Source organism: Rhodococcus tibetensis, from assembly GCF_024438035.1.
GTDB classification, from domain to species: Bacteria; Actinomycetota; Actinomycetes; order Mycobacteriales; family Mycobacteriaceae; genus Rhodococcus_F; species Rhodococcus_F tibetensis.
Window position 1 is genome coordinate 1 of sequence record NZ_JANFQF010000010.1, and the last position, 57,671, is coordinate 57,671.

General features: G+C 66.1%; 21 protein-coding genes and 1 pseudogene (1 of these 22 running past the window's edge). 15 read left to right on the top strand and 7 right to left on the bottom strand.

The annotated features are described in order from the left end of the window. From NOF53_RS13405 to NOF53_RS13420, 4 genes and pseudogenes are all read left to right on the top strand, one after another. Positions 1-129: pseudogene (locus NOF53_RS13405) on the top strand (acetyl-CoA C-acyltransferase); the annotation flags it as partial. A 48-nt stretch (positions 130-177) separates the two neighbouring features. Further along, positions 178-2,136 (top strand): acetoacetate--CoA ligase, encoded by a 1,959-nt coding sequence (locus NOF53_RS13410; RefSeq protein WP_255969017.1) that lies wholly within the window; start codon positions 178-180, stop codon positions 2,134-2,136. Between the two features lie 1,206 nt (positions 2,137-3,342). Continuing rightward, complete coding sequence (locus NOF53_RS13415) at positions 3,343-37,107, top strand: non-ribosomal peptide synthase/polyketide synthase (protein ID WP_374212610.1); 33,765 nt, start codon at positions 3,343-3,345, stop codon at positions 37,105-37,107. 325 nt (positions 37,108-37,432) lie between these two features. Then, a complete protein-coding gene (locus tag NOF53_RS13420; protein WP_255969021.1) occupies positions 37,433-38,317 on the top strand; it encodes a glycosyltransferase family 2 protein in 885 nt (294 codons plus the stop codon). A 4-nt stretch (positions 38,318-38,321) separates the two neighbouring features. Here NOF53_RS13420 and NOF53_RS13425 read toward each other — a convergent pair whose 3' ends face one another. From NOF53_RS13425 to NOF53_RS13440, 4 genes are read right to left on the bottom strand one after another with little or no spacing between them, the layout of a single operon-like run. After that, the gene (locus NOF53_RS13425) at positions 38,322-39,281 is read right to left on the bottom strand and encodes an AurF N-oxygenase family protein (protein WP_255969023.1); all 960 of its coding nucleotides are present in this window, start codon (positions 39,279-39,281) and stop codon (positions 38,322-38,324) included. Continuing rightward, positions 39,278-40,210, bottom strand: coding sequence for a prephenate dehydrogenase (locus NOF53_RS13430; RefSeq protein ID WP_255969026.1), 933 nt, complete (start codon positions 40,208-40,210; stop codon positions 39,278-39,280). The genes NOF53_RS13425 and NOF53_RS13430 overlap by 4 nt, the downstream gene beginning before the upstream one ends. After that, positions 40,207-42,279: an aminodeoxychorismate synthase component I gene (gene pabB, locus NOF53_RS13435; protein ID WP_255969028.1), complete on the bottom strand. Its 2,073-nt coding sequence runs from the start codon at positions 42,277-42,279 to the stop codon at positions 40,207-40,209. The genes NOF53_RS13430 and pabB overlap by 4 nt, the downstream gene beginning before the upstream one ends. Continuing rightward, positions 42,276-42,710: a chorismate mutase family protein gene (locus tag NOF53_RS13440; protein ID WP_255969030.1), complete on the bottom strand. Its 435-nt coding sequence runs from the start codon at positions 42,708-42,710 to the stop codon at positions 42,276-42,278. The genes pabB and NOF53_RS13440 overlap by 4 nt, the downstream gene beginning before the upstream one ends. A gap of 214 nt (positions 42,711-42,924) precedes the next feature. Between NOF53_RS13440 and NOF53_RS13445 the strand changes: the two genes are divergently transcribed. Further along, complete coding sequence (locus NOF53_RS13445) at positions 42,925-43,866, top strand: esterase/lipase family protein (RefSeq protein WP_255969032.1); 942 nt, start codon at positions 42,925-42,927, stop codon at positions 43,864-43,866. A 66-nt stretch (positions 43,867-43,932) separates the two neighbouring features. On the opposite strand, the gene NOF53_RS13450 is transcribed toward NOF53_RS13445, so the two are convergent. After that, positions 43,933-44,622, bottom strand: coding sequence for a GntR family transcriptional regulator (locus NOF53_RS13450; RefSeq protein ID WP_255969034.1), 690 nt, complete (start codon positions 44,620-44,622; stop codon positions 43,933-43,935). Positions 44,623-44,668: 46 nt separating this feature from the next. Then, a complete protein-coding gene (locus NOF53_RS13455; RefSeq protein ID WP_255969036.1) occupies positions 44,669-45,841 on the bottom strand; it encodes an acyl-CoA dehydrogenase family protein in 1,173 nt (390 codons plus the stop codon). 155 nt (positions 45,842-45,996) lie between these two features. Between NOF53_RS13455 and NOF53_RS13460 the strand changes: the two genes are divergently transcribed. Both NOF53_RS13460 and NOF53_RS13465 read left to right on the top strand, forming a co-directional pair. Next, complete coding sequence (locus NOF53_RS13460; RefSeq protein WP_255969038.1) at positions 45,997-47,529, top strand: aldehyde dehydrogenase family protein; 1,533 nt, start codon at positions 45,997-45,999, stop codon at positions 47,527-47,529. A gap of 26 nt (positions 47,530-47,555) precedes the next feature. Then, positions 47,556-48,530 carry an oxygenase MpaB family protein gene (locus NOF53_RS13465; protein WP_255969041.1) on the top strand — a complete coding sequence of 325 codons (975 nt, stop codon included), beginning with the start codon at positions 47,556-47,558 and terminating at the stop codon, positions 48,528-48,530. On the opposite strand, the gene NOF53_RS13470 is transcribed toward NOF53_RS13465, so the two are convergent. Then, complete coding sequence (locus tag NOF53_RS13470) at positions 48,480-49,718, bottom strand: TetR/AcrR family transcriptional regulator (RefSeq protein WP_308213817.1); 1,239 nt, start codon at positions 49,716-49,718, stop codon at positions 48,480-48,482. The genes NOF53_RS13465 and NOF53_RS13470 overlap by 51 nt on opposite strands. A 274-nt stretch (positions 49,719-49,992) precedes the next feature. Here NOF53_RS13470 and NOF53_RS13475 point away from each other — a divergent pair, with 274 nt between their 5' ends. The 8 genes from NOF53_RS13475 to NOF53_RS13510 all read left to right on the top strand — a co-directional run. Then, positions 49,993-50,985 (top strand): NAD(P)H-dependent flavin oxidoreductase, encoded by a 993-nt coding sequence (locus NOF53_RS13475; protein WP_255969045.1) that lies wholly within the window; start codon positions 49,993-49,995, stop codon positions 50,983-50,985. After that, complete coding sequence (locus NOF53_RS13480) at positions 50,982-51,773, top strand: enoyl-CoA hydratase (protein WP_255969046.1); 792 nt, start codon at positions 50,982-50,984, stop codon at positions 51,771-51,773. The genes NOF53_RS13475 and NOF53_RS13480 overlap by 4 nt, the downstream gene beginning before the upstream one ends. Before the next feature lie 204 nt (positions 51,774-51,977). Then, positions 51,978-53,564, top strand: a complete 1,587-nt coding sequence (fadD5, locus tag NOF53_RS13485; RefSeq protein WP_255969048.1) for a fatty-acid--CoA ligase FadD5 — start codon at positions 51,978-51,980, stop codon at positions 53,562-53,564. A 64-nt stretch (positions 53,565-53,628) separates the two neighbouring features. After that, positions 53,629-54,438 (top strand): MlaE family ABC transporter permease, encoded by an 810-nt coding sequence (locus NOF53_RS13490; protein WP_255969050.1) that lies wholly within the window; start codon positions 53,629-53,631, stop codon positions 54,436-54,438. A gap of 2 nt (positions 54,439-54,440) precedes the next feature. Next, the gene (locus NOF53_RS13495; protein ID WP_255969463.1) at positions 54,441-55,301 is read left to right on the top strand and encodes an MlaE family ABC transporter permease; all 861 of its coding nucleotides are present in this window, start codon (positions 54,441-54,443) and stop codon (positions 55,299-55,301) included. Further along, positions 55,301-56,353: an MCE family protein gene (locus NOF53_RS13500; RefSeq protein WP_255969052.1), complete on the top strand. Its 1,053-nt coding sequence runs from the start codon at positions 55,301-55,303 to the stop codon at positions 56,351-56,353. The genes NOF53_RS13495 and NOF53_RS13500 overlap by 1 nt, the downstream gene beginning before the upstream one ends. Further along, entirely contained in the window at positions 56,350-57,366 is a 1,017-nt protein-coding gene (locus NOF53_RS13505) for an MCE family protein (protein ID WP_255969054.1), read from the top strand. The genes NOF53_RS13500 and NOF53_RS13505 overlap by 4 nt, the downstream gene beginning before the upstream one ends. Positions 57,367-57,371: 5 nt before the next feature. Beyond that, positions 57,372-57,671: the 5' portion of an MCE family protein gene (locus NOF53_RS13510; protein ID WP_255969466.1), read on the top strand. It continues 732 nt past the right edge of the window; the window shows 300 of its 1,032 coding nt (coding positions 1-300); the start codon lies at positions 57,372-57,374; the stop codon falls past the right edge of the window.

Consider the following 57,671-nt stretch of genomic DNA (forward strand, 5'->3'; position numbering starts at 1 on the left):
TCGGGGGCGCGGATCACTTTGCATCTGGCGCTCGAGTTGGCGCGTCGCGGCGGCGGTGTGGGTGTGGCTGCGTTGTGTGGCGGTGGTGGTCAGGGTGATGCCCTGATCGTCCGCGTCCCTTCCAGCTAGGTACGGAAAGAACGCGGAGTACTCCGGCTCTCGGGGAAGATGGAACCCATGACAGCCGATCCGCAGTGGGTACCGACCGATGCTGATGTGCGCAACGCCGTGATCACCGATTTCGCTGAGTTCGTCGCACGGCGCCACAACGTCCCGGTGGACGACTACCGGGCGTTGTGGCGTTGGTCGGTGGCCGAACTCGGTGCGTTCTGGCAAGCCGTGTGGGACTACTTCGACATTCGTTCCGCGACGGATCCTGGTCCGGCCTTGGCCGAGGCCTCCATGCCGGGCGCTGTGTGGTTTCCGGGCGCCACAGTCAATTACGTCGATCACGTCTTCCGGAACGCTCGTTCCGACAGGCCGGCCATCCTGTATGCCGGTGAGGCCGGCGCCGATGTCGCCGTCGGATGGGACGAGTTGCGCTCGAAGGTCGGCGCGCTCGCGGCCACACTGCGCGATCACGGCGTCGGTGTCGGCGATCGCGTCGTCGGATACCTACCCAACATTCCCGAGGCGGTGATCGCATTCCTCGCGACCGTCTCGATCGGGGCCGTGTGGTCGGCCTGCGGGCAGGACTACTCGGCCCCCGCGGCCCTCGATCGGCTCGGGCAGCTCGATCCCAAGGCGATGATCACCGCGGACGGGTATCGGTTCGGTGGTAAGGAGTACGACCGCGTCGATGCGGTGCGACACCTACAGGCCGAGTTGTCGTCGCTGGCTCTGACCGTCGTCGTGCCCCATCGTCGGCGAAAATCGGAGGTCGGCGATGCCGTCACCTGGGCTGAGGCCACGGCCCGGGAGGCGACAATCGAGCCGGTGGCCGTCCCGTTCGACCACCCCTTGTGGGTGGTGTTCTCATCGGGAACCACCGGACTACCGAAGGGGATCGTGCACGGCCACGGCGGTGTGCTCCTCGAACACGTGAAGTCGCTGGCGCTCCATCTCGATCTCGGCCGCGAGGACACCCTGTTCTGGTACACCAGCCCCAGTTGGATGATGTGGAACTTCCAGACCGCAGGCCTGCTCGTGGGGGCGACCATCGTGTGTTACGACGGGAGCCCCACGTGGCCCACGACGGATGCGCTGTGGGCGTTGACCTCGCGCCTGGGAGTGACGGTCGTCGGGACGAGTCCCGGCTACGTACTCGCCTGCGACAAGGCCGGGGTGGTGCCCGCGCGCGACCACGACCTCACTGCGCTCCGCGCGGTCGGCAGCACTGGTTCTACTTTGCCTGCTGCATCTTCGTTGTGGTTGTCCCACAACGTCGGTCGAGCGATCCCGGTCGTGTCGATCACGGGCGGGACCGACGTCGTTTCGGCCTTCGTCGGTGGTGCACGGACCGTCCCGGTGTGGCCGGGGGAGTTGTCGGCCCCGTGCCTCGGTGTTGCCGTCGACGCGTTCGACGAGTCGGGCGAGTCCGTACGAGGGGAAGTCGGCGAACTGGTCGTCACGGCGCCGATGCCGTCGATGCCGGTGTCGTTCTGGAACGACCCGGGTGGGAAGCGCTACCACGACGCCTACTTCGACGTGTTTCCCGGCGTGTGGCGACACGGGGACTGGATCACCCTCACCGACCGTGGGACCGTGCTGATGCACGGAAGGTCCGATTCCACTCTCAATCGCAACGGGATCCGGATGGGGAGCGCGGACATCTACCAGGTGGTGGAGAAGTTGCCCGAGGTCGCGGAAGCGCTGGTGGTCGGAGTGGATCTGCCGGACGGCGGATACTGGATGCCGCTCTTCGTGGTCCTCGTCGATGGGGTGGAACTCGACGACGCAGTGAAGAACCGGATCCGGGGTGCGATCCGCGAGCAGGCCTCGCCCCGCCATGTACCGGACGACATCATCCTCGCTCCTGGTATCCCGCACACCCGCACGGGCAAGAAGCTCGAGGTGCCCCTGAAACGAATCTTCCAAGGAGTCGACGCCGATCGCGCAGTCGACCGCAGCGCCGTCGACGACGCAGGCCTGATCGATTGGTTCGCTCGACAGAGCCGGTCGGCGAAGGGCACCTGACCAGGTAAGCCTTGCTTTTGTTACCCGTGAGTATCGAGTCGATGCTCGGCGCAGCCCGAGACCCGCACTGTGAGAAATATCCCTATCGGGGCGGTAGGCGCCCGGGCTCGGACGCGACAAATCGGACGCCGCGCCAGCTCTGCCTGGTCTCACCGGGTGATGCGTGTGATCGTGACCGCAGGCGGTGCAGTGTGCACCCAGCGCCCCTCATCCGCCTGTGCGCTGTGTTCCTGCTGGTCAGTGCGTGGGACGTCGAGAGATGCTGCTTCGGGTGTCGGGCACGTTCGGGCGAGACGCGCGTGTGAGTCGCGTACAGGGTCGATGCCGAGTTCATTCCCGCGCCGTCTGTGCCGCGGTTCGTCGGCTTTGAGACCTCTGCGGGGCTTTGGTAGACACGGTGGTTGGCAAATGGTCGCCCGACGGGTTCGGACCGTCGAGAGAGTAAATAGTCGGGAGGGTCGATGAATGTGGACACAACATTTGTACACCCGGCGCAATTCCGACCCGCGGTACGTTATTCGGCTCCCATGTGTACGCGACGCCCGGATAGTGGTTCTCCCTGTTGAACATGTGCGCGTCGCCGATCCAAATTCCGGCTGGTTCTGGAAGTATCGGGGGTCGGGCAGGTCACAGCTCGGCAGGTAACGGTGGTGGGTATGTGACCGATGTATACCCCGGCGTTACTTCGACGCAGGACGAGCCGAAATAGTCCCCGACGAGCGAGAGGAGGGTGCGGGCATGAGTGTGACGAAAGATCGGATGTCATTTCGCGCCGTAGACTCGCTTGTCGACTCCGAGGGTGACGAGCACCGATTGGGTGGCCGCTTGTTGGATCGATGAGAGAACGGAGCCAGGAATGAACCCGCTCACCGCGAATGGTCCGGGATGTAAGGGCGTCGAACGGCGCACTGCAGGCAATCAGGTTTCGCACGATCTTCCGACATCGATTCCGACTGTGGTGAAACTCGTCGACGAGCCCGGGGTGGTCCGTCCCGTTCCCGATTCGCGAGTGACCTCGGACCGAGGCACATGCATGTAGTGGTGTTCAGAGCTACCAATCACCAGTGACACAGGCGGCAGCAAGCCATGCGTTCGAGAACGGAGTAACCCTTGGGGTCGGGATATGCAGCGGGTAGTAACGGTGCTCCTGTCGGAGCCTTTCCGCTGTCAGCTGCGCAGCGAGGGATCTGGTTCGCGCAACATGCGATGGGCGATGTTCCCCTCACCATCGCTCAGTACATCGAACTCCGCGGAGACATCGATCTCGACCTTCTGACCGAAGCCACCATCCGCTCCGGACGGGAATTCGGATCCGGCTTCCTTCGCCTCGTCGAGATCGAGGGTGTGCCGCACCAGTACGTCGACAAGACGCTGGACGACGCCATCACATACATCGATTTCCGCGGTGAGGACAACTCCGTCGACGCAGCCCAGAAGTGGATGCGGAGCAACTACAGCGCACCCGTCGACCTTCTCGAAGACCGTCTCGTCGTCGTTTACTTGCTGCACGTCGGCGAGAACCACTACTTGTGGTTCTGCCGGATCCACCACATCGCCCTCGACGGGTTCGGCGCGATGGCGCTCATCGCGCGGATCGCGGAGATTTACACGGCGCTGGTCGAGTCCACCGAGCCGCCCGCCCCCCGCGCGGAAGATCTCGTCCGGATCGTCGAAGACGAACAGCGATACCGCAGCTCTGAGCGATTCGCGAAGGACCGGGAATACTGGGCCGAACGCACCGCGCACCTGCCGGAGTCGCCAAGCCTCGCCGGTCGCGCAGCGATGGTGGGCAGGTTTGCGAGGCTCTCCTCCGAGGCTCTGCCCGAATCGACCGCGACCTTGCTGGACGAGGCACTGGACGGGACGAACGCCAGCTCCGCACCTGTCGTGGTTGCCGCCTTTGCCGCCTACCTCGCCCATATGACGGACCGCACGGACGTCGTCCTCAGCCTCCCCGTCTCCGCCCGTACCACGGCCACTCTGCGCCGCTCCGGCGGAATGGTGTCGAACATCGTTCCGCTCCGCCTCCAGATCACTCCGGAGATGACGGTTCCGGAGCTGGTCAAGAGTGTGCAGATCGAGCTGACCGGCGCTCTGCGCCGTCAGCGCTATCGCCACGAGGACATCCGCCGTGACGCCGGTGCACCCCAGGGGCAGCGCGGTTTCTTCGGCCCGTCGATCAACATCATGATGTTCCACAGCGAGATCAAACTGGGCACCGTCACCGGACATCAAAATGTCCTCACGACGGGGCCGGTGGAAGACCTCTCGCTGAACATCTACCAAGGTGTCGCCGGCCACAAGATCCACATCGACTTCGAGGCCAACCCCAACCTCTACTCCGCGGATGAGCTGAACCGGCACCACAGCCGATTCTTCGACTTCTTCGAGCGGTTCCTCCGGGCCGGCGACGACGCACCGGTGTCGGACCTTGCCCCGATGAGCGACGAGGAACGCGCGCAGGTGGTGTCGGGCTGGAACGGTGAGGTCGTCGCCCCGCAGGCCGGAACGATCGTCGACCTGTTCGACGCCCAGGTTGCGCGTACCCCCGATGCGGCGGCGCTGGTGTTCGAGGGTCAGGAGTTGACGTACCGCGAGTTCGACGCTCGCGTCAACCGTCTGGCCCGGCTGCTGATCACCAGGGGTGTGGGACCGGAGACGAAGGTCGCCCTCGCGATCCGCCGCTCCCTCGACTCCATGGTTGCGATGTACGCCGTGGTCAAGGCGGGCGCTGCCTATGTCCCGCTCGACCCCGATCATCCGGCCGAGCGCACCGCCTACGTCCTCGACAGCGCCAGACCCCGGTGCATCCTCACGGTGACCCGGGACCGGCTGACCTTTCCCGCCGGACACGACGTGGTGGAGATCGACGCACTCGACGTCGACAGCGTCGGGGCCGGCCCGATCCGGGACGACGAGCGACTGGCGGACCTTCGGGCCACCAACCCCGCCTACGTCATCTACACGTCCGGGTCCACCGGACGCCCGAAGGGTGTGGCGGTCGGCCACGGGTCCGTGCTGAACCAGGTCACGTGGATCGCCGAACGCTACCGCCTCGACTCCAACGACGTCGTGCTGCAAAAAACCCCGACGACCTTCGACGTGTCGGTGTGGGAACTGTTCGCGCCACTCGTCTCGGGTTCACGCGTTGTGATCGCGGCCCCCGAGGGGCATCGCGATCCGGCATACCTTGCCGACCTCATCGCTCGTGAGAAGGTCACGGCCACCTCGTTCGTCCCGTCGATGCTCTCGGTATTCACGTCCGCTGCCGGCCGGGATCAACTCGTCAGTCTTCGGCTGGTTCTCGTTGCGGGAGAGTCCTTTCCGCCGGCGGTGGCGGCAGCGTTCCGGGCACGTTCGGACGCCGAGCTGCACAACCTGTACGGTCCTACCGAATTCACCGTGCATGCCACTGCCGGTGAAGTCGACCGCGAGGCCGCTCACACGGTGTCCATCGGAACTCCTGTGTGGAACACCGAGGCGTACGTGCTCGACGGTCACCTGCGCCCCACGCCCATCGGATCCGCAGGAGAGCTCTATCTCGCGGGGGCGCAGACCGCCCGCGGATACGAGGGCAGGCCCGATCTCACGGCAGAGCGCTTCGTGGCCAACCCCTTCGGGGCCCCGGGGTCTCGGCTGTACCGTACCGGAGACCTGGTCAGGTGGCGGGTAGACGGCAGTATCGAGTACCTCGGCCGCACCGATTTCCAGGTCAAGGTCCGAGGCCTGCGGATCGAGCTGGGGGAGATCGAGGCCGCGATGTCCTCGTATCCCCATGTGGCGCAATCCGTCGCCGTGGTATACGACAGCTCCCTGGGCCAGCGGTTGGTCGGTTACGTCGTCCCCGAGTCCGGCTCTGATGTGGATGTCGCAGCGTTGATCGACCACGTCGGCCGTGCCGTGCCGTCCTACATGGTTCCGGATGCCGTCATGGTGATCGCCGAGATGCCGGTCGGAGCGAGTGGAAAACTCGACCGCAAGGCCCTCCCCGAACCCGTGTTCGCGGCGGAAACGAGCGAATACATCGCTCCTCGCAGTGCCATGGAGGAGTCGATCGCAGGCCTGTTCGCCGAGGTCCTGGGTGTTCCGCGCATCAGCGTGGGCGACTCGTTCTTCGCGCTCGGCGGCGACAGTATCGTGTCGATCCAGCTGGTGTCCCGTGCCAAGGAAGCCGGTGTGCTCTTCACGGCCCGCGACGTCTTCGAGCGGAAGACCGTGGCGTCCCTCGCCGAAGTAGCCACGTCGGCATCCGATTCCGCGACGGTTCACGTTCTCGAGGAACTGCCGGGCGCCGGTATCGGCACGATGCCGCTGACACCGGTGGCGCACTGGATGACAGAGCTGGGCGGCGACTTCCACAGCTTCTCCCAGTCCATTCTCCTCACGCTTCCGCCGAAGGTCGAGAGGCAGCGGCTGGTTCGCACCCTTTCGGCTGTCGTCGATCGCCACGATGCTCTGCGTTCGGTGTTGCGCCGCAACGACTCTGCGGACGGATGGACGCTCCAGGTCTTGCCGATCGGCTCCGTCGACGTCGACAGGCTCGTCGACCGTGTCGAGTTCACGGAGGAGCCGGGCAGCGATTCCTTCGAGGCGCTCGCGGCACACGCCCTCGAGCGAACCGTCGACACCCTGGACCCCACTGCAGGGCGCGTGGTGCGGTTCGTCTGGTTCGCGCCGGCGGAGCTCGCCACCGACAGCGACGCCCCCGAGAGCGGCGGGAACGAGGGCGCCGACACCGAGACGCAGTCCGGTCGCCTGCTCGTCGTCATTCACCACCTCGCCGTGGACGGCGTGTCGTGGCGAGTGCTCGTGCCCGACTTCGCGGCCGCCTGGTCACAGATCGCGGCAGGGGTCGATCCTCTGCTTCCGGCCGTGGGTACCTCCGTCCGCCGCTGGGCACACGGATTGTCCGACAACGCGAGAAGCGCACGGAGGGTAGCGGAACTCGACTTCTGGCGCAGCACGCTCGACGGTTCCGATCCGTTGATCGGTTCGCGGGCTCTCGACGGCCGCGACGTGGTGTCCACCACCGGACGGGTTCGGCTCGAGGTGTCGGCGGAGGTTACCGACGGTTTGCTGACCCGCGTTCCGCGCGCGTTCCACGGTGGTGTCAACGACGGACTCCTCACGGCGCTCGCCCTGGCGGTTGCTGCATGGCGTGCGGAACGTGGCATCCCCGAGTCGTCGACTCTGGTGCACCTCGAGGGACACGGCCGTGAGGAGACGGTGCTTCCGGGAGCGGACCTGTCCCGGACCGTCGGCTGGTTCACCAGTATGTATCCCGTCCGCTTGGGAGCTCCCGAGGGCGGTCTCGCGGACGCGCTCGCCGGCGGCAAGGCCGCGGGCGCCGCGGTCAAGACGGTCAAGGAGCAGCTGGCGCAGGTGCCCGAACACGGCATCGGCTTCGGCCTGCTGCGCTACCTGAACGCCGAGACGCGGTCGATACTCGTCGATCTACCCAGCCCGCAGATCAGCTTCAACTACCTCGGCCGGGTCTCGGTGGGAGACATCCCTGCAGCCGTGCGTGCGGGGGGCTGGATGCCCGACACCGACACCATGGAACTCACCGGTACCCGCAACAGCGAGATGCCGGTGCACTTCGCGCTCGACATCAACGCGATGATCGTCGATGTCGAAGGGGAGCAACGGCTATCCGCCACTGTCGATTTCCCCCAAGGTGTGCTCACCACGGCCGAGGTGGAGGAGTTCACCGGGCTGTGGAAGCGCGCGCTCGAGGGTCTCGTCGAGCACACGCGGCGACCGGACGCCGGCGGACGAACTCCCTCCGATCTCGATCTCGTACCCCTGAGCCAGCCCCGCATCGACGCGATCGAGAGCAGCTATCCCGCGCTCACCGACGTGTGGTCGCTGGCGCCTCTGCAGGTGGGCTTGCTGTTCCACGCCGCATTGGCGAGTAGCACGACCGACGTCTACACCACCCAGCTCGTCATGGACCTCGGTGGATCGGTCGACGTCGATCGCCTGCGCCGCGCCGCGGAGGCTCTCGTCGCGCGCCACCCCAACCTGCGCACCGCCTTCGTCCTGGACGAGGACGGCATGGGGATGCAGGTAGTCGTCGACGCGGTCAGCGTCCCCTGGACGCATGTCGACCTCCGGTCGCTGCCGGATGCCGACCGCCAGGCGAGAGTCGACGAGCTGATGCTCGCGAACCGGACGGACCGGTTCGACATGACGGCACCGCCTCTCGTGCGGTTCCTGCTCGTGGAGACCGCCGAGGGCCGTTACCGCTTCGCCGTCACCAACCACCACATCCTGCTCGACGGGTGGTCGCTGCCCATCCTCATCCAGGACCTGCTGACCTTGTACGCGGTGGACGGCGACGCTCTGGCACTGCCGCAGCCTCGTCCGTACCGCAACTACCTCGAGTGGCTTTCCACCCAGGATCCGCAGCAGTCCGTGGCTGCGTGGACGCAGGCCCTCCACGGTGTCGAGGAGCCCACCCTCCTCGCGCCCGCGCACGAAGACACCGCCCCGACGCTCACCCCGGGCGAACTCGTCGTGGACCTGCCCGACGAGCTGCTCGCGGCGATGACCGAACGGTCGCGTGAGCTCGGCATCACCATGAACACCCTGGTCCAGGCTGCCTGGGGCATCGTCCTGGGCAGGCTGACCGGACGGGACGATGTGGTGTTCGGCACCACCGTCTCCGGCCGTCCGCCGCAGGTTCCCGGAATCGAATCCATGCTGGGCCTCTTCATCAACACCCTTCCCGTTCGGGTGCGGGTACAGGCCGGCGACTCCGTGCGGACCCTGCTCGAGCGGATTCAGCACGAGCAGACCGAACTTCTCGACCACCACCACATCGGACTGACCGACATCCAGCAGGGCCTGGGCCTGAGTGCGCTGTTCGACACGCTGATGGTCTACGAGTCCTACCCCCTCGATCGTGAGGCACTCACGCAGAGCAGCGACATCGAAGGGCTCCGCGTTCTCGACGTGACGTCCAACGACGCCACGCACTACCCGCTGGCCATCGTCGCGATGACGGACCCCCGCCTCCATCTGACCGCGAAGTTCCTGCCCGAGCTCTTCGACTCCGCCGAAGTGCGGGAGATCATGGCGCGGGTCGTCCGAGTCCTCGACGCGGTGTCCGGCGACGTCGACACACCCGTCGGCCGAATCGACATCCTGGACCGAACGGAACGTACCTCGCTGCTCGCGGTTTCGGGTATCGAGGACGCCGAACAGCTGCTGTTGCCGGAGATCCTGTCCGCCTCGGCGGCCCTCGACCCCGAGCACGTCGCGGTCGTCGCCGACGGCACGACGTTGACGTACGCGGAACTGGACGAGCGGTCGAACCGGCTCGCACGCGTACTGATCGGGAGCGGTGTCGGACCGGAAACGGCTGTGGCGCTGGGCATGACGCGTTCGCTGCACTCCGTGGTCGGCACGTGGGCGGTTGCGAAGACCGGGGCGGCGTTCGTGCCCGTCGATCCGCGGTACCCGACCGAGCGGGTCGCGCACATGATCACCGACTCGGGGGCAATCCTCGGCCTGACCGTCGCGGCGCAGCGTGACACCCTTCCGCAGGACGTCGACTGGCTGGTTCTGGACTCCGCCGAATGCGACGCACTCGCCGCCGCGGAATCGTCGGAGGCCGTGACGGATCCGGAACGGACCTCATCGGTGCGAGCGCTGCATCCGGCGTACATGATCTACACCTCCGGCACCACCGGCCTGCCCAAGGGTGTCACCGTGACCCATGCGGGACTGGCCAACCTCTCCGCCGAGCAGCGCACCCATTACGGGGTGACCTCGGCGGCACGTGTTCTGCACTTCGCCTCCCCGAGCTTCGACGCGTCCGTCCTCGAGTTGCTTCTCGCGTTCGGTTGCGGCGCAACCATGGTGGTGGCTCCGGCGGACCTGTACGGCGGTGAGGAACTGCGCAGTTTCCTCGTGGAACACGAAGTGACGCATGCGTTCGTCACACCCGCGGCCCTGGCGTCGGTCGAACCGTCGGGGCTCAGCTGCCTCGGTGTCGTCGTGGTCGGCGGAGAGGCCTGCCCACCGGAACTGGTGGAACGCTGGGCACCCGGCCGCCGGATGTACAACGGTTACGGTCCGACCGAGGCCACCGTGATGAGCAACGTCAGTAACGTTCTCGAGCCGGGCAAGCGGATAGAGATCGGCGGACCGGTCCGCGGCGTCACGGTGTACGTCCTCGACGGCCAGCTGCGTCCCGTCCCCCTCGGTGTGGACGGAGAGTTGTACATCGCCGGACCTGGGCTCGCTCGCGGATACCACGACCGCTTCGGTCTCACCTCCGAGCGATTCGTCGCGAACCCGTTCGCCGAGGACGGTTCTCGAATGTATCGGACGGGTGACGTGGTCCGGCTCGTCGTCGACCGCGAACATCGTGCCGGGTACGGCGTCGAGTACGTCGGCCGCAGCGACTTCCAGGTGAAGGTCCGCGGATTCCGGATCGAACTCGGTGAGATCGACGCGGCCCTGGTTCAGCATCCCGCCCTCGAGTTCGCGACCACGGTGGGGCGCACCATGCCGTCGGGCGCGACAGCGCTCGTGTCCTATGTGCTGCCGTCGGCCGGGAACACGGTGGACGCCGCCGAGGTCACCCGATTCGTCTCCGACACACTGCCTGCGCACATGGTGCCCAGTGCTGTTCTGGTGCTCGACGAGATTCCGCTCACCACTGCGGGCAAGCTCGACCGCCGGGCACTGCCCGAGCCCGACTTCGACACCCGGCAGGGTGACGTCGTCGAACCCCGCACGGCGGCAGAGGAATTGGTCGCCGGCGTTTTCTCCGAGGTACTCGGACTGACGACGATCAGTGTGGCCGAGTCGTTCTTCGACCTCGGTGGCAACTCGCTCCTCGCTACCAAGGCGGTGGCGCGGGTGAACGCGGCAGCAGGCACGCAATTGGGTGTGCGCGATCTCTTCGAGGCGCCGACCGTGGAACGGCTCGCCGTCAACGTGGCTGAGCAGGCCGGCACCGGCTCCGACCGCCCGGTCCTCGTCGCGGGACCGCGCCCCGCGCGCGTTCCGCTGTCGATGGCCCAGCAGAGCATGTGGCTGATGAACCGTTACGACACGGCGTCGTCGGCCTACAACATCCCGCTGGCCGTCCGGTTGTCGGGCGACCTCGACATCGAGGCGATGTCCGCCGCTGTGGCGGATGTGCTTGATCGGCACGAATCACTGCGCACCGTCTTCCCCGACTCCGCCGAGGGTCCCTACCAGGAAGTCGTCGACCGTGACCGCGTTGCGTTCGACCTGACACCGGTGCGTGTGCCGGAGCCCGAGTTGCACGCGGCGCTGACCGCATTCGCCACCGAAGGCTTCGACGTCACGGCGGCGCCGCCGCTGCGCATCCAGTTGTTCGCCACCGGCGACACCGAGTTCCTCCTCGTCCTGGTGATCCACCACATCTGCGCAGACGGTGCCTCGTTGGCTCCGTTGGCGCGGGACGTGATGGTCGCCTACAGCGCACGGACAGCGGGTGCGGCTCCGCTCTGGCAGCCCTTGCCGGTGCAGTACGCCGACTTCGCACTGTGGCAGCGCGAAGTGCTCGGCGATCCCGTCGACAGGAAGTCCCTCGCGGCCGAACAGATCGCCTACTGGGCGGACGCGCTGGCCGGAGTGCCGGAGCTTATCGATCTCCCTCGCGATCACGCGCGACCTTCACGTCAGTCGATGATCGGTGATTCCGTCGACTTCGTGATTTCCCCAGACCTTCGCCGCGGGCTCGAGAAGCTGGGCAGAGACCACGGCGCGTCACTCTTCATGGTGACCCACGCAGCGTTGACGACCTTGCTGTCACGGTTGAGTAACAGCGACGACATCACGGTCGGCACCCCCCATGCGGCGCGAACCGACCAGGTGCTCGACGATCTGGTGGGCATGTTCGTCAACACGCTCGTCCTGCGGACCCGGGTCGACGCCGGTGACTCCTTCGCCGCGCTGATCGAACAAATCCGCGAAAACGACCTCGCGGCGTTCGGGCATTCCGACGTGCCGTTCGAGAAGCTGGTGGAAGCGCTGCAGATTCGCCGTTCCGCCTCCTATTCGCCGCTCTTCCAGGTGATGCTGGCATTCCAGAACAACCGTCTGGAATCGCTCGAACTTCCCGGGCTCACCGTGCGGGTCATCGAGGACATGGCCGAGGGTGCCAAATACGACCTCACACTGACGATGTCCGAGAAGGCCGATGACACGGGTCGCCCGTCCGGCCTCGCGGGTCGCTTCACCTTCGCTACCGACCTCTTCGAACGGGAGAGTGTGGAGCGCATCACGCAGCGGTTCGTGCGGATCCTCGAGTCCGTCGTCGAGAACCCACTCGTCGCCGTAGGCGATATCGACATTCTCACCGAACACGAGAGAGCAAAGTTGAGCCAAGCAAGTCCTGCCCGCACGATGACGGTCCGCGAACTTCCGCAGCTGCTTGCAGCCGCAGTGGAGGTCGCGCCCGACGCCGTCGCCGTTGCCCACGACGGCATGCAGGTGACGTACCGGGAGTTCGACGAACGCCTCCGGTTGATGTCTGCCCCGCTGGCCGAGCGGGGAATGGCTCCCGACGCGATCGTGTCCGTCGTTCTTTCCGGTCTGGTTCCGACCATCATGATGGCCCCGCCGTCGGAGGACGGGCAGGACGGTTTCGGAGCGATCCTGGACAAGGTGATCGCCGATGCGTACCGGCTTGTCGGCGACATCGACCTCGAGAAGTTCGCGGCCGCGCCCGCCATCGCTGAGCCGGCTACGGCGGATGCGGCTACGGCCCAGGTGGAGTCACCACTGGCTGCGTGGCAGGAAAGCGTCGAGCGCGACCCCGATGCGATCGTCGTGGTCGCTGCGGGCGTCACGACGACACGCGCCGAGCTGAACGCACGCGCCAACCAGGTCGCCCGTGAACTCGCCCAGCGCGGTGTCGGTGCCGACGACGTCGTCGCCCTGATCCTCCCGCGCTCACTCGACTGGGTCGTCGGCATGCTCGCCGTGTGGAAGGTCGGTGCCGCCTACTCACCCCTCGACCAGGCATGGCCTCTCGAACGCATCGCGGGTCTCGTCGAAACCAGTGGAGCTCGCGCGGCGATCACCACGTCTTCGTGGCGCGAACTGGCCCGGAAGCCGCTGGGCGATCGCGTCCTCGACGCGGCCGTGATCCTCGACGACCCGGACACCGTCCGAGCGCTGGACGCTCGCGACGGGAGTGACCTCGCGTTCGACCCGTGGGTGGACGACGAGGCGGGAGCGCGTCTCGCCTACGTCATCTCGACGTCGGGGTCGACAGGACGGCCGAAGCCGACGATGGTGCCGATGATGGGTGTCCTGAACACCTACCGCTGGTACCGCGAGGAGATGCGCATCGGTGAGGGCACAGGTGTTCTCGTGGCGAGCTCGCCCTTGTTCGACCTGACACAGAAGAACGTGTGGGTTCCGCTGATCTCCGGCGGCGTAGTCCATCTGGCAGCCGAGGGATTCGACCCTGCCGACATCCTGCGCCACCTCGCGATGGGGGACGTCCGCATCGTGAACATGGCGCCCAGCGCATTCGAGTTGCTGGCCGAACTCGACGCGGACGACAAGCTGGCGTCGTTGGACTGCGTGGTCCTCGGCGGTGAGCAGATTCGACCGGGCGCGTACGCGAAGCTGGTCGGACGCGGTGTTCGCCTCGTCAACTCCTACGGCCCGACGGAAGCGTCGGATGTGACCGCGTCCTACGAGCTCGACCTGACAGCGCCGGATGCCGAGGAGACCCCGATCCCCATCGGTTCGCCGCTGCCTGGTGCCGAGTACTACGTGCTGGACAAGCGTCTGCGTCCCGTTCCGGCCGGCGTGACCGGCGAGCTGTACATCGGCGGTGTCGTGGTGGGGCGCGGTTACGGCGGAATGACTTCGATCACCGCCTCGCGTTTCGTCGCGAATCCCGTCGGCGACGGTGGCTCCCGCCTGTACCGCACCGGCGACCTCGTGCGCGAGCGCGCCGACGGCGAGTTGATTTTCCTCGGGCGCAGTGACTTCCAGATCAAAATCCGCGGCCTGCGGGTCGAGCTCGGTGAGATCGAGTCGGCCCTGACAGCGATGGACGACGTCAAGCAGTCGATCGTCGTGGTCCACGAGAGTCACGGACTCCAACGACTCGTCGGGTATGTCACCTCCGCGGCGGGCGCCTCCGCGGTAGCCCACGACGTGTCCACGCGGCTGCGTGCGGTTCTGCCGTCGCACATGGTTCCCGATGCGCTCGTCGTCTTGGACGAGATGCCGCTCAACTCGAGCGGCAAAATCGACCGCAAGGCGCTTCCCGAACCCGAATTCGCCGCGGACAGTGCCGAGTTCCTCGCTCCGCGCACGCCTCTGGAAGAGGTCGTCGCCGCCGTCTTCGGCGACGTGATCGGTGTCGACCGCGTGAGTGTCGACGCATCGTTCTTCGATCTCGGCGGTAATTCGCTGAGCGCCACGCGAGTCGCGTCCCGACTGTCGGCGGCGACGGGCGCGATTGTCGGCATGCGGGATCTCTTCGAAGTCCCCACCGTCGCCGAACTCGCCGACTTCATCGAGCGGCAGGACGGTGATCGAGCGTCCCGACCCGCGCTGGTCGCGCAGCAGAGGCCCGAGGAACTCCCGTTGTCGCTGGCCCAGCAGCGCATGTGGTTCCTCAACCGCTTCGACCCGACCTCGCCTGCATACAACGTGCCGTTGACGGTCCGGTTCCGCGGTGACCTCGACGTCACGGCGATGGGTTCGGCTCTGTCCGATGTCGTGGCACGCCACGAAGTCCTGCGAACCGTGTTCCCCGACTCCGATTCGGGCGCACACCAGGTCGTTCTTTCCGCATCGGATGTCGACTTGGGTCTCGAACCGGTCGAGGTCGCCGAGTCGGATCTGACGGCTAGTCTGTTCGAGTTCGCCTCGCAGGGGTTCGACGTCACCGACACACTCCCGATCCGCGCGCGTCTGTACCGCCTCGCCGCCGACGACCACGTCCTGGTGATGGTGATGCATCACATCGCCTCCGACGGCGCGTCGACACTGCCGCTGGCACGCGACGTGATGGCGGCCTACGCCGCGCGCATCTCGGGTAGCGATCCGCAGTGGCCCGAACTCCCGATCCAGTACGCCGACTACGCGATCTGGCAGCGCGCTCTGCTCGGATGCGAAGACGATCCGGGATCCCTTGCCGCGCAGCAGATCGACTTCTGGTCGAAGACTCTGGCGGGACTGCCCGACGTTCTCGAGTTGCCGATCGATCGGCCCAGGCCGGCAGTGCGATCGATGACCGGTGCCGCCGTCGATTTCATCATCGATGCCGCCTTGCACCGCCGGTTGAGTGATATCGCACGCGAGCACAACGTGTCCTCGTTCATGGTGCTGCACGCTGCGCTGTCCGTGCTCCTGTCGCGCGTGAGTGCCGGTACCGACATTGCCATCGGCGCGGCGATCGCCGGCCGCGGCGAGGAGGCGCTCGACAACCTCGTCGGCATGTTCGTCAACACGCTGGTGCTGCGCACGCAGGTCGAGCCTGGTGCGTCGTTCACGGCGCTCCTCGAACACGTTCGGGCCCAGGACCTTGCGGCGTTCAGTCACCAGGACGTTCCGTTCGAGCAGCTGGTCGACGCGCTCGAACCGACCCGGTCCACGGCATACACGCCGCTGTTCCAGGTAGTCCTGACGCATCAGGTCAACGGAATTCCGTCTCTGGAGTTCGAAGGACTGCACGCCGTTCCGGGTGCGGTCGACGTCGAGTTCAGCAAGTTCGACCTCACCGTCGACCTGCAGGAGCAGTGGTCCGACGCGGGTGTGCCCACTGGCATCACCGGGTCGCTCGGGTATGCGACGGAAATCTTCGACGCGAGTACGGTCCAAGGATTCGTGGATCGCTTCGTGCGGATCCTCGAGTCCGTCGCGACCGATACCGAGATTGCCGTGGGGGACATCCCCATCCTCGACGCTCGGGAGACCGCGGAGCTGACTCCGGTCCGTGGCGTCGAGGGGGCGGCGCCGCAGACGCTGGTGGAGTTGCTCGCGGGTGCCGTGGCCGCCGACCCGGACGGTGTCGCCGTCCTCGCGGGCAGCGAATCGGTCACCTACCGGGAACTCGACGCACGCTCGAACCGCCTCGCGCGGGCACTGATCGAGCGAGGGGTGGGCGCCGAGACGTTCGTCGCTCTGGGCATCACCCGCTCGATCGCTTCCGTGGTAGGCATTTGGGCCGTTGCCAAGAGCGGCGGCGCCTACGTTCCGATCGACCCGAAGTACCCGGACGAGCGAATCGCGCACATGGTCACGGATTCCGGTGTGACTTTGGGACTTTCCGTCGCGTCCGAGGTCGAACGGCTGCCGGGGGGCGTCGACTGGTTGCTCCTCGACGGTGACGACGCCGACACCACCTGGGCGCAGTACTCGGCGGCTCCGGTCACCGACGCGGACCGTCGTTCGTCGGTGACACCGGCCAACAGCGCCTATGTCATCTACACCTCCGGCACCACCGGACAGCCCAAGGGCGTCGTCGTCAGCCATCGCGGTCTGGCGAACTTCGCTGGCGAACAGCGTGAGCGTTACCAGGTGACCACCGCGTCGCGGACCCTGCATTTCGCCTCACCGAGTTTCGACGCATCGGTCCTCGAGCTGCTGCTCGCCGTCAGCGCAGGTGCCACCATGGTGATCGCCCCCACGGATGTGTACGGCGGTCCCGAGTTCGCGACGTTCCTGCGTGAGAACCGGGTGACACACGGGTTCGTCACGCCGTCCGCCCTCGCGTCCGTCGACCCGGCAGGTCTCGACGACTTCCAGTTCGTGGTGGCCGGCGGCGAAGCCGTCCCGGCAGAACTCGCCGCGCGCTGGGCTCCCGGGCGTTCGCTGTTCAACGGGTACGGACCCACCGAGACCACCATCATGACCAACATCAGCGAACCGATGTCCGCTGACGGCCCGGTCACGATCGGCGGCCCGATTCGCGGAACCACCGCGCTGGTCCTCGACGACCGTCTGCGCCCTGTTCCGGTGGGTATCGCGGGTGAGCTCTATCTGTCGGGCCTCGGGCTGGCTCGCGGATACCACCGGCGTGCGCCGCTCACTGCCGAACGTTTCGTCGCCAACCCCTACGGTGAACCCGGCGATCGGATGTACCGCACCGGAGACGTCGTCCGCTGGAAGAGGGGCGACCGCGGTGTGCTGACGGCCGATTACGTCGGCAGGTCGGACCACCAGGTGAAGGTCCGCGGCTTCCGGATCGAACTCGGTGAGATCGACGCCGTCCTCGCGCGACACGAGTCGGTCGAGTTCGTCACCACGTCTGCGTTGACCACCTCTTCCGGCGACGCCGCCCTGGTGTCCTACGTTCTGCCGGCTGCGGGACGAACAGTGGACCAGGCGGAACTGATGGACTTCGCAGGCGAGTTCTTGCCGTCGTTCATGGTTCCGGCCACTGTCGTCGCTCTCGATAACGTGCCACTGACCCCGGTGGGCAAGCTCGATCGACGGGCGTTGCCTGTTCCCGAATCCTTCGCCACGACACGCGAATACCGCGCTCCGCAGTCGCACGTCGAGCAGACTGTTGCGGCTGTGTTCGCCGAGGTTCTCGGTGTCGAACGAGTGGGACTCGACGACGCGTTCTTCGAACTCGGCGGGAACTCGCTCATCGCTACCCGCGTCGTGTCCCGGATCAACACGGCCCTCGATACGGACATCGGCGTACGGGAACTCTTCGAGGCTCCGACCGTCGGTGCTCTCGCGTCTCGCGTGGACGCGCGTGGCACCGGTGTCGCCGCCCGCCCCGCTCTGGCACCGCGTCCGCGTCCCGACCGCATTCCGCTGTCGCTAGCACAGCAGCGGATGTGGTTCGCTAACCGCTACGATCCGTCCTCCCCGTCGTACAACATCCCGATGGCACTGCGCCTGTCGGGTTCTCTCGACGTCGCGGCACTGCAGTCCGCACTCGCCGACGTGCTCGAACGCCACGAATCGCTGCGGACGGAGTTCCCGAGTTCCCCCGAGGGGCCGTACCAGGTCGTCCGCTCGGCCGCCGAGGTGGATCTGAGCCTCGAGGTGACGCAGGTCGTCGACGAGTCGGATCTTCGCGAGCGCCTGCTGGCCGTGGCTACCACCGGATTCGACGTCACGAAGTCCCTGCCCGTCCGTGCTGCGGTCTTCCGGGTGGGCGAGGCCGGGTCCACCGAGCACGTCCTGCTCATCGTCATCCATCACATCTCCGCGGACGGGGGCTCGATCGCGCCACTGGCGCGCGATCTCTTCACGGCCTACAGCGCGCGTGCCGAAGGTTCAGCTCCGGCATGGACGCCCCTTTCGGTTCAGTTCGCCGACTTCGCCATGTGGCAGCGGGAGGTGCTCGGTTCGGAGGAGGACCCGGCGTCACCGGCTGCTCGGCAGCTGGAGTACTGGGTGAGCACGCTCGCTGATGCACCCGAGCTTCTCGAGCTACCTCTCGATCGTCAGCGCACCCCCCACCGCGTTCCGCAGTCTGCGCGTGTGGAGTTCGAGTTCGGTCCTGAGCTGAAAGGCGCTCTCGCGGAGGTTGCGCAGGCGCACCAGGCATCCGTGTTCATGGTTGTCCACGCCGCCTTCGCCGTACTGCTCGCGCGGATGAGCGGTACCGAGGACATCGTGGTCGGTACTCCGGTGGGAGGCCGTGGCGACGCGGCGCTGGACGATCTGGTGGGCATGTTCGTGAACACGCTGGTGTTGCGGACAGAGGTCTCTCAGTCGGCGACCTTCGCCGATGTGCTCGACAGCGTGCGGAACACCGATCTCGGCGCATTCGGAAATGCCGACATTCCGTTCGAGAGGCTCGTCGAGGCACTTGCCCCGGCACGTTCGAACACCTACGCGCCGCTCGTTCAGGTGACGCTGACCTTCCAGAACAACGAATCGGCGAAACTCGAGTTGCCGGGTCTGACGGTGACGGCGCTCGACAACGAGGCGAACCTGGCAAAGTTCGATCTCACGCTCGCCGTCGACGAGCAGGGCGCCGACGCGGACGGTCCGACGAGGGCGATGTTCAGCTATGCGACCGACATCTTCGACGAGGCGACGATCGAGGGCTACAGGTCTCGCTTCCTGGCAATCCTGGAAGCGGTCGTGGCGGACAGTTCGGTGATCGTGGGCGACATCGACATCCTGTCGGCCGAAGAGCATGCCGAGCTCGGTGGCGTCGAAAGCGACTCGGTGGAATCGCTGGGCTCGCACAGCGTTGCGGAGGAGCTCGCGACGCGGCCGTTGCCGGAATTGCTCGATGCGGCAGCATCGATCAATCCCAATGGAATTGCGTTGTCACACAACGGAATCGACGTGACTTACCGGCAATGGCACGAAAAGTCCGGTGAGCTGGCGCGTACTCTTGCGAGCGTCGGCGTCGGCCCCGAGGCCGCTGTGACGGTGGCCTTGTCGACCTTGCTGCCGGGTCTGCTCGACGGAGCGTCCGGTGAAGGGTTCGCGGATCAGTTCGCCGGCATGCTCGCCGGCGTGATCGCCGAAGCCACGTCGGCGTCGGATCGCCGCGCCGGTGCGCTTCCGGTCGACCTCGTCGAGTGCTGGTCGGAGCAGGTCCGGAGAAATCCGGACGCCCTTGCCTTGCAGGGTAACGGCCACGCTCTCTCCCGCCGGGAACTGAACACCCGGGCCAATCAGCTGGCGCGTGAACTTGCGGCCCGCGGCGTCCGTCCCGACGACGTGGTGGCCCTGGTGGTTCCCCGCTCCATCGAGTGGATCATCGGCATGCTCGCGACGTGGAAAGCGGGGGCCGCCTACGCGCCGATCGATCCGGCATACCCGGCGGAGCGTATCGGTGCCATGCTCGAGGACTGTGGTGCTCGTGCCGTGGTCGCCACTACGGCGTGGGCCGGCGCGGACGACGTCGACACCGACGTTCTCGTAATCGACGAGGCCACCGTGGCTTCGGCGTTGGCGACACACGATGACTCCGACCCTGTCAATTCCTGGACCGAGGACGGGTCCGGTGCTCGCTTGGCCTACGTCATCTCCACGTCCGGCTCGACCGGCAGGCCCAAACCTGCGTTGGTGCCGATGGCCGGGTTCTGCAACATGATGGTGTGGTTCCGCGGCCAACTCGCGCTCGAGCAGGGCGACGGCGTCCTGGTCTCCTCGGCACCCGGATTCGACCTGACGCAGAAGACGGTGTGGGGCACGTTGTCTTCGGGTGGAGCGATCCATCTTGCGGTCGAAGGGTTCGAACCCCAGTCGATTCTCCGTCAGATCGACGAGAACGGGTTGACGGTGGTCAACATGGCCCCCGGCGCCTTCGAGATCGTCGCAGAGCTCGAGCAGAACGAGGAACTTCGCAGCGTACGCACCATCGCGCTGGGTGGTGAGGCGGTGAAGGCTGCGCCGTTGAAGAAGTTCCTGGACCGTGGGGTTCGCTGCCACAACAGTTACGGGCCCACCGAAGCGTCCGACATCGTCACGTCCTACGTGATCACGCCCGAAGATGCAGTGTCCGATCAGCTGCGGCTGCCCATCGGCCCGGCACTCGACAACGTGGCACTTCATGTTCTCGACGGCAGACTGCGCAGGGTTCCCGACGGTATGACGGGCGAACTCTATGTCGGTGGGATCGCGGTCGGCCGCGGGTACGGCAATATGTTCGGGATCACCTCCACGCGGTTCATTGCGGACCCGTTCGGCGCTCCGGGCACTCGGATGTACCGCACCGGTGACCTGGTGCGGCGCCGAAGCGACAAGAACTACGACTTCCTGGGCAGGACCGACTTCCAGGTCAAGATCCGCGGCCTGCGGATCGAACTCGGCGAGATCGAGTTTGCTCTGCTGGCACACCCTGACGTGTCCCAGACGGTCGTCGTCGTCCGGGACACCCCGCAGGGGCAGCGGCTCGTTGCCTACGCCGTGCCGGCTGCCGGGGAGCTCGATTCCCGTGAGGTCTTGTCCTCGCTCGAAAAGAAGCTCCCCGCGCACATGGTTCCCGACGTACTCGAAGTCCTGGAGTCCATGCCGCTGAACAACAACGGCAAGGTGGATCGCAAGCGCCTGCCCGAACCGCGCTTCGATTCCGACGACCACGAGTACGTTGCTCCCCGTACTCCGCTCGAGGAGATCGTGGCCGGCGTCTTCGCCGACGTTCTCGGCATCGAGCGGGCCGGCGCGACCGATTCGTTCTTCGACCTCGGCGGAAACTCCCTGAGTGCCACCCGCGTAGTGGCGCGTCTCGAAGAGGCGCTCGGCACGGAATTGACTGTGCGCTCGGTTTTCGAGAATCCGACGGTCGAGGGCGTGGCGGCTGTTGCCGAGCACTCCGCCGATGCCGACCGCGAGCGCCTGCCGTTGACGGCGGGTCCGCGGCCGGAACGAATCCCCCTGTCACTGGCGCAGTCTCGGATGTGGTTCATCAACCAGTTCGACACCGAGTCGGCCGCATACAACCTGCCGATGGCGGTGCGCCTGCGGGGAGACCTCGACATCGATGCGCTGCGTGCTGCTCTCGCCGACGTGGTGGAGCGTCACGAGTCGCTGCGCACCACGTTCCCCGAGTCGCCCGATGGTCCGTATCAGGTGATACTTCCGACCGCCGAGGCCGTGGAGCCGTTGACCGCCCAGCCCACCACGGACGAGACCGACGTCTATCGCCAGGCGCGGGCGCTCGCGAACACAGGTTTCGACGTCAGCTTGTCGGTGCCGTTCCGGGTCCGCCTGTTCGAGGCAAGTGAAGGCGAGCACGTTCTGGTGCTCGTCGTCCACCACATCGCCGCGGACGGCGCCTCGATGGCGCCACTGTTCCGGGACATGATGCAGGCGTACGTGGCCCGCGCCGCCGGCGACGAACCGGGCTGGGAACCGCTGGCGGTGCAGTACGCGGACTTCGCGCTGTGGCAGCGCGAGCTGCTCGGCGACGAATCCGACCCGGAGTCGATTGCGGCGCGCCAGGTCGACTACTGGCGTCACGCGCTTGCCGAGCTTCCCGAATCGCTCGAACTTCCCACCGACCGCCCGCGTCCGCCCGTGCAGTCGCTGCGCGGGGCGACGCTCGACTTCGAGATCGACCCGCGAACGCATCGCGCGCTGGCCGCCGTCGCGCGCCGGCACAACGCGAGCATGTTCATGGTCGTGCACGCCGCCTTCGCCGTACTGCTCGAGCGGCTCAGCTCGAACACCGATCTCGCGATCGGCACGCCTGTCGCGGGTCGCGGCGTGCGTGAGGTCGACGAGATGGTCGGCATGTTCGTCAACACCCTCGTCCTGCGTAGTTCGGTGAATCCGGATTTGCGGTTCGTGGAACTGCTGCAGCAGGTTCGGGAGACCGATCTCGAGGCGTTCGCGCACGGAGACATTCCGTTCGAGCGTCTCGTCGACGTGCTGAACGTTCCCCGTTCCACCGCCCACCAGCCGCTCTTCCAGGTTGCCCTGGCGTTCAACAACACCGGCAGCACGACTCTCGAGTTCCCCGGCCTCGAGGTGTCCGTTCTGGAAACCCCGCTGGACGTCGCGAAATTCGATCTGCAGCTCAGTGTGGGTGAGCGTCACGTCGACGGAGGAGCGGCAGGCATCGTCGCGTCGTTCAACTACGCGACAGATCTCTTCGACGAGCGAACGGTGCAGAGTTTCGCCGACCGCTTCGTCCGCATTCTCGGTGCGGTGTCGGCGGAGCCGGACATGATTCTCGGCGACATCGACATCCTCGACGCGGCCGAGAAGGCCGCCATCGCTCCTGTGCGCGGTCCCGGGTCGCTCGAACCGCGCACTCTGCCCGAGCTGCTGCGTTCCGGTGTGGACCTCGCACCGGACTCGGTGGCGCTGTCCTTCGAGGACCGCGAGCTCACGTACCGCGAACTCGACGAGCAGTCGAACCGGTGGGCGCGCGTGCTGATCGATCGGGGAGTGGGACCGGAGAACTACGTGGCGCTGGCCATCACCCGTTCCGTGGAGTCGATTCTGGGAATCTGGTCGATCGCCAAGGCGGGTGGCGCCTACCTGCCCGTCGACCCGAAGCTGCCGTTCGAGCGGATCAGCGAGATGCTGTCCGATTCGGGCGCCGTCCTCGGGCTCACGGTCGGTCGTCATCGGGACGATCTGCCGGGCACGGTGCCCTGGATCGCCCTCGATGCTCCCGAGTTCGCCGACGAGACCAGTGCGGTGTCTGCGGCGCCGGTGCAGGACAGCGATCTTCGCCGGCAGCTCGCCGTCGATCACCCGGCATACCTGATCTACACGTCGGGCTCGACGGGCAAGCCGAAGGGCGTCGTGGTCACCCACCGCGGTCTGGCCAACCTCACCAGCGAAGTCCGTGACCACTACGTGGTGTCGCCGAGTTCGCGCTTTCTGCACGTGGCGTCGCCGAGCTTCGACACCTCCGTCGGTGAAATGCTCGCCGCGTTCAGCGCCGGTGCCACCCTGGTTATTTCGCCTGCGGACGTGTACGGCGGCGACGAACTCGCCGACCTGCTCCGCCGCGAGCAGGTCAACAACGTCGTCATGACGCCGACCGCATTGATGACCGTCGACCCCGAGGGACTCGACTGCGTCCGCTCCGTCGTGGTCGGCGGCGACACCTGCACACCGGAGCTGGTTGCCCGGTGGGCGCCCGGCCGCGAGATGCGCAACGCATACGGACCGACCGAGACGACCGTGATCGTCACCATCACCGAACCGATGGTGGCCGGGGAACGGGTGACGATCGGTAAGCCGCTGCGCGGCGTCGAATCCCTCATCCTCGACTCACGCCTGCGTCCGGTGCCCGAGGGGGTTCCCGGCGAGCTCTACATCTGTGGACCGTCGGTGACCCGCGGCTACCACAACCGTCCGGCGGTTACGTCGGAGCGGTTCGTGGCCAACCCCTTCGGTGAGCCCGGCTCGCGTATGTACCGTACCGGCGACGTCGTGCGGTGGGCTGACGGTCACCGCGTGGAGTACGTCGGCCGGTCGGACTTCCAGGTGAAGGTTCGCGGATTCCGCGTCGAGCTCGGTGAGATCGATGCCGCACTCGCGGCACAGCCGGATATCGAGTTCGCTGTGACCGTGGGCCGCGAGAACCCCGCCGGCCTGACGACTCTCGTGTCCTACGTCCTTCCGGCCGACGGTGCGACGGTCGAGCCGGAATCGCTGAAATCGGTTGTCGGCGAGACTCTTCCGCCTTACATGGTGCCTTCGGTCGTGATCCTGCTCGACGAGATCCCACTGACCGGAATCGGCAAGCTGGATCGCGCGCGCCTGCCCGAGCCGGAGTTCGTCTCCGCGGGTGCGGAGTTCCGCGCACCGTCGACACCGGCAGAGGAAACCGTCGCCGGGATCTTCTGCGAGGTGCTCGGCCTGTCCGTGGTGAGCGTGGAGGACAGTTTCTTCGATCTCGGCGGCAACTCGCTCAGTGCCACCCGGGTCGTGTCGCGGGTGGGGCAGGCGTTCGGGCTCCGGGTAGGAGTTCGGGAGCTGTTCGAGGCGCCGACCGTGGCTGCACTCGCCGCCCAGATCTCAGACGCTGCGACCAGCGACGAGGTCCGACCCGTGCTGGGCCCGCGCGAGCGACCCGATCACATTCCCCTGTCGTTGGCGCAGTCGCGGATGTGGTTCATCAACCGTTTCGACCCCGAGTCGGCGGCCTACAACATCCCGTTGGCGGTCCGGTTGACGGGCGCGCTCGACGTGGACGCATTGCGGGCGGCGGTGTTCGACGTGCTCGAACGGCACGAATCCCTCCGCACTACCTACCCGGATTCCGCGGACGGACCGCATCAGGTCATCCTCCCGGCCGCCCAGGTACCGCTCGATCTCGCACCGGTTCCCGTTACGGGCGACGAACTGCGCTCCCGCTTGGTGGGGATGGCGAGCGCGGGATTCGACGTGACCGCCGACGTCCCACCGATCCGGATGCGGTTGTTCGAGACGGCCCCCCAGGACTACGTGCTCGCGCTCGTCGTGCACCACGTGTCCACCGACGGCGAGTCGACCGCGCCGTTCGTGCGCGATGTCATGGTGGCTTACGCGTCCCGTGCAGCGGGACGGGAGCCGGGCTTCGGACCGCTTCCCGTGCAGTACGCCGATTATGCGATCTGGCAACGCGAACTGCTGGGCAGTGAGGACGATCCGCAGAGCCTCATCTCGGCACAGCTCGACTTCTGGAAGAAGGCGCTCGCCGGCGTGCCGGACCTTCTCGAGCTTCCGCTGGACCGCCCGCGGCCGCCCGTGCAGTCGCTCCGTGGCGCGAGGGTCGATTTCACGATCGACGCCGCACTGCACCGAGGCTTGGCTGCGCTGGCCCGCAGGCACAACGCCAGTGTGTTCATGGCCGTGCACGCGGCATTCGCCGTGCTCCTGCGCAGGCTCTCGGGCGCCGACGACATCTCGGTGGGAACGCCGATCGCCGGCCGTGGTGAGCGTGAACTCGACGACGTCGTCGGGATGTTCGTCAACACCCTCGCGCTGCGCGTGCACGTGGACGACCGGCAGAGCTTCGACGAGATCCTCGACCGTGCGCGTGAAGCGGACCTCGAGGCGTTCTCGCACGCCGACGTGCCGTTCGAGCGGTTGGTCGAGGTGCTCAATCCGGCACGCTCGATGGCCCATCACCCGATCTTCCAGGTGGGCTATTCGTTCCAGAACACGACGAAGTCCGAACTGCAGTTGCCCGACCTCACCGTCGCACCGCTCGAAATGGAGGGCGATACAGCACAGTTCGACCTGCATCTCGTCCTCGGGGACAGCCCCGAGGGTGAGGAGATGTCCGGCGTGTTCACCTACGCCACCGATCTGTTCGACGCCGTGACGGTGCAGAGCTTCGCGGACCGGTTCCTGCGGGTGCTCTCCGCTGCCGTCGAGTCACCGCAGGTCGCTGTCGGTGATCTGCCGTTGGTCGGGGCCGCCGAGCACGCGCAGGTGGTGTCGCGTTGGAACGACACCGCACGGGCACTGCCCGAGACGACGCTGGCCGACATGTTCACCGCGGCTGCCGTGAGGAATCCCGACGCCACCGCGGTCGTCTTCGAGGGTGAGTCGCTGACCTACGGCGAATTCGCCGCGCGGGTCAACCGGCTGGCCCGGCATCTCATCGATCTGGGCGTGGGACCAGAGACTGTGGTGGGCCTCGCACTTCCGCGGTCGGTCGAACTGCTGGTCGGGATGTATGCCATTGCGCAGGCCGGCGGTGTGTACCTACCGATCGATCCGGACCATCCCGCCGAGCGGACGGCGTACGTGCTGGAGAGCGCGCAACCCGTGTGTGTGCTGACCACCCGAAGCGGGGTCGAATCACTGCCGGCTGGTGTGGACTCGGTTCTGCTCGACGAGCTCGACCTCACCGGGACGGCGGACACTCCGGTCAGCGATGCCGAACGCCGCGCACCGTTGCGGTCCACGCACGCGGCCTACGTTATCTACACGTCCGGCTCGACCGGCCGCCCCAAGGGTGTGACCATCACCCACAGCGCCATCGCGAACCAGTTGCGGTGGAAGCAGGACGAGTACCCCCTGACAGCCGACGACTCGGTTCTGCTGAAGACGGCGGCGACCTTCGACCTCTCCGTGTGGGAGTTCTGGTGGGCGCTGACCGCGGGGGCACGTCTCGTCGTGGCCAAGCCGGACGGTCACCGTGATCCGTCGTACCTCGCGGAACTCGTTGCCGAGCAGCAGGTCACGAACGTGCACTTCGTTCCGTCGCTCCTCGCGGCTTTCGTCTCGGTGGCCGAGCCGGCGCAGCTCGCGTCGTTGCGACGGGTGCTCTGCATCGGTGAGGCACTCCCGGCCGACACCGTGCTGCGCTTGCGTGACGTCAGCGACGCCGAGATCTTCAACCTGTACGGCCCTACCGAAGCTGCTGTCAGTGTCACGCACTACCGGTGTGGCAGCACCGAACGGAGCGGGTCCGTCCCGATCGGGCGCCCCGAGTGGAACACGCAGACGTACGTTCTCGACGCCCGTCTGCATCCCGTGCCTGCCGGTGTCACGGGTGAGCTCTATCTGGCGGGCGACCAGCTGGCGCGCGGATACTTCGGCCGCCGGGACCTCACCGCGGAACGATTCGTGGCCAGCCCCTTCGGACCTTCGGGCGCCCGGATGTACCGCACCGGTGACCTGGTGCGGTGGAATCGTGACGGCAACCTCGACTACGTGGGCCGCTCCGATTTCCAGGTGAAGGTCCGTGGATTCCGTATCGAACTCGGCGAGATCGAACGTGCACTGTTCGCGCACCCGGCGGTGGCCCAGGCAGTCGTCGTCGTCCACAGCGATCGACACACCGGTGACCGGCTCGTCGGTTTCGTCGTTCCCGAAGCGGGGGATTCGCTCGACGTCGCGGACGTGCTGGCATCCGTCGGCCGGTCGGTGCCGGGATACATGGTGCCGGCGGCGCTCGTCACCCTCGACCAGTTGCCGCTCAACATCAACGGCAAGATCGACCGCAAGGCACTGCCCGAACCCGAGTTCGCCGGTGTCACGGACCAATACAAGGCGCCGCGGACCCCGGTCGAGGAGATCGTCGCGGGAGTGTTCGCCGACGTGCTCGGCCACGAGCGGGTCAGTGTCGATGCCAGCTTCTTCGACCTGGGTGGCAACTCCCTGGTGGCCACCCGTGTGGTGGCCCGGGTGAACGCCGCACTCGACTCCTCGATCGGCGTGCGTGAGCTGTTCGAAGCGCCCAGTGTGATCGCCCTGTCCGCACGTGTCGAGCAATCCGATTCGGCGGGTGTGGGCCGTCCCGCGCTGGTGCCGCAACCGCGGCCGGCGCGAATCCCGTTGTCCCCAGCGCAGTCCCGCATGTGGTTCATCAACCAGTTCGACACCTCATCGGCGGCGTACAACATCCCGCTCGCGATCCGGTTGACCGGCGAACTCGATGTCGCGGCGCTCGAACAGGCCCTGGGGGACGTCGTAGAACGGCACGAGACGCTGCGCACCCGCTACCCGGACACGGGAGAGGGCCCCGGCCAGGTGGTCGTGCCGCGTGCCGAGGCCTTCTCGGCGCTGGATGTCGAGAACGTCGCCGACGAGGAGGTCCTGCGGAACCGGGTGATCGGCCTGGTCACTGCCGGATTCGATGTCGCGAAGGCAGTCCCCGTGCGGGCTCGCCTTCTGCGGCTCGACTCGGAGCATCATGTGCTCGTGATCGTCGTCCACCACATCTCCGCGGACGGTGCCTCGACGGCGCCGCTGGCGCGTGACGTGGTGATCGCGTACAGCGCCCGGGCCGCCGGATCCGAGGCCAACTGGGCTCCGCTCGACGTCCAATACGCCGACTTCGCGCTGTGGCAGCACACACTGCTCGGCGACGAGAACGCACCGGATTCGCTGGCCGCCAAGCAGATCGATTACTGGCGCGACACCCTTGCCGGGTTGCCGGACGTGCTGCCGTTGCCGATGGACCGCCCCCGGCCCCCGACCCAGTCGATGCGAGGCGCCAACTTCGAGTTCGAGATCGATGCGGAACTCCGTCAACGCCTCGGCGCGCTCGCACGCGAGCACAACGCGTCGCTGTTCATGGTGGCGCACGCCGCGCTGGCGGTGCTGCTGGCCCGGCTCAGTGCCACCGAGGACATCGCCATCGGCACCGCGATAGAAGGCCGCGGTGAGGCCGCTCTCGACGACCTCGTCGGAATGTTCGTCAATACGCTGGTGTTGCGCGCGCAGGTGGACGCCGACGACCGATTCGCCGATCTGCTCGCGCAGGTGCGCCAGCACGACCTCGGCGCGTTCACGCACACCGATGTGCCGTTCGAGCGTCTGGTGGAGATCCTGCAGCCGGAGCGGTCGACCGCCTTCTCACCGTTGTTCCAGGTTGCGCTGGCGTTCCAGAACATCGAGCAGGCGCACCTCGAACTGCCGGGGCTCACCGTCGAGGGACTCGACGGGGGAATCAGCGCGGCCAAGTTCGACCTCCAGCTGACCCTCGCAGACGCTGCCGGGGAGCTCACGGAGCCAGGTGGTTCCGCGCCGATGCGCGCGGTGTTCACCTACGCGACCGACCTGTTCGACGAACGCACCATCGCCGCGTTCGCGTTTCGGTTCCGTCGCATCCTCGAGGCGATCACCAGCGACGCCTCGGCCGTCATCGGCGAGATCGACATCCTCGACACCGACGAGCAGCGGTTCCTCGCGCCCGTGCGTGGCGCAGCTTCCGTGGAGCCGCAGACGTTGGCAGGCATCCTGGCCACAGCTGCGCAGGCGAACCCTGATGCCGTGGCGGTCGTGTGCGGCAACCAGCAGGTCACCTACCGCGAACTCGACGAGCGCTCGAATCGTCTGGCTCGGGTGCTGATCGGCCGCGGAATCGGGTCGGACGACTTCGTGGCGCTCGCACTCACGCGGTCGGTGGAATCGATTCTCTCGATCTGGGCGGTCGCGAAGACGGGTGCGGCCTTCGTGCCGGTAGACCCGAGCTACCCGTACGACCGCATTCTCCACATGGTCACCGATTCCCGCGTGGAGATCGGTCTGACCACGAGCGCCCACAGCGCCGACCTGCCGGACACGGTGCGGTGGCTCGTCCTGGGTGACGAGGAGATGGACAGCGCGTGCGCCTCCGTGTCGTCCGAGGCCGTCACCGACGACACCCGAGTTCGTCCCATGCGGGTGGATGACGCGGCGTACGTCATCTACACCTCGGGTTCGACGGGCCTGCCGAAGGGCGTCGTCGTCACCCACACCGGCCTGGCCAACGTCACGACGGAGCAGGTCGAACGCTTGGGGCTCACGCCCGGGGCGAGGGTCCTGCACTTCGCGTCGCCGAGCTTCGACGCCTCGGTGTTCGAACTGCTCCTGGCCGTGGCCGCAGCCTCGACGATGGTCATCGCCTCCGGGGTCGTGTACGGCGGCGAAGAATTGGCTCGACTGCTCAGGGAGCAGGAGGTCAGCCACGCCTTCATCACCCCGGCGGCGCTGACGACGGTGGATCCCGCCGGACTCGGTGGCATCGAGGTCCTGTCGGTGGCCGGTGAGGCCTGCCCCCCCGAGCTGATGCAGCGGTGGGCGCCCGGCCGCCGCATGTACAACCTGTACGGCCCGTCCGAAGCGACGATCTGGAGCACGTCGAGCTCCCCGATGAAGGCCGATCGGCCCGTCACCATCGGGGGTCCGACGCGGGGTGTCGACGTGGTCGTGCTCGACTCCCGTCTCACCCCCGTACCGGTCGGTGTTGCCGGCGAGCTCTACGTCGCCGGCCCCAGCGTGGCGCGCGGCTATCACAACCGGTTCGCCCTCACGGCAGAGCGGTTCGTCGCCAACCCGTTCGGTGGACCGGGAGAGCGGCTGTACCGCACCGGCGACGTCGTCCGCTGGGTCTACTCGGATGCCGAGGGATCGGAGGGACGCGGCGACCTAATCCTCGACTACGTCGGCCGATCCGACTTCCAGGTGAAGGTCCGGGGATTCAGAATCGAACTCGGCGAAATCGACGCCGAACTCGGCCGGCATCCGAGCGTGGACTTCGCGGTCACCGTCGGCCATCACCGTGAGCAGACCGGCCAGACCGTTCTCGTGTCCTACGTGATGCCGGCCCCGGGTGCGTCGATCGACGTCGCCGAGCTGTCCGCGTTCGTGTCCGAGACATTGCCGGGCTACATGGTGCCGTCGTCGATCATGCCGATCGATTCGGTGCCGATGACACCCGCAGGGAAGCTGGACCGCAAGGCGCTACCGGAACCCCAGTTCGTCTCGGTCACCACTGAGTTCCGTGCGCCGTCGACGCCGATGGAGAAGGCCATTGCCGACGTCTTCGCGCAGGTCCTCGGTGTAGACAGGGTGAGCGTCGACGATTCGTTCTTCGCCCTGGGTGGCGACAGCATCGTGTCGATTCAGCTGACCACGCGCGCGAAGAATGCCGGTGTCCTGTTCTCGGCGCGAGACGTCTTCGAACGCAAGACCGTTGCCGAGCTCGCCGACGTCGCCGCCTGGGCGACCGACGTCGAGTCGGTGACCCTCGAGGAGCTGCCCGGCGGCGGAGTCGGTTCGATACCGCTCACGCCGATCGCGCACTGGCTGACGGAGAGCGCGGGCCGGTTCGACAGGTTCTCGCAGGCCGTTCTGCTGACCACTCCTGCAGGCGTGACCCGGGAGCAGTTGGTGGAGACCGTGAACGCGATCCTGAGTCATCACGACATCCTCCGTTCTCGATTGACCGCATCGGGGAACGAGTGGGCATTCGAAACCCTGCCCGCCGGTGACACTTTCAGTGCCGACGAGCTGTTCGAACGCGTCGAGTTCACCGATAAGCCGGGTACCGAGGCGTTCGAGCGGCTGGGACGCGCGGCACTCGACCGCGCCGCCAGCCGCCTCGATCCGGCGTCGGGGCGGATGGCGGAATTCGTCTGGTTCGCTCCCGCCGAGTCGCTGCCCGGACAGAGTGGACGGTTGCTGGTGCTGGCGCACCACCTCGTCGTCGACGGTGTGTCGTGGCGAGTTCTTCTGCCCGACTTCGCCACCGCGGGATCTCAGATCACGCAAGGGCAGAAGCCGCAGCTCGAGCCGGTCGGCTCGTCGGTGCGGGCGTGGGCGCACGGGCTGGTGGAGGAAGCGAAGTCGCCGCACCGCGTGGCCGAACTCGACTTCTGGCGGACCATGCTGGACGGCACCGATCCGCTTCTCGGCAAACGTGCCTTCGACCCCGAGCGGGACGTGATTGCCCGGACACGCCGGCTGAGCATGACCTTTTCCACACCGGTGACGCAGGCATTGCTCACCTCGATCCCGCAGTCGGTGAACGGTGGCGTCAACGACGGCCTTCTCGCCGCCCTCGCGCTCGCAGTCGCGCAGTGGCGCCGGGACAAGACCGGAGTCGACGAGGCCGAAGGCGATCGCTCGGTGTTGATCAATCTCGAGGGACACGGCCGCGAAGAAGCCGTCGTCCCGGGTGCCGACCTGTCGCGGACCGTGGGCTGGTTCACCAGCCTCTTCCCGGTGCGCCTCGACGTCTCCCGTGCCGACCTGGCCGAGGCGTTCGCCGGTGGACCCTCAGCGGGTGCGGCTCTGAAAGCCGTCAAGGAACAGCTCCTAGCCGTCCCCGACCGCGGCATGGGCTTCGGGTTGCTGCGGTACCTGAACGACGAAACCGCTCCGGCACTGGCAACGCTGCCGACGCCGCAGATCGGCTTCAACTATCTCGGTCGTGCGGGTTCGGTCGACCTTCCGGAGGAGATCCGGGATCTCGGCTGGGTCCCCGACAGCGACTCGGGCGAGTTCGGTGGCGCAATGGATGACGAGATGGTGGCGCCTGCGGTGCTGAGCATCAACGCCGTCACCTCGGAAACGGCATCGGGTCCCCAGCTCGAGGCGAAGATCGTGTTCGCCGAGGAGATCCTCGACGAGCCCGACGTGTGGGAACTCGCCGAACTCTGGCACGCAGCGGCGTCCGCGTTGGCCGAGCACGCATCGCGTCCGGACGGCGGCGGTCTCACCCCGTCGGATGTCCCGCTCGTCACGGTGACCCAGGACGATCTCGAGGTCCTGGAACAGCGCTACCCGGAGGCCTCCGACGTATGGCCACTGGCACCTCTGCAGTCCGGCATGTTCTTCCACTCGGTCCTCGCCGAGGACGCGGTCGACGTGTACACCGCGCAGGTGGTGCTCGGCTTCGCAGGCACCGTCGATGCCGCCCGGTTGCGTGCTGCCGCCGAGGCGCTCATCGCGCGTCACGCGAACCTGCGCACCGCCTTCGTCACCGACGATGCCGGGTCGGCGGTGCAAGTGGTCGCCGATTCCGTGGAACTGCCGTGGGAAGAGATCGACCTGTCCGGACTGTCCGAGGCGGCACGCGAAGAACGGATGAGTACCGTTCTGAGTGAGCACCACTCGGCTCGCTTCGACATGTCACGCCCACCGTTGATGCGATTCCTGCTGATTCGCACGGGCCCCGACACGTACAGCTTCTCCATCAGCAACCACCACATCCTGCTCGACGGATGGTCGATGCCGCTGCTGATGAAGGACTTGCTGGTCCTGTACGCCACGCGGGGAGACGCCTCGGTGTTGCCGCGGGTACGTGGGTACCGGGACTTCCTCAGCTGGTTGTCCGACCGTGACACTCACGCCTCACGGACCGCGTGGGCCCACGCACTTGCCGGGCTCGACGGTCCGACGGTGCTCGCCCCCGCTCCGAGCGGCGGGGTGCGCTCCGAACCCGCCGAGTTCGCGGTACGGCTCGGCGCGCCGGTCAGCGAGAACCTGGCGCGCGTCGCCCGCGACCGGGGCCTGACGATGAACACCATCGTTCAGGCCGCGTGGGGTCTGCTCCTGGCCCGGATGACGGCGTCCGATGACGTCGTCTTCGGTGCCACGGTGTCGGGTCGTCCGCCGGAGGTCAACGGCATCGAATCGATGGTCGGTCTGTTCATCAACACGATCCCCATCCGCGTACGCATCGATCCCCGCGAGTCACTTTTCGGGCTTCTCGAGCGTCTGCAGGCTGAACAGTCGGCGCTGCTCGAGCATCACCACATCGGCCTGCCCGAAATCCAGCAGATCGCCGGAATCGGCGGACTGTTCGACACGTTGACGGTGTTCGAGTCGTACCCGATCGATCGCGCCGGCCTCACCGAGTCCAGCGATATCGACGGGTTGCGGGTCACCGGTGCGCAGATCAGCGACGCCTCGCACTACCCGCTGAGCCTGCTGGCGCAGTCGGATGCCGAGGTGCAGCTGGTCCTCAAGTACCTTCCGGACGTGTTCGGGGCCGACACTGTCGAGCGGATCGGGACTCGGCTGGACCGGATCCTGCACACCATCGCGGCCGGCAGTTCCACGCTGGTCGGTGATCTCGACCTGCTGGCGGAGGACGAACGAGACCTCGTGCTGTCCCGGTGGAACGACACCACGCACCGCGTCTCCGACCTGTCGGTGGTCTCGATGTTCGGTGCCCAGGTGGCTCGCACCCCGGACTCGACCGCCGTGGTCGCCGGGCAGGAGCGACTGAGTTACGCGCAGTTCGATGCGCGGGTGAACCGGCTGGCCCGTCACCTGATCTCGCTGGGTGTGGGCCCGGACTCGGTGGTCGGCATCGCGATGCGCCGCTCCCTCGACATGGTGATCAGCCTGTACGCCGTCCACGCGGCGGGCGGTGCATACGTGCCGATCGACCCGGAGCACCCGGCCGACCGGACCACCTACGTGGTGGATAGCGCTGCCCCGGCGTGTGTGCTGAGCGTTGCCGACGACATCGCCAATCTCGACGTCGACGTGCCGGTGTATCTCGTGGAGGACTTCGATCTCTCCGGATACTCCGACGCCGCAGTCGAGGATGCCGAGCGGCTCAGTGCGCTCCAACCGGCGAACCTGGCGTACGCGCTGTACACCTCCGGTTCGACGGGACGCCCCAAGGGCGTGGCGATTCCGCACTCCGCGCTGGCCAACCAGCTCGCGTGGATGCGGGACGTCTACGGCATCGGTGCCGAGGACGTGGTGCTCCAGAAGACGCCTTTCACGTTCGACGCCTCGGTGTGGGAGCTGTTCCTGCCGTTGGTGGTCGGCGGCACCCTCGTCGTCGCCTCCCCGGACGGTCACCGCGATCCCGAGTACATGGCGAAGACCGTGGGCGCGGAATCGGTGACGGTGGTCCAGTTCGTGCCCTCGGTGCTGACGATGTTCCTCGACGCGGCCACGGCCGACCGGTGCGGTTCGCTGCGCCTGGTCTTCGCCGGCGGCGAGCCGCTCCCGCAGTCGGCGGCGGATCGTCTCGCACGGATCGGTTCGGCGGAACTGGTCAATCTCTACGGACCGACCGAGGTCACGATCAACTCGGCGGCTCACGCCGTGGACCGTGCGCACACCGGGACCATCGCGCCGATCGGGTCCCCGGTCTGGAACACCCGCGCCTACGTGCTCGATGCGCACCTGAAGCCGTCGCCGATCGGTGTTCCCGGTGAGCTGTACCTCGACGGTGCCCAGCTGGCGCGCGGATACATCAACAGCGCCGGGCTCAGCGCCGAACGGTTCGTCGCCGACCCGTTCGGCGCGGACGGCGCGCGGATGTACCGCACCGGTGACCTCGTGCAGTGGAACGAGAACGGTGACCTCGAGTTCGTCGGCCGTACCGACTTCCAGGTGAAGGTCCGCGGCCTGCGTATCGAACTCGGCGAGGTGGAGGAGGCGTTCGCCCGCCATACCGAGGTAGCGCAGGCGGCGGTGATCGTCCACAACAGTGAGGTGGGCGCACGACTCGTGGCGTACGTCGTCCCGAAGCCGGGTTCGGCCGTGGACACGTCCGCGCTCACCGGATTCGTCGCCGAATCGCTGCCCGACTACATGCTGCCGGACGCCGTGATGGTGCTGGGCGAACTGCCGCTGGGTACCAGCGGCAAGCTCGACCGGCGTGCCCTTCCGGTGCCCGACTTCGCCTCGGCGGCCGAGTTCCGGGCGCCGCGCACCGACAGCGAACGCGTGCTGGCGTCGATCTTCGCGGAACTGCTCGGCCGGGACCGCGTGGGTGTCGACGACTCGTTCTTCGAGCTCGGCGGCGACAGCATCGTCTCCATCCAGCTGGTGGCGCGGGCACGCTCGGCCGGTATCCACTTCACCGCACGCGACGTGTTCGAGCGGCGTACCGTCGCCGAACTGGCGGCGGTCGCCGACTCGGGCGAGTCCGCGGCAGCAGCGTTGCAGGAGTACGAGGGTGGCGGTGTCGGCACGGTGCCGCTCACCCCGGTCGCCCGCAAGATGGTCGAGCGCGGCGGGAACTTCGACCGCTTCGTGATGCCGCTGATGCTGACGCTGCCTGCTGGAATCGAGCGTGCGCAGCTGGTCGAGACACTCACCGCGGTGGTGGACAAGCACGATGCCCTCCGCGCCACACTGGTGTCGGAGTCGTCGGGACCTGCCCTCGAGATAGCACCCGCGGGCAGCGTGGACGTCGACGGAGTGGTGGAGCGTGTCGCCGTCACCGCCGAACCCGGTTCACCGGAATTCGACGAGGTCGCGAGTGCCGCCTTCGCGCAGGCGCTCGACCGGCTCGACCCCCGCGCAGGTTCGATGCTCCAGTTCGTCTGGTTCGACCCCGCCGAGTCGGACCGGGCCGGTCGTCTGCTGGTTGTTCCCCATCACCTCGTGATCGACTCGGTGTCGTGGCGCATCCTGGTCCCGGATCTTGCAACAGCCGGTGCCCAGATCGCTGCGGGACAGACGGCGTCGTTGGAACCGGTGGGGACATCGCTGCGCCGGTGGATCGACGGCCTCCTCGACGCTGCCGCGAGTCCGGAACGGGTGGCCGAACTGGGCGTCTGGGAGCGGATGCTCACCGGCCCGGATCCCGTGCTGGGCTCTCGGGAACTCGACATTCGTTCCGACCTCGTCAACACACTGGAACGCACCCGGGTCGATGTTCCCGTGCTGGTCACGGAGGCCTTGCTCGGGACTGCTCCCGGCGCGCTCGACGCCGAGATCGGTGACGTGCTTGCCGCCGCCCTCGCGCTCGCGGTGGCCACCTGGCGGCGAGGCCGCGGTATCGACGAGCCGTCGGCGGTGATCACGCTCGAAGGCCACGGTCGTGAAGAATCCGTGGTCCCGGGGGCGGATCTGTCCCGGACGGTCGGCTGGTTCACTACGATGTACCCGGCTCGACTCGACCTGGCCGGTGTCGACATCGCGGATGCCATGCAAGGTGGTCGCGCTGGTGTGGACGCCGTGGAGGCGGTCCGCGGTCAGCTGAAAACCATCCCGGACAAGGGAATCGGCTACGGTCTGCTTCGGTACCTCAACCCGGAGACTGCTGCAGTGATGAGCAGCTGGCCGGAGCCGCAGATCGTGTTCAACTACATCGGCCGTGTCAATGCTGCCGAGATTCCCGAGGCGGTGCAGGGCTTGGACTGGCTGCCCGATTTCGAAACCTCGGTGACGGGCGGACCGGTGAACAGTGAGATGCCCGCCCAAGCGGTGCTCGACATTCAGTCGGTGATCACCGACACGGACGCGGGCCGGCAGTTGACCGCGTTCATGTCGTTCCCACCGGGGATTCTGACGGCCTCCGAGGTGGACGACTTCGGACAGTGCTGGGTGGCGGCGCTGTCCGGGTTGGTCTCGCAGGCTCGGAAGCGAGCAGGACGCTGAGCATCGTCCGGGCGGTGGGAGTTGTTCTCCCACCGCCCGGACGGGCACGGTCGGCACTCAGGTGTGGGCGCCGGCCGGGCCTAACGGGGCACCGGACAGTCAGCTTCGAAAGTTTCCGGAAAGAATCGAAGATTTCATTTTCTCTTCATCGAAAACCTGAAGTTCATTACTTCGGCGGAAAACCCATCTTCGGTACCGCGCCGCCTATATTGATCGATCGACTCCAGGTCGGGGGGATTTTGGGTGAACCGAAGGTATTCTTGAACAATTGTCCAGTCAATTCTCCCGGCGCGCGGATGTGTGCCACCTTTGCTATTACTGAGGCATGTCGAATGCAACTCTGTCTCTGGTGATCCCGGCGTACAACGAGGAAGCGACAATTCAGGCGTGTCTGGACAGGATATTCGAGCAGATCGATGACATCGACGAGGTCATCGTGGTCGACAACAACTCGACCGATGGCACGGCCGCGATTGTCGCTGCAGCGCAACGCCGGGAACCCAAGGTGCGGCTCGTCAAGGAAGCGGAACAGGGCTGCGCGCCCGCGCGTAGCGCGGGCATGAATTCCGCGACGGGCGATATCGTGGCGAGAATTGATGTCGACACGAAGATCAACGAGAATTGGGCCGCAAATATCAAGTCATTCTTTTCACGGCACAGCGACAGATATGCCGCGGCGACCGGAACCTGCACCTGCTATGACCTCCCTTTTCAAGGGCTGTTCGCGTCGTTGCAGCGAAAGATGAATTCGAAAAACCAGGCCAAGCTCGAACGGGGTGAGTCGATTGCCGCTGCAGGACTCTTCGGTTCGAATATGGCGATTCTCAAGACGGCGTGGGAGGACTGCCAGTCCGCGTTGCACGACGACCAAGACGTCCACGAAGACACCGATCTGTCGTTGACCCTGCAGAACGAGGGATTGTCCTGTGCGATGGTGCCCGGGATGCAAGCGAGCATCTCCGGTCGTCGGTACCTGTCGCCGATCCGCAGCTACTGGCGTTACGTGCTGCGCGGTCCTCGCACCCTGGCACTGCACGGCAAGCGTCTGTCTGCAGCGATCGGGACGTTTGCCGTTGCCGCGACCGCAATGCCGTTCTATCTCCTCATGTGGGTGCCGTTCCGCGCTTGGGATCCCGAGCGGGAGTCATTCTCGCTGGGCCGCCTTTTCTTCGGAGCAGATCAACGTCCGCAGCCACGCGCGCACGTGTGAGGCGTTACGCCCAATCGAACGACATCTCGCCCGCGACGCCGAGGTGCGTGCACAGTTTGTGAATACCGCCGAAGTCTTGCACCAGAGCAGAACGGCCTGTGTCGTGTTCGGCATCGTCGACCATCGCCTGCCCGCCGTCGAGGCCGATCAGCTCGACGACGGCGTGCCAGGTCGAGTAGTCGTTGCTACTGAAGGCGGTCATCGCATCGACGAGCCCGTCCAGGAGGTGCCGCCGGTCGTCGGCCCCGAGCTTGTCGTAGACGACGCCCGCGATCTCGTCGGCGATGGAGGCGTGGCAGTACTCGTCGCGATTGTGCAGTCGCACCGTGGCCCGATTGACCGGTTGGATCGCCTCGTTCTCGGAAATGAGGTCGAGGTACGAGCTGATGGAGATCTCGGCGACCGTCATGAAGGCGAACGTGGTGATCGCCCGCTTCCGAGGGTCGGCGGCCTCTCCGGTGGCGGTGCGCTGGCGCCGCAACGTCAGCACGTCCGGCAGGGCATTGTTCGGCATACTCCAGCCCCGCCGTCTGCGCGTGACCGCACTCGCGTTCAGGTGCATCAGTGTGTGGTACTGCTCGTCGACCATGGCCTCGTGCACGGCGACCGCGAATGTGTCACCGATACCGGTATCGAGAGCGTCGTGGGCCACGAGATCGAAGCCCGGATTCACCACGTACTGCTCGATGTCCATGACGTTCTTGTTGAACGCGACCCAGCCCCACGCCCGCACTCGATTCTGCTGATCTTCACTCGCGTGAAGGAAGCAGTCGTGGTCGGCGAACGGCAGCAATTCGTCGGGGTAGTCCCGCTTGTCGAGGTCGAACAGGGCGTCGAGATCCGGTTCCGGCTTCTTCACGGTCGCTCGCTGCCCCCAGTTGCGGGCGAGCCGGGCAACCACGGCGCTTTCGACCGGGTCGTTCGGATCGTGTTCCGGCAGAGTGTGGGTGTTCTCGGTCGTCATGAGGATTCTCCGTTCCCGTCCCAGGACCGGGGCGCGGTGTGGTGAAGGTCGGTGAAAAGCGCGGCGCACCTGCGGGCGAGGGACTCGCGCCGGTCCCCGAGTGCCGAGATCGACCGGGACATCAGGTCGGCGAAGTCCTCGTCGGTGCCGTTCTCGACGGTGTCGTCGAGGATGCCCATCGCATCGGCGAGCGCGCGGCGGGCCTCGACGGCGAACGGATTGCCGACCTGGATGTCCCGGTACACCTCGGGTACCCCGCCACCGACGCGCGCAAGGAGAGCGAGGGACAGCAGGTGCGGTGGGGTTGCCATCGCTGTCAGCTCGGAACCGTCGACACCCAGCTTGCCGAGCGCCAGTCCGAACGCGAGCACACTGGCGTGGGTGAGTGCCTGGGTAATCGCCGTGAGCCGATCATGTCGCTCGGCACCCAGGTGTACGACCGACGCACCCCACCCGGACAGTGACGTCAGGAACCAGCCGAGGTCACCCCGGTCCTGATAGGTCACCGCCGCGATCGGCCTGCCCTGCGGCGAGAGCGAAGGGGCGAACATCGGGTTGATCCCGAGTGCACTGTTGCGGAGCGGGTGCGCACGCAGAGCGGCGTCGAAACGGCACTTCACCGACAGGGTGTCGATCAGCAGCGCGTGCTCGGCCAACGACTCGGTCAGGAACGTCAGAGCGTTCAGCGCCACGGATTCCGGCACCGCCAGCACCACCGCGTCAGCCGACTGCACGAGCGCACGCACCTCGGGTGACGGGTCGGTGATGTCGCCCCGCACGGCGTCGACGCTCGCCACTTCCGGAACTCGGACGTCGACAGTCCGGACACGCATTCCGTCGCCCCGGAGCCAAACGGACAGCATCCGGCCGACATCACCGCGGCCGCCGATCAGTGCGACGGTCCGGGATGATGTCGCCGGAAAGTTCATGGTCCGATTTCGTTCGGGGTATCCGCGGTGACGGACAGTGCACGCACCATTGTGGCAGCCTTGACCATGGCCTCGTCGAATTCTTCCTCAGGATCGGACAGTGCCGTGATGGCACCGCCGATCCCGAAAGTCACCTCGCTCTCGGAGGCGACGATCGTGCGAATGACGATCGACAAGTCGGCGGTACCGGTCAGTGAGAAGTACCCGATCGCTCCCGAGTAGACACCGCGCGGCCCCGACTCGAGCCGGTCGATGATTTCCATCGTCCGGATCTTGGGCGCGCCGGTCATGGATCCGCCCGGGAAGGCGGCGCGGACGCACGCGATCACCGACGCGTCGGCGCTGAGAGTCCCGCGGACCGTGGACACCAGTTGGTGTACGGCTGCGTACGTCTCCACGTCGAAGAGCTTGGGAACGTGCACCGACCCGGGAACACAGACCCGGGCCAGGTCGTTGCGCGTCAGATCTACGATCATCAGGTTCTCGGCGCGGTCCTTCTCGCTGTCGAGCAGGTCCTGGCGCAGCACCGCATCCTTGGCGGGGGTGGCTCCACGCGGCCGCGTTCCCTTGATGGGTTTCGACTCCACCACGCGGTCGGGGCCGATCCGCAAAAAGCGCTCAGGTGACGCGCTGAGGACCGACAGGCCCGCGAACTGGAGATACGCGCTGTACGGGGTGGGGCTGATGGTGCGGAGCAGCTCGAAGGTGTGCAGCGGGTCGATCGTCTGGTCGACGGTCGCCATGTTGGTCAGACACACCTCGTAAGACTCACCCGTCCGAATCTCGGCGAGCGAGGACGCGATGTGCTCGAGATACCGATCGTGGTCGTGGCGCAGGGCGAGCTGCGTCGATTCGGGTTTCCTGATGGGAGGCACTGCCGACGCCGGCTGGTCCGGCTCGGCCAGCCGGCGCAGCCCAGCCTCCATCTCGTCGAGCCACCGGTGCATCTCGGGGTCGTCCTGGTGATCGCTGAGACACAGCGCATACGTGCGTTCGTTCGAATGGTCGATGACGACGGCTCGGTCCGCGAATACGAGGGCGGCATCCGGGGTCGGCGACCGGTGCACGGCGGCACCACCCGTCTGCGCCTTCAGCTCGTAACCCAGATAGCCGACGTAGCCCAGCCCGAATGGCACTCCGGGGAGACCGGGAACCGACCTGGCCGCCAGTTGGCGTTCGAGGTAGTCGAAGAACGGGGCGTGGACCTGTTCCACGGGGAGCCCTTCGCGCGTGATGCGCACGAGCGATTCGCCGACGTCGTAGGTGATGTACTCGGCTCTGGGCCCGGAGCAGTTGCCCATGATCGTGAAGCGGGAAGTCGATTCCGATGCCGACGTGCCGTCGAGCCAGAACGCATTCGGACCCGAGGAGAACAGATCCTCGAAGGTGGTACGGGGGTCGACCTCGTGGTCGATGCGGACCTGCGCAATGACGTACGGCGCGTGCGGCACGGGGATCTTCAGCATCGACCCGGAAGCCGGCGTGCCCGAATGCGTCGGGGTGAGGTCGCGGAAGTTCGCGAGCAGCTCGTGTCCGAACGCCGTACTGATCGACTCGGGGTGGAACTGGACACCCCACAGGGGCCGGTTCCGGTGACGCACGCCCATCAGCAAACCGTCGGTCGTCCAGGCTGTTGCTTCGAGGTCGTCGGGCAGGTCCCGCGCGATCAGCGAGTGATATCGCACGGTGGGGAAGGGTGACGGGATGCCTTCGAAGAGTTCGCTGCCGTGGTGTTCGACGAGCGACACGCGCCCGTGCATCGGCTCCGGCGCGAGTACGACCTGTCCGCCGAACAGTTGGCACAGCCCCTGATGGCCGAGGCACACGCCCAGTACTGGCAAGTCGGTCTCGGCAATGATCCGAGCACTGATACCGAAATCACGAGGTCGCTCGGGGCGGCCGGGACCGGGGGAGATGACGATGTTGTCGAACTCGGACCACGGAACGGAGTCCCAGTCGACATCATTGTGCACGACAGTCGGGGGTTCCCCGTTCACCTCGGCGAGCAAGGTGAAGAGGTTGTAGGTGAAGGAGTCGTAATTGTCGACGAGCAGCGTTCGCGTACTCATGACGACTCGGCATTCGTCGGGGGAAGGGGATGGTGGTGGCCGTTGTGCCCACTGCCGTCGGCGCTGCTCGCGCCCGTCCCGCCGTTGATGACCAATTCTTCGAGCCTGCAGGTCTCGGCGATGAGGAGGTCGTAGAGCGCGTCGAAGAACGCGGGAGACAGGGAGTGGCTGTCGGCATAGCGGCGAGCGCGTTCGTGCACCAAATCGATCCGGTGCGGTTGCATCATCGCGATGTCGGAGCGGCGCTTGAGTTCACCGATACGCCGGCACACCTCGAGCCGCTGACCCACGGTCTCGAGCAGAGTTGCGTCGACGGCATCAAGTTCCGCGCGCAAACCTTCGAGTGCCTGGTGCGCCGAGGCGTCAGGGGCCTTTCCGGAATCATCGCTCTTCCCCTCTTCTACGGAGAAATACATAGTCGCCCCAGTCACTCGATCGGCAGTAGCTTTCTCATCCCGACTATCGTGTGTCAGTGGTGGTTCGTTTCTCCGCGCCTCCCGGACTGCCGAGAAGGCGAATTTCGGGTTTGCGGATGCGAACCGGTGGTGATCACCCCCATAGTCTCAATCACGGATTGAGACTTCGATGGACATTTGGGTAACGTAACCAGAAGTCTATTTTCGGCCTATCCAGGATATGAGGCATATGCGTATTTCGTCGGCCACCCAGGCCCTGATGTTAGTGCTTGCGGGCATCTTGATGTTCGGTGCGGCACCTGCAGCAGCGGACCCTGCGGCGACTGAACCCGAGCCAGTCGCGGATCCTGCGGTGCTACCCGGGGCGAACGACTGGAACTGCAAGCCCTCGCCCGAGCACCCCCGCCCGGTCGTGCTCGTGCACGGTACGTGGGTCAGCATGGCGGCCACCTGGAAGGACCTCGCGCCGGCGCTCGCGGCGGAGGGGTACTGCGTCTTCGCCCTCAACTACGGGCAGGTCGCCGGTCTCACCGAAGGCAATCTGCTGCGCATGTTCGGCGGCGCCGACATCGCGGAGTCGGCTCGGCAACTCGCGGGATTCGTCGATCGCGTCCGTTCCACGACGGGCGCCCCGCAGGTCGACATCGTCGGTCACTCGCTCGGTGGCACGCTGTCCCGGCAGTACCTCCGTTTCGAGGGTGGGGCCGATCGCAACAATCCCGCCCTGAACAAGGTGCATTCGCTCGTCACGCTGGGCGCGACCAATCACGGGACCAGTTTCGGGGACGTCCAGATGCTCGGCGCCGTCGCCCAGGCGCTGGGGGTGCCCGTGACGACGCTCGCCGGGGTGGCCGTGGGGCCCTCGTACATTCAACAGATGGTCGGTTCGCCGTTCCTCCAGGTACTCAATGGCGCGGGCGACACGGACCCGGGTATCGAGTACACAGTGGTCGCCAGTCGCCGGGACACAGTCTCGACTCCGCCGGAGAACACGTTCCTCACCGCAGGACCGGGTGCGACGGTGCACAACGTGTGGCTTCAGGACGGGTGTGAGTCCAACGCTGCCGAGCACAATGAGCTGACGACCGACCCGCGTGCTCTCTACGTCATTCAGCGGGCTCTGGACCCCACGTACGCCGACCGCAACGCGGCCCCGTGCGAGGCCGGCTGAGACCCGCACGGGCAACCGGCAACGTACCGGTCCCGCTGATGCCGGGTCGCTGACTTCGGGGCAGGTTCAGTCCCAGATGCCGATCTCGTCGAGGTGGGCGACCAGTCGTTGGGCCCCGTCCATGAAGTGTGCCTTGTTCTCGGCCCCCACCACGTCGGCCTTCTTCTCCGCCATGGCGGCGATGAGACGGCGATGGCTCGCGACGGCCGACTCACCCCACGCCGGGTCGGACGAGTAGAAGTGCGCCGGTGTGTAGCGAGTGGCGCTGAGAAGGAACCACGACAGCTTGCTCGCATTCGCCAGGTGGTTGATCACCCGGTGGAACTTGAACTCGAGATCCTCGATACGCGCGGCGTCGTTGTCCTCCACCGCACGCTCGAGCTTGTCGTTGATGGCGGTCAATTCCTCGATGGCTTCGGGCGTGGCGGCGCGCGTGGCCCGCACCGCGAGTTCCTCGCCGATCTGGCTCTGGAGCCAGAAGAGGTCGTGGATGTCCTCGCGGCTGAGGGGCGCGACCACGTAACCACGGTGGGGGACGAGCTCGACGAGCCCTTCACCGCGCAGAGTCAGGAGCGCTTCGCGCACCGGCGTGACGCTCACACCCAACTCTGCGGCGGTTTCGTCGAGGCGGATGAAGTCACCCGGGCGGACGCCCCCGGACATGATGAGATTCCGCACGTGCACAGCGACGTCATCGGACAGCTGCGGTCGACGGCGCAGGGCCGCTGAGGGTCGTGACACGGAGGGCGATGTCATGGGTAACTCCTTAGATGCGGCAACCAGCATAAACCGCGATCGGTGCTTACAAGCCGTAGGTCTTACCGATGATGTCGCGTTGAATTTCGTTGGTGCCGCCGTAAATGCTGGAGACGAGGGTGGAGCGAACGTGCTTCTCCATGTCGAACTCGGTGGCGTAGCCGTAGCCGCCCATCATCTGCATGCCTTCGAGCGCCACTTTCTTGGCAGTCTCGGTGACCTTCAACTTGGCCATCGACGCTTCGCGGGCCAGCATCTTGTTCGGGTCGGCGTCGGCCTCTTTGGCGACGCTGTAGACGAGGAGCTTGCAGCACTCGATCTCGGTGGCGAGATCGGCGATTCGGTGACGTAGTACCTGGAACGTGCCCACGGGCCGCCCGAACTGCTTGCGTTGCGTGATGAATTCGAGGGTGTCGTTGAACGCCCGCTGCGCCGTACCCAGCATCATGGCCGCGAGGATCAGGCGTTCGAAGTTCAGGCCGGTCATCAATTGCCGCCAGCCGTTGCCGACTTCGCCGACCACGGCATCCTCGGGAAGCACGCAATCGGTGAAGTAGAGGTCGTTGACCTCCTTGCCGCCCATGGTGCCGATACCGTTGATCTTCAGCCCCGCCGTGCCGGCGGGCACGTGGAACATCGTCAGCCCCTCGTGTTTACCCTCGGTGGAGGAGTTGCCCCCGCTGCGCTTGACCGGCTGCCCCGTACGGGCCACGAGAAGGATGTTGTCGGCGAAGTGCGCGTTGGAGCACCACGTCTTCTGACCGTTGACCACCCAGCCGTCGGCGGTCTTCTCCGCGCGGGTACTGAGATTGCCGACGTCCGAGCCGGCTTCCGGTTCGGACATGGAGATCGCCTGCGAGCGTCCGGCGACGATGCCGCGCAGGACGACGTCCTTCTGCGCTTCGGTGCCGAACTTGGCGTATGCGCCACCGGTGATCAACGTCGGCCCGATGCCACCGATCGGTGCCATTCCCTTGGCGGCTTCCTCCAGAAGGATGCACATGTCGACGAGGCTGGCGTCGGAGCCGCCGTATTCCTCCGGGACGGTGATCCCGAGCCAGCCCAGCTTGGCCATCTTCTCGTAGACGTCCTGGTTGTGGTTGTGCTCGCCGTGGTTGGTCAGCTTGTCGCGCACTTCGCGGGTCCCGGTCTCGCGCTTGCAGAAATCGGCGATCGCCGCGGCGAAGTCTTTCTGTTCACTGGTGAATTCGACGCTCATGTGGGGAGAACTCCTCGTGGGTGAGGCGGCGGACGACGCGGCCCGGCGCAGGTGTCTGTGTAGGGCTTGCTGGAATGCGGTCTGCGGCATACTGTGATGTCCACAACATTACATCACATCACATATATTTGATGTGATCCGAGGGAAGGACGCCCATGTCACAGCAGGCCGAGACGACCGACACCAGTGCCGCGGAGAAGCCGCTGCCTTCGACGCCGCCGTCATCGGCGACGTTCTCATCCCTGGACCCACGCACCGGCAAGGTTCTGGCCGAGTACCCGGTCCACGGAGAGCGTGAAGTGCGAGACGCTGTCGAGCGGGCCCGCGCCGCGGCTCAGTGGTGGACCGGACTCGGTTTCGACGGACGTAAGAAGTGGCTGCTCGACTGGAAGAAGTCGATGGCGAGGGGTGGGGAGGAACTCGCCCGTCTCGTCGCGGACGAGACGGGAAAGCCGTACGACGACGCGCTTCTCGAAGTCATGCTCGCAATCGAGCATCTCGATTGGGCGGCGAAGAACGCCGGCAAGGTCCTGCGTCGGCGCAAAGTAGCCTCCGGCCTCGTCAGCGCCAATCAGGCGAGCAGCGTCGGATACGAGCCGATGGGTGTGGTCGGCGTCATCGGCCCTTGGAACTACCCCGTCTACACCCCACTGGGATCCGTCTCCTACGCAATGGCGGCGGGAAACGCCGTGGTGTTCAAGCCCAGTGAGCTGACCCCCGGTGTGGCGGTGTGGATCGCCGAGAAGTGGGCCGCTCTCATCCCGAACCAGCCCGTCCTCCAGGTCGTCACTGGCGACGGATCCACCGGTTCGGCGCTCGTCGCAGCCGGCGTGGACAAGATTGCCTTCACGGGTTCTGCCGCAACGGGCAAGCGTGTGATGGCCGCGTGTGCGGACACGCTGACGCCGCTGGTCGTGGAGGCAGGCGGCAAGGACGCCATGCTCGTCGACTCCGACGCGAACCTCGAGGAAGCGGCCGGTTTCGCCGTCTTCGGCGCCATGGGCAACGCGGGACAGACGTGCGCCGGGGTCGAACGGATCTACGTGGTCGACTCGGTCTACGACGACTTCGTCCGGTTGGTCACCGAGAAGGCAAAGGCCCTGCACCCCGGTCCGGAGAATGCGTCCTACGGGCCGATGACAATGCCCAGTCAGTCGGACGTGGTGCGTCGCCACGTGCAGGATGCATTGGACAAGGGTGGATCCGCCGTGGTGGGCGGGCTCGACTCCATCAAGGATGGATACGTGGGCCCGATCGTCCTGACGAATGTTCCGGAGAACAGCACGGCGGTCTCTGAGGAGACCTTCGGTCCGACGGTCGTGGTCAACAAGGTCGCGAGTCTCGACGAGGCGGTGACGAGAGCGAACGGCACCACTTTCGGTCTCGGTGCGTCCGTGTTCACGAAGGACGCCAAGAAGGCTATGCAGGTGGCCGAGACGTTACGGGCCGGTGTCGTCACGATCGGTTCGGTACTCGGCTTCGCGGGTGTCGCGGCGTTGCCGTTCGGCGGTGTCGGCGATTCGGGGTTCGGTCGTATCCACGGTGCGGACGGACTGCGGGAATTCAGCAGGGTCAAGTCGATTGCCCGGCAGCGGTTCGCGGCACCGTTGAACCTGCTGACGATGGAGCGAAAGCGCCGGGACATGTTGGTGTCCGCCTGGATGCTGAAGAACCGTCACGGGCGTTGAGTGCGGACGAAAGGGGCGTCGATCACATGCTGATGAAGAACGACGAGGCCGACGGGCCACGAGGTACTCCGCGGGGCAGGAACGGCTGGGTACGGCGGATCGAACAACTCGACCCGGTACGCGATCACCAGGAGATTCACCGCATCACCGCGGGTTTCGAGTTTCCCTGGGACTACCAGCGGTCCCTCGAGTTCGCGTTGTTCCGGACCTACTGCGTCCCGACCATCTCCGAACTGCTCCAGCGCACCGGTGAATTCGAGAAACGGCCACAGAAGCGCTACGACGACACCGCGCTCCTCATGGGCGAACTGGTCGAGCACGGCTACGACTCCGAGCGGGGTATCGAATCACTGCGTGTGGTCAACCGCATGCACGGCAAGTACCACATCGACAACGACGACATGCTGTACGTGCTCACGACGTTCATCTACGAGCCGATCGACTGGATCGACCGCTTCGGGTGGCGACGGCTCACACCGCACGAACGTCTCGCGTGTTTCCACTTCTACCGTGAAGTCGGTATCCGCATGGGAATCAAGCACATTCCCACGAGCTTCGAGGACTTCTACCGGTTCAAGGCCGACTACGAGCGGAAGCACTTCCGGTACACGGAAGACAACCACCGCGTCGGCACCTACACCCGGGACCTCTTCTGCTCATGGTTCCCGAGGTCGTTGCGACCCTTCGTCGTGCAGGGAGTGAACGCCCTGCTCGACCCGATGATGCTGGCGGCGTTCGGATTCGACGCCGCACCCGGCTGGCTTCGCAGCGCCGCTCGGCGCGTACTCGTTCTCCGGGGGAAGTTCGTGCGTCTGCTGCCGCCGCGTACACAGTCGAAGGCCGCACGTGATCCGCGAAACCGGACTTACCCGGGGTATCCGGTGGGGTACCGGCCCCGCGATCTGGGCGCGGACAACGACCACCACCGCGAAGCTCGCGCTCTTCGTCGTTCAGTGCCCGAAGAGTACGGCCACCATCAGCGTGTGGAGCCGGGCGCGTGACTCCTCGGCGGTATCGAAGTGAATGAGCCGGCCGATGTCGAAGACCAGGCCGAGTGCCGCGTGGACGAGGAAGCGCGCTTCGGGCGCCGAAAGTTCCGGCCGCACCGCGGTGACCAGGTGTACCCATTCCTCGACATGGAGGCGCTGTAAATTACGTAGATTCCGTCGTTCGTTCTCGGGTAGATTCCCGATCTCGGCGAAGTAGACCGAAAGCACGGCCGGGTTCCGGAAGGCCAGTTCCAGATACGACTCCGCCAGGGTGCTCAGCGCATCCTTGGGGTCGGTGGCGGTGGAGAGAGCCGCCGACGTCGCGACCGCGAGCCGGTCGGCCGCACGGTAGAAGACTGCTGCCAGAAGGTCTGCCTTGCTGGGAAAGTGGCGGTACACACTGGAGGCATTGATCCCGGCGGCCGCGCCGATCTCCTCGATACTCGAGTCGTGATAGCCGTAACGGTCGAAAATCTGCACGGCCTCGTTGATCAGCAATTCACGCTTGGACGTCATCGCCAGCCCGCCACTGCCTGCGTCAGTCGCGGGCGCATCGCCGGCTGGGACAGCAGGTGGAAGGGTGGCGTGAAGTATCGACTCACACGCCTTCGTGAGAAGCGCGTGAAGGCGACGAGTGGCGAGAGCGGTGTGGTGTGCGCTGATACTTCCCATCACGCTCAGGGTCGCGGCGCCCTGTGTCGTCGCATCGACCGCCGACAGTTCGGGGCGCAACTCCCGCAGCGGTGCCGCCACACATTGGGTCACGTGCACGAAGACATCACGGATGCGGATGCGGTCGTCGGGCTGTAGGTAGCGGCTCTCCCACCGGTAGAGGCCCGCCACTTTGCGGTTCTCCATCGTGTTGGCGACCAGTGCGACGATCAACCGATCGAGCCGCTCTCCGGCGTCCGCGCCTTCGACGCCTGCGAGGGCGTCGTCGGCCGCGGTGCGCAGAGCGTCCGCGGTCGTGGTGGCCGCGTGCACAAACAGGGCGTACTTGTTGGGATAGTGCCGGTAGAGGGCGGGACCAGAGATGCCGATGGCGGCTGCGATGTCGTCGACACCGACGGCGTGGTAACCGCGCTCGCTGAACGCCTCCGCCGCGACGGTGGCGATCTGAGCCTTGCGGTCTTTCGGCCGACGCCGAATCGGCCTTTCGGTGGCGGCACCGGCCGCCGTGCTGGTCCGGGCCACGGTCACCTCCAGTAATCGGCAATTTCTTGCCAGTTTATCTGCCGGTCATCTTAACCGAGGCTCCCTTTTGTAGTGGATGGACTATGGGTGCAGCTCCGTCGCCCGACTCGGTCCATCCTGCCGAAAGTGCTGTGAGCGCGCACGGATAACGCTCATCGAGTATTGACACCGATATGACAAAGCGAATAAGTTAACGGCAATTCGCATGACGATTCCTGCCACCCGCAATTGCTGCTGGACAAGGCCGCCGCAGGCGGCATCTTCGAAGAGGTGAACTGAAATGCTGAGAACGACCTTCACCGAGGCGTTCGGGATCGATCATCCCATCGTCCAAGGCGGAATGATGTGGGTCGGGCGCGCGGAGCTGGTTGCCGCGGTCGCCAACTCCGGAGCGCTCGGCTTCCTTACCGCACTTACACAGCCGACGCCCGAGGATCTGGTGAAGGAGATCGCTCGCACCCGGGAGCTGACCGACAAGCCGTTCGGTGTGAACCTCACCATTCTCCCGTCGATCACCCCACCGCCGTACGCGGAGTACCGGCAGGCCATCATCGATTCAGGCATCAAGATCGTGGAGACCGCGGGATCGAACCCGGTCGATCACCTTCCGCACCTGAAGGACGCCGGCATCAAGGTGATTCACAAGTGCACGAGCGTCCGACACGCCGTCAAGGCGGAACTCGTCGGGGTGGACGCGGTCAGCATCGACGGTTTTGAATGTGCAGGTCACCCGGGTGAGGACGACGTCGCGGGCCTGATCTTGATTCCGGCAGCCACGCGAGAACTCACCATCCCCGTCATCGCCTCCGGCGGTATAGCGGACGCCCGTGGTCTCGTCGCCGCGCTGGCGCTGGGAGCGGACGGGGTCAACATGGGAACCCGCTTCATGTGTACCGCCGAATCCCCGGTCGCCCAGGCGGTCAAGGAACAGATCGTCGCCAACACGGAGCGCGATACGAAACTCATCTTCCGCTCGCTGAAGAACACGGCGCGAGTGGCAACCAATGCAGTCAGCACCGAGGTCGCCGAGATCGAGAAGGGCGGCTGTGAATTCTCGGACATCCAGCATCTCGTGTCCGGGGCGCGGGGGCGCACGGTATTCGAGAAGGGTGACCTGGACGCCGGAATCTGGACCGCCGGACAGAGTCAGGGCCTGATCCACGACATCCCGACCGTGGCGGCTCTCGTCTCCCGTATGGTTACCGAAGCCGAAGCGCTTATCGCAGGGCGACTTTCGGAGATGACGGATATGCGTGTGGGGGCAGCATCGTGATCACCTCGGCAGTCGACGGCCTCCGTGTCGTCAGCGGAGAGGGGATCCTCCGGATCACCATTGATCGCCCCGACCGGATGAACGCGCTCGACCTGGCACACATGAAAGCCCTCGGCGACATACTCACCGACGCGGCCACCGACCGCTCCGTTCGTGTCGTCGTCATCTCCGGAGCCGGAAAGGCTTTCAGCACCGGCGCCGACCTCGCCGCTGCCGCTGCGGCGGGTGGCAGGGAGGCACCATCCGAGGTGGTGATGGATTCGGCGAACAGAGTGGTTCGCGCCATCGTCGATCTGCCGGTTCCTGTCATCGCGCAGGTGAGCGGTGCTGCGGCAGGGGTCGGCGCATCCATCGCGCTGACGGCGGACCTCACCTTCGCTTCCGAGAATGCTTACCTGCTCCTTGCGTTCGTCAACATCGGGCTGATGCCCGACGGCGGTTCCAGTGCGCTGATCGCAGCATCCATCGGCCGAGCGCGGGCCACCCGGATGGCGTTGCTCGGTGAACGTCTGTCCGCCACCGAGGCCGAGCGCGAGGGTCTGATAGCCGGAGTCCTTCCGGCCGGGGAACTGGCGGCCCACGTCGACGCCGTCGCGACAAAGCTCGCACGCGGTCCGCGGCGTGCCATCGAGCTGACCAAAAGGGCGCTCACGGCATCGACGCTGACAGCGCTCGAGGGTGCCCTCGAGCGAGAGAAGGAAGGGCAGGCCGAACTTCTGCAGGCGCCCGATTTCGTCGAGGGCGTGACCGCGATGCTCGGCAAGCGGCAGGCTCGCTTCCAAGGCTGACTTCGGCGACGACCCGTCCGGTCGTTCACGTCTGTGCCGACATGTGCATTTCCGAGCGGCGCTCGACCCCCTCCCGGTGCGAATTCCGGTTAACAAAAATGTTCCGATCGATGACGAGATCTGTAATACTCGTCACAACCACCGCGCGGGGTCCACCGAGGCGCGATGGGAAGAGACGAGTACAGCGAAGGGACCACAACCACAATGTCATCACGTAGCGCGCTGCTCACGCAGCCACTGCAATCGCGCCGCAACCATTGGAACAACTGGGTTGCGACGCACGCGGAGATGAAACCCGACCATGCCGCGTTTCGCTTTCTCGGACAGAACACCTCGTGGCGTCAACTCCACGACCGCTCCGAGGCGCTCGCAGGCGCACTGTCTCGCCGTGGAGTCGTGTTCGGCGATCGCGTTCTCCTCCTGACCCTCAACCGAACCGAGTTCTTCGAAGCGGTGCTCGCGATCAACGCGCTCGGCGCCATCGCGGTGCCCGTCAACTTCCGGCTCACGCCCCCCGAGGTCGCGTTCATCGCTCGCGACTCGGGCGCGCGAGCGGTGTTCACCGAGCCGGCGCTCGCGCCGCTGGTCGCCGCTGTGCGACAGGAAGTACCGGAGCTGGGCCTGGTGGTGAACATGGGTGCGGAGACCGACGGCGACGTGCTCGGTTATGAGGAGTTACTCGCCGAGGGCGGCTCTGCCTACGCCCCCGTCGACCTTCCGGAAGACACCGCGTCTCTCATTCTCTACACGTCCGGAACCACCGGAACCCCCAAGGGTGCGGTGCTGTCGCACTCGAATTTGGTCGGCCAAGCCATCACCTGCATCCGCGCGATGCGTTACGACCGCGGTGACGACATCGGGTTCCTCGCCTCACCGGTGTTCCACGTCGCCGCACTCGGTTCCGTCGCCCCCATGCTGATGCTCGGCGGGACCACGGTGATCCATCCGCTCAAGGCTTTCCATCCCACCGAGATGCTCGACGTGTGGGAACAGGAACGGGTCACCACCGTCTTCCTGGTGCCTGTCCAGTGGCAGGCAGTGTGTGCCGACCCGACCGTCGAGGACCGCGATCTCGCGCTGCGCGTCATCAGCTGGGGCGCCGCCCCTGCGTCGGATACGGTGCTCCGTTCCATGGCCGAGACCTTCCCGCGCGCCTTGATCGTCGCGGTGTTCGGACAGACCGAGATGTCACCGATCACGTGCGTACTCGACGGCGACGACGCGATCCGCAAACTTGGTTCAGTGGGTAAGCCGATCCCGACGATCCAGACCCGCATCGTCGACGACGAGATGAACGACGTCGAGCCGGGCGCCGTCGGCGAGATCGTCTATCGCGGACCGACCATGATGCAGGAGTATTGGCAGAATCCGGCCGCCACGGCCGAGGCTTTCGCCGGCGGCTGGTTCCACTCCGGTGATTTGGTGCGCCAGGACGGAGAGGGTTTCGTCTACGTCGTGGATCGCAAGAAGGACATGATCATCTCGGGTGGCGAGAACATCTACTGCGCAGAGGTGGAAAACGTTCTGTTCGCGCACCCCAGGATTCGGGAGGCAGCCGTCGTCGGCCGCCCCGACCCGAAGTGGACCGAAGTCCCCGTGGCCATCGTGGCCCTCGACGACGGTGACGACCTCACGGTCGAAGAACTCACAGCCTGGCTCGAAGACAAACTCGCCCGCTACAAGCAACCGAAAGACGTGGTCGTCGTCGAGGCATTGCCACGCAATGCCAGCGGCAAGGTCGTCAAGGGCGAACTTCGAAAGAACTACGGCGCGAACAGCGTCGTGGTCTGAACCCCGTAACAGAGATCTCGAGGCCGGTCATCCCCCGCGGTGACCGGCGACGGGGGAGGACCGCGTGACGTTCGAGTTGCCACCCACGAGGGGGCCCTTGAGCCAGTTCGCCAACGAGGTCGGTGCGCTCATCGGCTTTTCGATCGCGACCATGGTTGCCGCAGTGCGATTGCTCGTCAGGCGCAAGCTGGCATGGCGAGAACTCCTCGATCAGGCGTGGCGGCTGGCGTCGGTCACCTCGGCGCCTGCACTGCTTCTCATGATCCCCATCGGGGTCCTGATCGCTGTGACGATCGGTAGCCTCGCCGGTCAGCTCGGAGCCGAGGGATACACCGGGGCCGTCGTCGGCTTCGTCATCGTCGGCCAGGCGTCGGCACTGGTATGTGCGCTCATGCTCGCCGGTGTAGGCGGTTCCGCGATCTGCGCCGACCTCGGTTCGCGGACGATCCGGGAAGAGGTCGAGGCGATGGAGGTCATCGGGCTCAACGTGATCGAGCGGTTGGTGGTGCCGCGGGTTCTCGCGTCGGTCGTCGTCGGTGTCGCGCTGTGCGCGATGGTCACGGCGATCGGGGTGTCGGCCTGCTTCTTCTTCCAGGTCGTCGTCCAGAACACCTCGGCCGGGAGCTTCCTCACCGCGCTGTCCCAGTACACCCGGCTCTCGGACTTCGTCGTCGCGCTCGTCAAGTCCGCCGCCTTCGCCGTCACCTCGGCGCTCATCGCCAGCTTCAAGGGCCTGCACACCAAGGGTGGTCCCAGTGGTGTCGCCGACGCCGTCAACGAGGCAGTGGTCCTAGCCTTCATCCTGGTGTTCATCGTGAACACCGTTCTCAGTCAGTTGTATTCCGTTCTCGTCGTCCCGGTAGGTGGTTACTGATGGTGGTGGTCAGCGCCAGATGGCCCGCGGCGCACTGGGCGAGGACGAAGGCCCGCCAACCGCTGAATCTGCTGACGGGGCTCGGCCGCGAATTCACGTTCTACGGAAGCGCAATCGCAGGAGTACCGCTCGCAGTGATGAAGTACTGGCGGCACATCATGCGCCAGGTCGGCGACATCAGCTTCGGTGGCGCCACCGTACTCGCGGGCGGAGGTGCGATCGGTGTCGTGTTCGCCATGTCCGCTGTCGCGGCCACGCAGGTCGGCATCGAAGGTCTGCGCGGGCTCGATTTACTGGGAATGGGGTCGCTGTCCGGGCTCCTGTCCGCGATCCTGAATACGCGGGAGCTGGCGCCGGTCATCGCGTCGATAGCGCTCGCCGCCAAGGTCGGTACCGGGTTCACCGCTCAGCTGGGATCGATGCGAATCTCGGAGGAAATCAGCGCGCTGGACGCGATGGCGATCCGCTCGCTGCCCTTTCTGGCCAGCACCCGACTCGTGTCCTGCCTGATCTGCGTCGTGCCGCTGTACGTCGTCGGGCTCCTGTCGTCCTACCTGGCGTCGCGGCTCGTGATCGTCACCTTCAGCGGGCAATCCGCGGGCACCTACGACTACTACTTCCATCTCATGCTCACACCCACGGACATCCTGTATTCGTTCATCAAGGCGATCGTCTTCGCCACCATCATCGCGCTCGTGCACTGCTCGTACGGGTATCACGCATTCGGCGGTCCCGAGGGCGTCGGCCGGGCCGCAGGGCGCGCACTCCGTACCAGCATCCTCGCCATCGGAATCGTGGACCTGCTGCTGACGCTCGCGCTCTGGGGCCTCGTGCCGTCCGCTCCCGCGCTGGGGTTGCCGTGATGCGGGGCCGCCCGGGCGGCCCGGGTCCGATCGCCCTCGCCGCCCGCGGACTACTCGGCGTCGTCGTCCTCGCTACCGGATCGATTCTTCTCGTGGGCTTCGGCACCGAGTCGATCGTGACCGACCCCGTGGTGCACGCCACCCTGCCCGCAGAGGCGGGCGCCGTGAAGTCACATTCGACGGTGTCCTACCGCGGCGCCACGGTGGGCACGGTGGCCGGTGTCGATCCCGGTATCGACGAGTCGGAGTTGGAGATCAGCCTCGATCCGCAGCAGATCCGCCACATCCCGGCAAGTGTTCGCGTCCGCATCGTGCCCCGGACTCTGTTCGGCGACCAGATCGTGGAACTAGTGCCCATCGGCGTTGCCGCTGGAGCGAAGCTGGCAGAGGGAGCGCACCTCGCACCCGATACCTCCACCGAAACGGTGCAGCTGTACGACCTGTACTCGCGCGTCTACCAGCTGTTGTCCGAGGTGAAGCCGGCACAGATGCAGGCGGCTCTCAGTGCGGTCGCGGACGCGTTGCGTGGCCGAGGCGAGCAACTGGGTCGCACCCTCGACAGCGTCCATGCGATGGCACAATCGACTGCGCCGCTAGTGGATTCGGTGGCGCAGCGGGCCCCGCAGATCGCCCGCCTCAGCGAGCAACTGAGTGCGGCGGCCCCGGATCTGCTGGCCACGATGGAGGCGGCGACATCCCTGTCGCACACAGTGGTCGAGAACACCGACAGCTTCACCGGGTTTCTCGCCGCGAGCCTCGTCGTGTCCCGGAACTCGGGGGCTGTCTTCGAGGAGAACGCCGACAGCATGATCGCTGTAGCGCTCAACCTTTCACCCACCCTCGGCACGATGGCGAGTAAGTCCGACATGCTGCGGGCAACACTCGACGAGCTGGGCCCGTTAGGTGAAGCGGGGGCATCGGTCTTCGCGACCGGCAAGTTCGCGGTGCGGGTCGCTGCCGACTTGTCGAACCCGCGGCCGTATACCGCTGCGGACTGTCCACGTTATCCCGGCCTCAGCGGGCCGAACTGCGGCGAAGGAAGCGGTCGATGAACGTCGGCAGATCGGCGATCAAACTGTCGATATTCATGGTCGTCGCGCTGTTCGCCGCAGTTCTCGTGGTCAACACCCTGCGCGTGCCCCTCCCGGGCCCCACCGTCGGTTACAAGGCGATGTTCACCGACGCCCAGGGCGTCACGCCGGGCAGCGACGTCACCATCGCAGGCGTGCGAGTAGGGAAGGTGGATTCGGTTCGGATCGTGGACGGCGACGCCGGAACTGCCTCTGCCCTCGTCGATTTCCGGGTGGAGCGCAATCAGAAATTGCCCGCCGACACCACCGTCGCCATCCGGTACGGCGATCTGCTGGGGGTCCGCTACCTCGACCTGAGTGCAGCGGCATCCGGGGACAGCACGCTCGAAGAGGGGGAGACGATCCCACTCGACCGTACTTCGCCGGCCCTGGACCTGACGAGTCTGTTCAACGGATTCAAGCCCCTGTTCGAGGCGATCGACCCGAAACAGGTCAACGAACTCGCCACCGAGGTCGTCGCCGTGTTCGACGGTCGGAAAACCAGTGTCGACACCCTGCTGCGGCGTGTCACCGCGGTGACCGGAAATCTGGCGAATCACGATCAGATCATCGGCGAGCTCATCGGCAACCTCGAGATCGTCGCCGCCACAGCGGCCGCCAGGGGGCCCGAACTCTCCCATCTGGTGGACAGTCTCACCGCGTTCACCGGGATGCTCGCCGAGAGCAACGAGGTGTTGATCGACACCCTCGACAACACGGCCGCCGTCAGCACCTCGATGATCGAAATCCTCGACGGCCGGGTTCCCGAACTGACCCGAACGGTGGACCGGATGAATTCGTTCACGGGTGCCATGCTCGGCGCTAACGCCGAGTTCGACCACCTGATGACGGCGACTCCCAGTTTCTTCGCATCCGTCAACCGCGCCGGCGAGTACGGATCGTGGCTCAACATCTACCTCTGCACCTTCATCGTCAATGTCGACGGCCAGGAAGGCGCGCTCGGTCCAGACCTGCATTCGAGGTATTGCCAGTGACTTTCATGGACAAGATACGGGACGTCTGGGACTCCCTGTCCGGCAGGGAACGTGTGCGGCCGGTCAGTCCCCTCGTGGTCGGGGCGGTGGGAATCACGGCAGCCACACTGGTTCTCGCGATGGTGCTCGTCATACCTCGGCTGAGCTTCACCGTTCGGACCGATGCGTACACCGCGGAGCTCGCCAACGCCGCGGGTCTGACCAACTCGGACTACGTCTACGTCGCCGGAGTTCCTGCGGGCCGGGTCACCGAGGTAGAGCTTGCCGGTGATCGCGTCCACGTGCATTTCCGGCTCGACGGTGAA

Coding starts and splice junctions, on each gene's coding strand:
- NOF53_RS13410 (WP_255969017.1), top strand. CDS start 178: ATGACAGCCGATCCGCAGTGGGTACCGACCGATGCTGATGTGCGCAAC.
- NOF53_RS13415 (WP_374212610.1), top strand. CDS start 3,343: ATGGGCGATGTTCCCCTCACCATCGCTCAGTACATCGAACTCCGCGGA.
- NOF53_RS13420 (WP_255969021.1), top strand. CDS start 37,433: ATGTCGAATGCAACTCTGTCTCTGGTGATCCCGGCGTACAACGAGGAA.
- NOF53_RS13425 (WP_255969023.1), bottom strand. CDS start 39,281: ATGACGACCGAGAACACCCACACTCTGCCGGAACACGATCCGAACGAC.
- NOF53_RS13430 (WP_255969026.1), bottom strand. CDS start 40,210: ATGAACTTTCCGGCGACATCATCCCGGACCGTCGCACTGATCGGCGGC.
- pabB (WP_255969028.1), bottom strand. CDS start 42,279: ATGAGTACGCGAACGCTGCTCGTCGACAATTACGACTCCTTCACCTAC.
- NOF53_RS13445 (WP_255969032.1), top strand. CDS start 42,925: ATGCGTATTTCGTCGGCCACCCAGGCCCTGATGTTAGTGCTTGCGGGC.
- NOF53_RS13450 (WP_255969034.1), bottom strand. CDS start 44,622: ATGACATCGCCCTCCGTGTCACGACCCTCAGCGGCCCTGCGCCGTCGA.
- NOF53_RS13455 (WP_255969036.1), bottom strand. CDS start 45,841: ATGAGCGTCGAATTCACCAGTGAACAGAAAGACTTCGCCGCGGCGATC.
- NOF53_RS13460 (WP_255969038.1), top strand. CDS start 45,997: ATGTCACAGCAGGCCGAGACGACCGACACCAGTGCCGCGGAGAAGCCG.
- NOF53_RS13465 (WP_255969041.1), top strand. CDS start 47,556: ATGCTGATGAAGAACGACGAGGCCGACGGGCCACGAGGTACTCCGCGG.
- NOF53_RS13475 (WP_255969045.1), top strand. CDS start 49,993: ATGCTGAGAACGACCTTCACCGAGGCGTTCGGGATCGATCATCCCATC.
- fadD5 (WP_255969048.1), top strand. CDS start 51,978: ATGTCATCACGTAGCGCGCTGCTCACGCAGCCACTGCAATCGCGCCGC.
- NOF53_RS13500 (WP_255969052.1), top strand. CDS start 55,301: ATGCGGGGCCGCCCGGGCGGCCCGGGTCCGATCGCCCTCGCCGCCCGC.
- NOF53_RS13505 (WP_255969054.1), top strand. CDS start 56,350: ATGAACGTCGGCAGATCGGCGATCAAACTGTCGATATTCATGGTCGTC.